Consider the following 47,021-nt stretch of genomic DNA (forward strand, 5'->3'; position numbering starts at 1 on the left):
TGTTGGGCTAGAAGTTCAGCTTGATCAGCGCGTTGACGTTGTTGATCAGCGCGAAGACGTTCTTGTTGGGCTAACTCAGAACCCCATAAAAGCAACGTTCCCGCCTCATCCCACCACCGCAACCAATAGCCTGTTCGGTTTTCACGGGTGCCTTGCCAAATTCCTAAAAATAACTCCATTTCAGCGATCCAATATCGCCCATTTTCATCAGGTTTTTGTACCTTATATCTGCCGGAATCATCAAGTCGATACAGTTCTAAAACGGCATTTTGAGGTTCAAAAATCGCATAGTTAGGAACTTCCAACACCTGTTCATAAAAAAACCATTTTCCGGGTGGATAAGTGGGTTTAATCGAATATTCACCGCCTTCTGTTTCAGAGATAAATTCCATCACAATGACAGGAATATCCCCTTCCAAACGCGGCGTATAACTGCGTTCGACTTCTGAACGTTCAACTCGAATTTCCCGAATAAACGCCCAGTCTGGTGCTTTGACAACCATTTTGTCATTAACCGTTGCACAGATGCCATAATTAGTCGGAGTTAGGGAATTTTCGGGCAATTTTCCCGCAGTGCTTAACGCCTCTGTTAATGCCATTGCCAATAATGGCTGAGTAATATTGTCCACTGGATCATCGGGTAAAATATAGTCTTCGGGTAACTTTTCCCAAGTTACTTTTAGACTTGCAGTTGTGTTAGTAGGGTGCATCAATTTCATACATTTTAACTTAGGAAATCACCAAATTGTTTGATGCACTTACTTATTTTTTTGTTGAACGGGTGCATCAATTTCATACATTTTAACTTAGGTATTCCTGAAATTGTTGTTTGATGCACCCTACTTTTGACGGTTTTCTAGATACCATTGTTTAAAGGTTTGTTTGGGAACAGTGGGTAACGCCCGATGTCTCACCCAAGGATTTAACAGTTTACTGGAAAATAAAAAAGGAAAATATTTCATTACTTTCTGGATTACCACATTTTTTGCAAAGCGATAAACCAGAGGATTTCCTAATACTATACCTGCGGCTTTCATACTGTCTTGACGCGGTAAAGAAAGTAAGTGTTTTTCTGCCATGACTCGACGCCATTTATAAATTTGTTCGGGAAGATCAATTTTCACCGGACAAACATCCCCACAGGAACCACAAAGCGTCGAAGAATAGGGTAAATTGCTGTATTTTTTAGCATCAAAAGTTGGGTCAATAATCATCCCCAAAGGCCCTGAATAAACCGCCCCATAACTTAAACCGCCACTGCGACGATACACCGGACAAGTATTCAAACAAGCCCCACAGCGAATACATTTTAAAGATGACCAAAAATCCGCCATTCCTAACCGTTCACTGCGGCCATTATCGACAATAACTAAATGCAATTCTCCGCCATTTTTAGGCTTGGTAAAATGAGAGGTATATTGAGTAATGGGAGAACCAATGGCACTGCGAGACAGCAAGCGAATAAAGACTGCTAAATGTTCAACTTTTGGGATTAATTTTTCAATCCCCATACTGGCAATATGAAGCGGCGGAATATTCGCCCCCAAATCAGCATTTCCTTCATTGGTACAAACCACAAAACTACCTGTTTCTGCGATCGCAAAATTAACCCCAGTCATCCCTGCATCAGCAGTTAAAAAGCGAGGTCGGGCATTTTGTCGCATCATTTCATTAAGATAATGAGGGTTGTCATTATTAGGATCACTCGCAATTTTTTCGGCAAAAAGTTTCGCTATATCTTGACGGTTTTTATGAATAGCAGGCATGACAATATGACTAGGCGGTTCTTCATCGAGTTGTTGAATTCTTTCGCCCAAATCAGATTCTGTAACGGTAATTCCGTTCTGTTCTAAAAAGGGAACCATGCCACATTCTTCTTGCAGCATTGATTTACTTTTAACCAACGATTTAACGTTGTGGCTGTTGAGAATAGTGTAAACAATTTGATTATGTTCTACCGCATCTTTTGCCCAATGAACCTGTATTCCGTTTTGTTTAGCTTGGGCTTCAAACTGTTCTAAATAGTCCGCTAAATGAGTCAGGGTATGTTCTTTAATTTGTGAGGCAATTTCGCGCAATTGTTCCCATTCTGGAACCGCAGCAGCCCCTTGATCTCGTTTGAGTCGCGCATTCCAGAGAATTTGATCATATTGTTGGGCGTGTGCTTGATCTTTTAAAAATTGTTCGGCTGCGCCTGCTTGGTTAATGGGTTTAGTCATAATGGATATCCGTTGAGAATTTGGGCAATATGAATGGTTTTTAGGTTAATTTTATAATAGTCAATGATGCCTTTTTGGTGGAGTAAACAACTCATGTCGCCAGAGACAATATATTCAGCACCATTACGGAAATGATCGTTGACTTTATCATAGCCCATTTGAGCAGAAACCGCTTCTTCAAACACACAAAACGTTCCCCCAAAGCCACAACATTCATCAGGACGATCTAAAGTAACAAATTCGATGCCTTTGACTGTTTCTAACAAGCTTCGACTTTTAGAGAAAGAAGCAATCATTAATTCAGAAGGTCGAGAAATTCCCAGTTTGCGAATGGCGCTACAGCTATTATGTAAGCCGACTTTATGAGGGAATTCTGCCCAAGGAAAGCTATTAATTTGTAGAATATCATGCAAGAATTCGACCAATTCATAGGTATTTTGCCGAACATTCTGCACTTCGGAAGTTTGAGGAATGGCGTCTAAATGCGCCCGAACATGATACACACAACTCGCCGACGGACTGACAATATATTGATAGTCTTTAAAACAGTTGACAAAGACTTGTTCAGTTGCGGCTGCTTCTTGTTGAGTTCCGTTGGTTCCCATCGGTTGACCACAACAGGTTTGTTCGAGGGGATATTCAACTTCTACGTCGAATTTTTCTAATAATTCTAGTGTGGCAATTCCCACTTCAGGGAAGAACGCATCGACATAACAGGGAATAAAAAGACCGACTTTCATAGTGAGTTTTAAGGTGTTTATTTTACAGTAAAAAAACGGTTAAACTGCGAACTCCTTGGGCGCCGCGAATAATAACAGCTTCTACATCTCCCGTTGCCGAGGGACCAGCCATAAATACGCCGTAGGATGTTTGAGTTAATTCAATGCGTTGATAGGCTTGGTGCATATCTCTAACAAGCTGTTTGGAGTCGAGTAAAATGATTAAATGTTGAGAAAGAAAACCCAACGCATTCACGACTAAATCTTCGTGTGTTAACCAAATTGCCCCATTTTCTGCGACTCCAAATTGCCCTCGAATAATGGCAAGATCAACATCTGCTAATTCATGGGGGTTGGTATTGGGTTGAATGGGTTTATTTCCGGTTATTTCAGGAAGGGTAGAACAGATCATTTTGGCATCGGGATAAAGTTCTGTGATTTTGGCTTTTATTTCCTCAATATTTTCAACTTCAAATGCTTGTCCTCCCATGCGTGCCAGTTGGGTTTGAAATTCAGAAATTAAGGGTTCTGAGTTGTTGTTAAAAATCGTAATTTCAGGAAGTTTAACTTCTGAATTGGGTTGATTTTTACGAATTGAACTCAATATTAAATCACGACTGTTCATTATTTTGATTCTCTATTAATGTCAACACCTAAAGTCCTAGTATGATTTTCTTGATTAAATCAATTTTCCCTTGATAGGGTGCATACCGTAATTTTATATCAATCAAAAAGTTGTTTATCAGTATACTTTTGTAATGAGAAAAGGTATCAAAGCTGGCTTTTCCATGATAGCTTCCCATTCCACTCTCACCGACTCCCCCAAAGGGAAGATAAGTGCCTGAAAACTGCAAAACTGTGTCATTTAAACACACTCCACCGGATGATGTATTTTGCAGAACTTGTTGCTGTTTGGCTTGATCTTTTGAAAAGAAATAGAGGGCTAAGGGTTTAGGACGGGAATTAATTTGAGCGATCGCTTCTCCTAAATCATTATATTCTAAAACAGGTAAAATCGGCCCAAAAATTTCTTCTTGCATCACCGGATCATCCCAAGAGACTTGATCTAGAAGCGTCGGTGCAATATAGTGATCTTCGGGGTTTGTTTGTCCGCCAACAATTACTTTAGCGTTTTGTAAAAATCCCGCTAAACGTTCAAACTGTCTAGGGCTAATAATGCGGCAATAGTCGGGGCTTTTTTCAGGATTTTCACCGTAAAATTCTTGAATATTCTGTTTTATTTTCTCTAAAAGAGGAGTTTTGATTTGTCGATGAACCAACAAGTAATCTGGGGCAATACAAGTTTGTCCAGCGTTCAGAAACTTACCCCAAGCGATGCGTTTTGCGGTATAATCAAGCTGTACATCACTCTCAACAATACAAGGGCTTTTTCCGCCTAGTTCTAAAGTGACCGGAGTCAAATGTTTAGCCGCCGCTTCCATGACAATTTTACCGATTTTTGTGCCGCCAGTAAAGAAGATATGATCAAACTTTTGTGCCAGTAAAGCTTGACTGGTTTCGACTCCGCCTTCCACCGCAGCAACATAAGCTGGATCGAAGGTTTTTTGAATCATTTTAGCGACAACTTTTGAGGTATTTGCCGCAATTTCTGAGGGTTTAAGAATCGCACAATTTCCCGCAGCGATCGCCCCAACTAACGGCGAAATCATCAGTTGAAAAGGATAATTCCAAGGCCCAATAATCAAAACAACACCCAACGGTTCAGGGAAAATTTGGGCGGATGCGGGAAATTGATCAATAGAAGTAGGAACTTTTTTCGGTTTCGTCCAAGATTTGAGGTGTTTAATGGCATAATTAACCTCGGATACCGAAGCAATTTCAAAATAAGCCTCAAATTCGGGTCGGTTCAAATCAGCTTTGACCCCTGCAATAATATCGCCTTGATGGTCTATAATTGCTTGTTTAAGGCGTTGAAGTTGTTCCCGACGGAAATTGACATTCTTCGTTTGACCAGTAGCAAAGAATTGTCGTTGCTGTTGGATCAACGTTTCGACTTGAAGTGACTCTGGCATGATATCTTGATCCTAAACGTTCATCAATAAATATTACACATTTAGCGTCAGACTCTTTCCTAAAATGCCGTTTTTCGCCTACCCTATTGATATGGATGAGTTCGTAACTGAGGTACAACTGGATCAAAAATGAGCATGAAGGAAATTCTCTATCTGGAAATCCCTACACCCAATACCCAAAGCGTTTGTACCTGGTTGCAGGAGAAGTTTCAACCCGGAACCGGAGAAAAACACATCACCCCAGATGGTTTTCGTCTCAGGTTTCCTTTTACTAACGCTAAAAATACCGAACCGAACGAACTTTCAACCTTCGTTTGGTCACTTCAACGAACGACTTATCTCAAAGTTTTTCGAGTGGGAAATCCTCCGAAAAATGATGAACGACTATTGATTCAACGCCTAGAAACTGAACTTAGACAACAATTTCCTCATCAATATCCCGAACCTCCAGACATTAACCTCTCCCAACAATCAATTTTTGAAGCCTTAGCAGAGCGCTATCCCTTAACGGTGAAATATTTTCAAAAAATGCCCAATGGGGAATATGATCTTCAACGGGTTTATTGGTGGGAAAAACGCTGGCGGGAAGGGGTTAGAAGTCCTAAAACTCCCAAGGAAGTCATCTTTTCTTCAAACAAGAAGAACACAAATTCTACACCCAAATATGATTTGATTTATATTGGTGGAGCCTTGGGTGTGATTCATGCGGCCGTCATGGCACGGCTAGGCTATCGAGTCTTATTAATCGAACGTTTGCCCTTTGGACGCATGAACCGCGAGTGGAATATTTCTCGCAGTGAATTACAAAGTTTAATTGATTTAGGATTATTCTCAAAAGCCGAAATAGAAAGTTTAATTGCTAGAGAATATAAAGACGGTTTTCATAAGTTTTTTGATGCCTATAATCCTCCCATTGCAAAAGCGCCCATTCTGCACACGCCAACGGTTTTAAATGTGGCGTTGGATGCAGAAAAATTACTGCGTTCCTGTGGGGAAAAACTCCGACAAGCGGGCGGTGAAATTTGGGATCAAACTGAATTTAGTCGGGCTGAGATTGAACCTGAAAAAGTGGTGATAAAAACGGTTCATCTACCCACAAACTCTGAACGAATTGCAACTGGACGTTTACTTGTAGATGCGATGGGAACGGCTTCTCCGATTGCTTGGCAATTAAACGGGGGACGGGCATTTGATAGTGTTTGTCCGACGGTTGGGGCGGTGATTGATGGGGGTTTTGAAGCCGATGTTTGGGACTCGAAATATGGCGATGTTCTCAACAGTCACGGTGATATTTCTCGCGGACGTCAACTGATTTGGGAATTGTTTCCGGGTGGGGGAAATGAGTTAACCTTTTATCTATTTCACTATCATCAAGTTAACCCTAAAAATCCCGGTTCGTTGTTAGAAATGTATGAAGACTTTTTTACCATTTTACCGGAATATCGTCGATGTGAACTCGATAAATTAGTCTGGAAAAAGCCAACCTTTGGTTATATTCCTGGACATTTTAGTGCCAGAAGTCGCGATCGCCAAGTCGCTTATGATCGTTTAATTTCGATTGGAGATGCGGCTTCGCTTCAGTCTCCCTTAGTATTTACCGGATTTGGTTCTTTAGTGCGAAATTTATCTCGTTTAACCGATTTACTGAATACCGCTTTAAAACATGATCTTTTACAGGTTAAATACCTCAATCAAATTCGGGCTTATCAAAGCAATATTTCCGTAACGTGGCTTTTTTCTAAGGGAATGATGGTTCCCACAGATCGACATTTACCTCCCCAACGAATTAACTCCATTTTAAATACCTTCTTTGGACTATTAGCTTCTGAACCGACAGCCGTTGCAGACACTTTTATTAAAGATCGAGCCGACTGGTGGACGTTTACTCGGTTAGCCTTAAAAGCCGCTCGAACTAATCCCAGACTCTTACTGTGGATTCTTGACTTTATTACTGTAAATGAAGTCATGCGTTGGATGGTGAATTATTTTAATTTCACCGTTTTAGCTTTAATTAGTGGGGTGTTGAGTTGGGTTCCTCGCTTTTCTCGATGGGTTCAGCCTTGGTTAGAACCTCGCTATCCAGCGATGTGGATGTGGCTGTTAGCGATTAGTTATGCGTTAACAGATGGTTTAGGACAGCCGCAAATGTCTGGATACCGACATCTTCATCAGGTTAAATCACCTGTTTAAAAGACTAACTAAAACTTGATAAAATGCTGAATTTCCTGTTGCCGTTTTAAGTTTTAATTTAAGTTTAAATTTAAAATGATCAAGAAGTTCAGCACCGAGTTTTCAGGGGGTTCTATAGGAGTTTTTCGAGTTGGCGACTCATCACTTCATAAGATAATAAACCGACCAAGTTCTGAACTTTTTCTCCATTCTTGAAATAAAAAATATTCGGGAGAAAGTTAATTTTAAATCGTTCGGCTATCTGTTGATTTTTAATAATATCCATCTTGAAAACTTTCACTTGTTCCTGATAGTCGTCAGCGAGTTGATTGAGAAGTGGACTGATTTCCTGACTCAAACCACACCAAGAAACAATAAAAACAACAATGACTAAGGGATGTTCGCGAATCACTCGATCAAAGTCCTGATCTTGAATAAATACCGCTTTTTTCATCAAAAAAAGTTTATTTAACTGCGAAGTTCTCTATCAATCAGGATATTCACTTGATTATAAAAAAGATTTTCTGTGAATAACAGGTAAAGGATAGAAATTTATAAATACTGCGAAAAAGTGACGGGCATTGAGATAAACAGAGGACTTAAGTTAAGCTCATACTATCTATAAATTGAAGTAAAAAAATATTAACTTAATCCAAAATGAGATAGACAAACATTGCTTTTTTTGTATAGTATAGATTCATTATGGTAGACTAGGTTTGACAACTGAGTTATGACTGCTGAGAAATTACATGACCTTTCTAGCTGGGAAAGGCTAGAAGAAGGACGTAAAGCAAAGGCTGCTCGTGGTGGCTACGCAGGTTACGGTTCCCCTGCATTTGGATTGTGTTCTGTTAACGGTGAACTTGTTGAAAATCCCCATGAACAGCAAGTGATTGAGTTAATTCGTCGTCATCATAAATCGGGAAAGTCATTGCAACAAATCGCGGATTGGCTGAATACTCAAGGTTACAAAACTAAGCGAAGACAGCAATGGCGGCGAATCTCAGTTAAACGAGTTTTGGATCGGCTTTATAGCAAAACCTCCAATTCAGAAAATGTGAATCCGCCTGAATTGAAAACAGTATCTTCAACGACATCTTTTGAGTCTGAAGAGTGATTAGAATGACTCAACCTAAAAACAGTTCTGTGGCAAACAAAACTAGGGTTGAGTTCATCAGGCTGTTACATTCCTCTAGAATAAACCTAAATGTAAAAAATGTAAAGCCTCTATTTGGTTTTTAGACCAGTCTAGTGTAACATCCCTCTTATAGAATATTTTTTTTAAGGGTTAGAATCGTTCAAACCCTATAAGAGTTTTGATGCTGTTGCGTCTGGAGTTCAGCATCTTATCAGTCGTCGTCAGTTTGGAGGTGTTAGACTATGCAACTTGAAGATCCCCTCATCTGGGAACCAATGCTAGAAGATGCGATTGATCCTCATCCTTTGAGGGTTTCACCGGAAGTTCGATTGATTGATGCGATCGCTCAGATGAACCATTTTCGGGGGAGCAGTTGCTCAATGATCAATGATAATACATCGAGCAACATTCCACAAATTCCTCGATTTCAGTCGAGTTGTATCCTGATTATGACAGGGGAAAAACTCCTGGGAATTATAACAGAACGGGATATTGTGCGACTAACCGCTAAAGGAATAAACTTTGAAACGACCACAGTTGAGGAAGTGATGACTCAACCTGTAATGACTTTATCGAAAACTTTATTTAAAGATATTTTTGCCCCTTTATTTTTATTTCGACGTTATAAAATTCGCCATTTACCCGTAGTGGATGAACAAGAACGATTAATTGGGGTGATTTCTCCCGAACTAATTCGTCAAGTCTTACAACCCATTCATCTGTTGAAATTGCGGCGAGTTTCGGAAATAATGACTCCCCATGTTATTCAAGCTCCTCCTACCGCTTCGATTGAAAATCTTGCTCAATTAATGTCAGGTTTTCGAGTCAGTTGTGTTGTGATTACTCAACCTGAAACAGATGATCGTTATCTTCCTGTGGGAATTGTAACAGAACGAGATATTGTCCAATTTCAACTCCTTCAAATGAATTTTTCTCGGACTGTTGTTCAAGATGTGATGAGTCAACCTCTATTTTTATTGAGTCCTGAAGATTCTCTCTGGAAAGCTCATCAAGAAATGCAAAAACGTCATATTCGACGGTTGGTTGTGTCTTGGAATTGGGGAAAAGGATTAGGTTTGATCACGCAAACTCGCATTTTGAAAATATTTGATCCGATAGAAATGAATACGATTATGCAGAATTTGCAGCAAACTTTAGAAAATCTAGAAAATCAGTCAACCGGAGTCGATTTACTGAATGTTCCTGAATTTTCATCCTTTCCCACTGAAGAAAAAACAACACCCATTCAGTTAGCTGAACTGTTAAACTCTTTTCAAAACAAACAAAGTCAAGCTTCCGATCAGGGTTTAACAACACTTCTCTCTAAAATTCAAACGGGAATTGAAGATTTACTCGCAGAAGAGAATCTTTCCTCTGAGATGCAACAAATTCGTCTAAAAGCTATTTTGAATAATGTTAAACAGATGAATTACTTGATAGAAAATCCGGTTCATTGGACTTTTCCTGAAACTGTTTAGTTTTCCAGTTAACCAGGGATTTAAATCCCTGTCTGATCATCTAATATAGCAGTTTTCAGTTCTGTGAGGTACAACATCGATTGGATAGAAACCCGGTTTCTGCTAGAAACCGGGTTTCTGGTTCATACCTCATACGAACGCACACCGCCATATCACATCCGATGTTAATTTGATTGATAATTTTATAGTCAGTTAAAACTAACTTTATTTTTTAGACCTGAAATTAATTTCAGGGTGGAATAATCAGCTAACTTTAATCTACATCTGTGGGAAAATGGGGATTTCGAGAATGTTCAAAAAAGCGTTGAATTTGATGGGGAAGAACCCGAGAAATTGACAATTCAGGAATATTATTTTCCGCAAAAAACCCAACTTCGCTCGTTTCATAACTGGATTTTGCCTCACCGCCAACAATTTCACAGAGAAAAAACATCTTATAAACATGATAAGGCATGGGAGGCTGATGACCTTGTTTTGTTCGGTCATAAACTGCCAATAATTTCACCACCTTTGTTTCAAAACCAGACTCCTCAAAAACCTCTCGCGTCACCGCTTCAGTCGGTGTTTCATTCACATCCGCCCAACCGCCCGGTAACGTCCAACGATGATTATCCAAAACCTCACGAACCAGCAATATTTTAGAGTCTTGAAACACCACACCCCGCACATCAACTTTCGGCGTTGCATAACCGGATGCTTGAGAAAATAAATCGAAAATAACCTCTTTTTCTGTGTTAGTATGATGAGCAAAGATATCAGCCGCAATCTCTTGAATTTGGTGATAACGTTCTGCGTCATACTCGCTTTTAACAAAATGCAGTCCCGTTTGTGCGATCGCCTGTAATGCCTTCGCCCACTCGATCCATTGCGGTTCCATAAACATCTCTCCCGTTGATATTCTTCTCTAGGCTACAACGGTTCGACTCAAAATTCCGATTTTTACGATAAGGGGATCAAGCATCGTAATATGGTAATAATTGACAACTTATTAAGAAACTATGAAAGCCATCACTCTTTTAGGTTCAACGGGTTCTATCGGCACTCAAACCCTCGATATTGTCACCGATCATCCCGACAAATTTAGAATAGTGGGACTCGCCGCCCGTCGCAATGTTACCCTTCTGGCCCAACAAATTCGCGCCTTTCGCCCTGAAATTGCGGCGATCTGCGATGAAACTCAATTCCCCGAATTAAAAGCAGCGATCGCCGATCTCGATCCTCAACCCATTTTACTGGCTGGAGAGTCTGGAGTCGTCGAAGTCGCCCGCTATGGAGACTCAGAAGCCGTTGTCACCGGAATTGTCGGTTGTGCGGGTTTACTTCCCACTTTAGCCGCCATTAAAGCCGGAAAAGATATCGCCCTCGCCAATAAAGAAACGTTAATTGCAGGCGGCCCCGTTGTCAATCCTTTAATTCAAGAATACGGCGTGAAATTGCTTCCGGCGGACTCCGAACATTCGGCGATTTTCCAATGTTTACAAGGGGTTCCTCAAGGGGGTTTACGACGGATTATTTTAACCGCTTCTGGGGGTGCATTTCGCGATTGGCCAGTTGAGAAATTAGCCGAAGTAAAAGTTGCTGATGCGATCAAACATCCGAACTGGTCAATGGGTCGTAAAATCACCGTTGATTCTGCCACAATGATGAACAAAGGTTTAGAGGTAATTGAAGCTCATTTTCTGTTTGGATTGGATTACGATAATATTGATATTGTCATTCATCCCCAGAGTATTATTCACTCGTTAATTGAGTTACAAGATACTTCTGTTTTAGCCCAATTGGGTTGGCCGGATATGCGTTTACCCCTGCTTTATGCCATGTCTTGGCCCGAACGAATTTATACGAATTGGGAATCTTTAGATTTAGTAAAAGCCGGAAATTTAACCTTCAAAGCACCCGATAATCAGAAATATCCTTGTATGCCTTTAGCTTATGCGGCAGGACGTGCAGGCGGAACCATGCCAGCCGTCTTAAATGCGGCAAATGAACAGGCTGTGGCGTTGTTTTTAGATGAAAAAATTGAGTTTTTAGACATTCCCAAAATGATAGAATACGTTTGCGATCGCCATCAAACCGATAACGGCCAAAATCCTTCCTTAGATGATATTATTGCGGTTGATCAATGGGCCAGACAAGAAGTAATAGCTTCCCAAACCAAGTTAACTCAAACCGTTGCTGTTTAGAAATCATTAAAGTAGGGACGCTGCGGCTTGCGTCCTGAACTCTCTTAATACCCAATTTTTGATAAAATAGGTATGATTAATCAAACCATAAAAACTTTTGGAAGCCAAACAGGAGATAACAATGACACCACCAGATGAACCAACAATTAAATTAGACCAATTTCTTAAATTCGTCGGTTGCGCCCAAACGGGAGGACAAGCTAAACTGATTATTCAGTCCGGTTGGGTGGTAGTGAATGATGAAATAGAAACTCGTCGCGGACGTAAATTAGTGCATGGCGATCGCGTTACCTTTGAAGACAAAAGCTATGTTGTTGACTTTCGGGGTCAATCTTAATTATATTAGATCAATTATTCTCAACAATCAACTTGAAGATTTGTGTTAACCTGATGTTAAAAAAGATAACTTTTTGAGAAAAGTTAAAATCACAAATGCACTTGAATCTATCCTCAGAAATCTTCCGAATGAGAGAGTTTAATAAATGATGAATAGAATAGTGTAGTAAGTAATCTACTCTATTTGCAATTAATCTGTGAGCAGTTATATCCTTATTTTACTTGTGATCAGTCTGCTTTTACTTGCAGTGACTTGGGCTTCAGGTTGGATTTCCCGTTTACCCCTTTCCTACGCAATAATATATTTAGGTGCAGGAATTTTTTTAAGTCCCTACGGGTTGAAATTAATAAACCTCAGACCGGATGCAGAGTTTTTAGAACGTTTAACCGAACTTGTCGTGATCATTTCTCTGTTTAGCTGTGGACTGAAAATGAACCGTCGGTTAAACCTAACCTCTTGGAATATAACAGTCCGGTTAATTGGCGGTTTGATGCCTATTTCTATCTTTGGAATCGCAGTCATTACTCACTTTCTCCTCAAACTAAATTGGGGTGAAGCGATTCTATTCGGCGCGATTCTTGCTCCGACTGATCCGGTTTTAGCCTCAGAAGTTCAGCTTAACCATCCCCATGATCCCGATGAACTTCGTTTTGGTTTAACGTCCGAAGGTGGATTAAATGATGCGCTTGCTTTCCCCTTCGTTTATTTTGGCATACATTGGTTAAAAGATGAGAATTGGCAAAATTGGTTTAAACAGTGGGTTGCTATTGATTTAATTTGGGCAATTTTCGCCGGAATTGTCATGGGAATTGTAGTCACTAAAATTATTGTTTTGATAGATAGACAACTGCTCAAAATCAGACCCACTGATGTAATGATGGAGGATTTTATTGCAATTAGCATTATTTTGGCAACCTATTCTTTCACTGAACTGATTAATGGATATGGTTTTTTAGCAGTATTTGTCGCCGGAATGGTAACAAGGCGCAGTTATCAACAGGAAGAAAAGCCTTTTGCACAACTTGAATTTATCGAACAACTTGAGAAACTTTTTGAAGTCGGGACAATTTTGTTATTAGGTACACTACTCCGAATTGAACCCATTATTCGATATATTCCAGCCGCAATTTTGATCGCCGGATTACTCATTTTTGTTATTCGACCCCTGGGAACTTGGATCTGTACAATTGGCAGTGACTATCATAGCCTAACACGATTACTTTTGGGTTGGTTTGGCATTCGCGGTGTAGGTTCTATTTACTATTTAACTTATGCTTTTGGTGAAGGTTTAAGAGGTTCAGTGGGAGAGTTAATGGCTTGGAGTGTTTACATCACCATTATTTTTTCTGTAATTATTCATGGGATTAGTTCAACACCCTTAATGAATTGGTACGAAAAACAGATTAATCCACAAAATTAAGCGATCGCTAATACTAGGAGCTGTTACCATAGCCTAACCCATGATAAAATGTATTATTCGTTAACAATCAGTTAACTACAAAAACTAAAAATTGCGTTAAGTATTCATTTCTAAGTATTGTTTGAGATTGATCAGTAACAATTGACAAACCACAGGATAAAAAATCATGGCGAATACAATAGCAACACCCAACGTTCCCTACAATACCAATTTACAAGCTTTGATTGAATATCCAAAGCAAGGAATTTTAAGCAAAGTTATTCTCAAAGATAAAAACTGTCAATACACACTATTTTGTTTAGCCAAAGGGACTGACATTGAAGAACATACTTCCACTCGCAATGCAACAGTCATGGTGTTTGAAGGAATGGGAAAATTAACACTGAATGGAGAAGAAATCCCGTTAAATCCAGGCGTTTTTGTGTTCATGCCTGCTGACGCTCCCCATGCGTTACAAGCCGAAGAAAATTTAGCTTTTGTTCTGACGCTTTCTGAACAGCCTCAACCTAAAAAATCAGTCACCCCCCAAACAATTGAACTGATTAAATCTACCGCTCCTTTATTAAAAAAACAGGGTCAGGAGATTACAAAACGGATGTATGAAATCATGTTTACAAATCATCCCGAAATGCAGGAACAGTTCAATATGAATGATCAAGCTAATGGTTCTCAACCCGCTCGGTTAGCCACAGCAATTTACACCTATGCGACTCACATTGATAATTTAGAAGCCTTAAAATCAATGGTTGAAAAAGTCGCTCATCGCCATGTTGAAACTCATGTTCAACCCGAACAATATTCTATTGTTGGGGAGAGTTTGTTACAGGCGATGAAAGATGTTTTGGGTGAAGTCGTAACAGATGAAGTGATGGCGGCTTGGAAAGAAGCCTATCAACTTTTAGCCGAAGTTTTCATTAAACGAGAACATCAAATCTATGAACAAGAAGCCTAATACTAGACAGGATGAGGGGATATAAAAACACCTGAATAACTGCCTAAAAGAGAAAAAAAACTACAAAGACACGGAGAAAACCTAGAGGAAATCTTCGTGTCTTTGTGTCTTGCTGGTGAGTTTACCCATCAGGCACTCTACTGAAAAAATTGCCTAAATCAATTAGAAAGGCGAGTTGAAAAACCCGCCCAAGTTGTTTAAACAGAATGTCCGCTTAATAACGCTTTATAACTCGATTCTCCGGCTTTTTTTAGTTGTCGAGTAAGCTGCAAATTCAGTAAAATTGTCACCATTGATTGACTAATCATTGTAGTCAAAATCAAGGGCAAAGTTGCATATTGAACGGTGACAAACGAAAAAGGAGAAAATAGAAAAGGTAAGGGTTCTTGGTGCGGTTCAAATCCCAGGAAGATAAACGTCATAAAAGGTAAAATGAGTACAGCCCCAACCATTCCACCCGCCCATAATCCTCGTTTAGAAGTTTTCATCAACAGCATCAATTGAGCCAAACTTGCACACATCCAAATTAAGCTGGCATTTAACAGCAGTGCAAACAATATAATTAGGCGTTCATCGGGTTCACTGATTCCTAAAGTTGTGAGTCCAAATAAGAGAAGCATCATCAACAAATTAAGCCCAATCGCAACAACAGCCGGACTCCGTTCTCCTTGGATTAAATCAGACAGAAGATGTGATTTTCCGTTGACTCGTTCACGTCGATAACGCGCCCAATCTTGTAATGTTTGTCGCTGTGGAGATAAAGCTGCTATTAATCCTAAAAAGAGCAGGATGTTCCAGAGAAAAGCCGTGGTCAAATAATATTCATCTCTGAGTTCAAATCGTTGCACATTGAACCCTAAATTGACTAAGGTAAAACAACCCGTAATCCAATAACTTTGTTGTTTGCTAAAAACAGTCGTATCAGGATTGTGAAAACAGCGCTTGAGTCCTTGCCAAATCCAAAATGTCCACACTCCAAAATGGAATAGGGAGAATAACAAAATCAAGGTTCCTGATGTTCCTAACGGAATTTCAAACCATTTCAAGGCGAGAATACTCTCGTGATTAAAGGGATAACCGAGATAATAGGAGTTGGTGCGGTCAATTAAATAGCGCAGAATAAAAGACGGACAAAATAAGTTTACCCAGTCTGTACCATCCTCGTAAATTGGCTTGTTATTGGCAATCATTAACAAGGTGAAAACGGCACCACTCCCTAACCAAGCTTGAAAACCACTTTGTCCAAGCGTTATTAATCCAAAAAGTAGGGAAGCACTGTAGAAAAAAGCACAGGTGGCGATGACAATTGCATAGAAACTAAAAATTTCTATAATCGGAATTCCGGCTGAAGTTCCAGCCCAGATATGATAGGGAATGAGTAACACTGTTGCAAGATAAAGCAAACTGGGTACACCTAATATTTTCCCGACAAAAATACTGTTGTAAGTCTGCGGAGAAAGGCGAATAAAGTTGAGGGTGCCGCGTCGTTGTTCGGTGGTTAAATCATTGATCAGCATATAGGTGCCAATCACAATTAACGCAAATAAACCAAATACACCCAACACCATAAATACTTCTGTCCAATAGTCACGCCACCACAAGGAAAAATCAATAGCATTGGCTGGACAGTCTGCATTCATTAATTGACTGAGTTCAGACAGCTTGGCTTCGAGTGCTTGTGCGTTAACAGGTCGGTTTCCTGATGCTGGATAGAGTTGATTATTAATTTGGCTGTATTGCTTTTCATACTGTAAATAAGTATCCCTGACTTGACAATACTCACTACTCAACTTGATTAAATTCCGACTGGCTTCTCGACTCAAAAATGATAAATAAACGAACAATTGAGCCAGGAGAGAAAGACCGATTGAGAAGGCTAAATTACGTCGATTAAAGCGTCCTTTTATTTCCCGAAAGAGTTGGGGGTTCCATTCTCCAACTGCGTTCAACCCACGAATTGCCATGTTTATTTTCCTTATCGGTGTAGTTTTTTCAGGATAAAAGAGGTTTTTTCAAGAGAGAAAATATTCGGAAAAGTGGGAATGATTCTCTAACTTTAAGCGAGACGGTTATACACCCCATTTCATTTTCAATCTTAGACGTCGATGGGTCTCTCGTTTGTTCCTATGAGGCTTGCTTATGTTCAAGCTTGAGGAAAATCGATTCTAGGCTTTCTTGAGTTGGGGAAAATTCAGTCAGAGGGAGATTAGCAGCCATTAACTTTCGCAACAGTCGGGCGCTATCTTCTTGATTTCCCGAAAACTGAACTCGAACTTTTTGAGTTTGAGGAATGATTTCCCATCCATCAACTTTAGGATAAGTTTTTAACTGATGAAATAACGCATCAAGCCCACCCAAAACCCCAATTACAATATGTTGATGGCTCAAGCGTTGATACAGGTCTTGTAAAGATGAACTTTCAACTAAATAACCCAGTTCCATGATGCCAATTGATGTGCAGAAATCTTCCAAATCACTCAAGACATGAGAGGAAATGATAATCGTCATTTGGGCTTCATGGAGACTTTTAATAATATCCCGAAACTGCATTCTTGCAATCGGATCTAAACCGGAAACAGGTTCATCCAATAATAACACTAACGGTTCGTGAATGATCGTTCGTGCTAAACTCAGACGCTGTTTCATTCCTCTTGATAAAGTCGCAATCTGGCTTTTGTGTTTAGGGGTGAGTTGTACCAGTTCTAACACATCATATAAACGACGCGATCGCTTGGGTTCTCGTAAGTGATAAAGTCGGGCAAAATAATCTAAATAATCCCAAACCGTCAAGTCATCATAGAGGGGAAAATCATCGGGTAAATAGCCTAAATGTTGTTGAAGACTGGAATTGGTGCGATCGCGTTTTAAAGGTTCTCCGTGAATGTAAATCTCGCCTGTTGTCGGTTCTTCAGCCGTCGCCAACATTCGCAACAAAGTCGTTTTTCCGGCTCCATTCGGCCCAATTAATCCGTAAACTTCACCCACCCCAACTTGTAAATCCAAGTCATTCACCGCTACATGACGATCAAATTGTTTCGTCAGTCCGCGAGTTTCAATTGCTAGTTCTCTCATATCATCTTAAACCCTTGAGTGAACAGTCGGTCTGCATCCAGCCTAGCCTCTCTCTACAGGATTCGTCATCAAGTTTACGGAAATTACTTGAAATTAGATAAATCGATGTTGAGTACCGTTCGCTGTTGAGTGATACCTGCCATATTGTCATGTTTTTTTGAGTATCGTTTTCTCGGTTTCTTAACGGATGAGTTATCCGAGAAAAGCGAAGAAAAAGGCTGTGAACTATAAATATTGTTAAAGTTCCATCATCTCTTGAAAATGCCGTGATACAATTTTATTTACAACAGATCTTAAACTTGAATATGCGCGGTCAATCCCAAAGTAAATTTTTATATCTTCTAATTGCTGGAATTGTTTTTCCAGTTCTAGCGGTTAGTAGCTTTAATATTATTTCATCTCGTCAATATTTGATTGATTCTGTGTCTCGTTCAATGAGTAACGAGGGAGAAAACCGAGTCAAAGTGATCAGTTTATTTTTAGAAAATTTTAGATCGGATATTTTATATTTAAGTGAAACGCCACCCATTCAAGGGATTGTTCGAGCCAGAGAAGGAAATGGAATTGATCCTCAAGATCAATCAACTTATCAAGATTGGGTGAATCGATTAAACATTATTTTTACATCCTTTCTCAACAATAGACCTTATTACGATCAAATTCGTTATCTTGATGAAAATGGCAAGGAAATGGCGAGAGTTAATATAGTAAATGGGGAAATAAAAGTAGTTCCAAGCTCGGAGTTACAAAACAAAAGTTCTACTGAATATTTTCGGGAAACGATCAATTTAAAACGGGGAGAAATCTATGTTTCTCCCATTGATTTGAATCGAGAAAATAACCAAATTGAAGTTCCCTATAAAGCCGTCATTCGTTATGCAACTCCCATTTACAATTCGGCGGGTGAAAAAAAAGGTGTTTTAGTTGCTAACATTGTAATGGATCGCTTATTTGAATTAGCCGATAATCAAACCTTAAAATCTGAATACGATCAACAGTTCTTTGTCGTCAATCCCCAAGGATATTACTTAAGTCACCCAGTAGCCGAAAAAAAATGGGGGTTTGAACTCAATAATAATGAAATTTTAAGCAAAGATTATCCATCCACAATTGTTGAAAAAATTCTCTCCAATGACGATGGAGTGATTACCGATTATCCTGACTATATCCTCAGCTATAATACAGTTTTTCCTGATAATAAAAATCAAAAAAATCCCTTTACCTTGGTTTATAAAACCCCTAAAAATATTGTTTTAAAACCGATCAATAACTTTATTCAATTTGCGGTCATTGTGACAATCATTGTGGGCGGAATTTTCGTGGTAATTGGAATTATTTTATTCCGAAAATTAGTCAACTCTATTTTAGAAGTCGTGGGAGTAGTGAGTACATTTTACAATCAAGTGGTTGCAACCATTAATGAACAGGAACGAATTGCAAATCAACAATTATCTTCGGTTCAAGAAACAACAGTTACGATGGATGAACTGAATATTTCCTCTCAACAATCCGCCCAACAAGCCTCAGTCGCAGTTTCCGGCGCCAAACAAGCTTTAAATCAAGTCGAACAGGGAACTCAAGCCGTTAAACAAGCATTAGAAGAAATGGAAATTTTAAAATCAAAAGTAGAAGCAATTGCTCAACAAATTCTCCGCCTGAATGAACAAACTCATCAAATTGGTAGCGTTTCTGACGTCGTGAGTGATTTATCCAATCAAACCAATATGTTAGCTTTAAATGCTTCCGTAGAAGCCGTTAGAGCTGGAGAATATGGCAAAGGATTTGCAGTCGTCGCCTCAGAAATTCGTAAACTTTCCGATGCGAGTCAAAAATCAAGCCAAAAAATTAATACTTTAGTTAATGATATTCAACACATGATTCAATCTACCGTATTAGTCACCAAAGAAGGAACTAAAAATGTAGAATCCGGGGTGCAAATTTCCCATCAAACCGCTCAAGTCTTTTTTGATGTCTCTAAATCAATGGAACAAATTGTAGACAGTAGCCAACAAATTGCGTTCATGTCTCAACAACAAGCGTTAGCGACTCAGCAAGTCAATCAAGCCATGAATAATCTCACCAAAGGAGCCAATCAAACCGCCCAAGGAATTAATCAAATTAAAGTGGGTAGCGAAAAACTCAATGATGCTGCTTACAATTTGAAAGATATTTTATAGGATATAATGAATGAATAGCAACAGTATGGGCAGTTTTAAGAGGAGAGTCTAAACCCCTTGATTGAACTCCCAAAACCCTCATTCTCACATTAATATTCTCACAGGCTCCGAAGTATAGTCATAAAAGCATGATTTTTAATAATGAAACAAATCAAACAACTTATACCTGTTCATCGGACGGCATTTCAATATTTGAATACTCCCATCTGGCTCTATGATACACAGAATGGGCAAGTGCAGTGGGCAAATGATGCAGCTCTACAACTTTTCAATGCTGATAATATCAAAACTTTAAATTACATTTTTAACATTTTTTTAAGGTCTAAAATAACTTATCTATTACAGGCTTTAGAGCCATTGAAACCGGGGCAAAAAATTCAAGAAAACTGGAGAATTGATTTCCCGGAAAAAACGATTAATCTTCGTTGTTACTGTTCAGTAATTCTAACAGAGAACGGACAGTTAGCTATACTTGTAGAAGCTCATATCGAACACAATCAGCCAATTGAGCCGGAGAGTTTGCGATTAGTTGAAGCTTGGCGGCATACAAACTTTATGCTCTCTCTATACACCCTAGATGGAGAATTATTACTGCAAAATCCAGCCGCTCAAAACTGTTATGGAAATCTCAGCCCCAATGGTAAAAATAATCACCGTAGCTTTTTCAATTCTTTTCTGGCTCCGGCAGTTGAACAGGAAGCCTTAGACTGTATTAATAAAGGAAAAATATTCAGCGTAGAAACTCAAGTTAAAACGGACAAAGGTTTATGCTGGCACAAAATTGAAGCCCGAAAAACTTACGATCCCGTCACGGGTAATTATTTAATTTTAGTCAGCGAAAAAGATATTAATGATCGTAAAAAATCAGAGGAAAAACTCCGCGAGAGTCAACATTTTTTACAAAAGCTCACCAATACAGTCCCGCAAATTCTCTATATTTTTGACCTTTCAGACAATAAAAGCCTCTATCTTAACCAACGGAGCATCGAAATATTAGGCTACTCTCCTGAAGAAATTTGTACTTGGGAACCTGAACGGTTAATCAATCATTTCCATCCTGAAGATCGACATTTATGCTATAGCTTGCCTCATCGCTTTCAGCATCTTAAAGATGATGAAATCCTCTCAAGCGAATATCGATTTCGCCACAAAAATGGAGAATGGCGGTGGTTGAACAGTCGAGAAATTGTCTTTCAAAGAGATGCAAAAGGAAAGCCCCTTCAGATTCTTGGTTCTGTTACCGATATTAGCTCACAGCAAGCTGCACTTCGTGAACGCAAACAAGCAGAAATTGCCCTACAATCCCTCAGCAATCGTTTACAACATTTACTCACCTCTAGTCCGGGTATTATTTATAGTTGTCAACCTCAAGGAAACTATGGAGTTAGCTACATCAGTGAAAATGTGAAAACCGTTTTGGGATTTGATGCCGAAACCTTTCTCAATAACCCTCATTATTTCTGGTATTCTCGCATTCATCCCGACGATTTAGCCACAATTACTAATGCTATCCAGAGACTTTTTCAACAAGGAGAAATAACTCTTGAGTACCGTTTTCTCCACAGCGATCAAACCTATCACTGGATTTACGATCAAGCCAAACTTTTAAAAAATGCACTGGGTCAGCCAACAGAAATTGTTGGTTATATTATCGATATTAGCGATCGCAAACGCTCAGAATTAGCCTTAAAACATCAAAAAGAAGTCCTACAAGCCATCTTTGATCATATTCCGATCATGTTAGCTTGTTTTAATTCCGACGGGAAAACTCAACTGATTAATCGTGAATTGGAGCAAGTTTTGGGTTGGTCTTTGGCTCAGTGGCAACAACAGAATCTATTATTACAATGCTATCCTAACCCCCATGATTATCAACAAGTTATAGCTCATATGCAAGCGGCAGACAGACAATGGAAAGATTTCCAAACTCGAACTGAAACAGGAGAAATTGTAGAAACATCTTGGACAAATATTCGTTTATCCGATGGGAGTAGAATTGGTATTGGACAAGATATCACCGCTCGAAAACAAAATGAAAAACGTTTGCGAGAACAGGCTCAACGCGAACAACTGATTACCCTCGTTACTCAACGCATTCGTCAATCCCTTAATTTAGATGATATTCTAGAAACAACCGTTGCTGAAATTCGACAACTTTTGCAAACAGAGCGAGTTTTAATTTATCGTTTTGAACCCGATAAAAGTGGAATTGTGATTGCAGAATCTGTTGATGAATCCTGGGTATCTCTGCGGGGAAAAATTCTCTTTGATGAAGGTTTAGCTGACAACACTTGCATCAATGCCTATACTCATGGTCGTATTCAAAACACTCCAGATATCTATAATAGCGGATTACCAGACTGTTATATTCAACTCCTGGCTCAGTTTCAAGTTAGAGCAAATCTGGTTATTCCGATTCTGCACGGCGAGGAATTATGGGGACTATTAGTAGCTCAACATTGTTCACAACCCAGGCTTTGGCAAACCACAGAAATTGAACTCCTCCATCAACTCGCCGATCAAGTTGCGATCGCCATTTCCCAAAGTGAACTCTATCAATATGCCCAATATCAAGCCCAACGAGAACAGGCACTCAACGAAGTCATTCAAGCCATTCGCAACTCTTTAGAATTGAACACAATTTTTTCAACCGCTTCTCACGAAATTGCTCGATTACTCTATGTCGATTGGGTTCATATTGTCCAGTATTTCCCCGAGGAAAAAATTTGGTTAAATGTGGGTGAATATTGTCGATATCCGAACTTTATAAAAGCATTGGGAACAGAAATTACTGATGATGAAAATCAATTTTTCGCTCAACTTAAACAACTTAAAATCGTACAAATTGCCGATATTAGTCAGGCAGAAGATAAAATTAATTGTGCTTATGCTCGTACCTATCCCGGTTCTTGGCTTCTCATTCCGATTCATTCAAAATCTTCCTTTTGGGGAAGTTTAAATCTGATTAGAAATCCTCAACATACCCAATGGCAATCCTCAGAAATTGAACTCGCTCGAACCGTCGCCAATCAACTCGCGATCGCCATCCAACAATCTCAACTTTATCAGCAATTGCAGCACGCTAACGAAGAACTTCAACATCTCGCCACCCACGATCAACTGACTCAGCTTGCTAACCGTCGTTATTTTGATGAATATTTAACTCAAGAATGGCAGCGTCTCACCCGAGAACAAGGTCTTTTATCATTAATTCTCTGTGATGTTGATTATTTTAAACGATACAATGATACCTACGGTCATTTAGCAGGTGATGAATGTCTGACGAAAGTTGCTCAAGTCATTCGGCATGGAGTTAAACGTCCGGCGGATTTAGCCGCTCGATATGGGGGTGAAGAATTTGTGATCATTTTACCCAATACTGATAGTCAGGGAGCGATTCAAGTTGTACAAACTATTCAAGCCGATATTTTCCAGCTTCATATTCCCCATGAAAGTTCATCCGCGAGTTCACAAATTACCCTCAGTTTTGGGATTGCAAGTCTTTATCCGACAACTGTTAGTTATCCTGAAATATTAATCAAAAAAGCCGATCTTGCCCTCTATCAAGCTAAAGAAAACGGCCGGAATTGCTATTATCTTAGTGACAATGATTGATAAAAAATACTGTAGGGGCGGGTTTTTACAGTTTACAGTTTACAGTTATCTGTTACCAGCTTTTACAGTTTACAGTTATACAGTTCTCAATATTATCTGGTTACTGGTTACTGTTCACTGGTTACTGTTCACTGGTCACTGTTCACTGATAACTGTTCACTGTTCACTGTTTAAAACCTTCTCAAAATCTGGAACATTCACCCAAGTTCCCGTCTCACTGGACTCCTGAGTTAAATCCATTAATAACTGTGAATAAACCCCCTCCCGCAACGAAGGAACCATAGATTTTCCTTGTTCAATTCCATTTACCCATTGATCAACAACCCGCACAAACGGCGCAATTCTCCCATCGGGATAAACACGCGGAAACTGTAACTTTTCAGGAATAGAAATCTCTGCTAATGCCTCTCCGTTTTTGCTTCCCCACAACTGAAAACCATGTACATAATCCTGTTGATTATCACTTCCTAAAATCAACGTTCCTTCACTTCCATAAACTTCTACCCAATGTCCCCGTCCTTGATAGCTTACTGAACTCAAACTCACTTGACAAGGCGTTCCGTCTGCTAATTCTAAGATTAAATTACAAGTATCATCTGCATCCACAGGCTTTAATTTTCCGCCTTCTGTGGGGTCAGGACGAAAGGGAATAGAAGTGCTTAATAAACTACAAATCCGGTTCACTTTCCCAAACAACCAATCAATATAATCAAACGCATGAGAACCAATCGCCCCTAACGCCCCACCGCCTTTTTCTTTTTGGGCGTACCAATTCCAAGTTCGTTCAGGATTCGCTCGACTTGACACTAACCAATCAATTTTAATTAACCGTTTTTCTCCCACATAATTTTGACTCAAAAGTTCAGCAAAATGTTGCCAAGCGGGAATAAATCTAAACTCAAAATCTAACGTCGTTACACAATTATTTTGTGTCGCTAATTGATAGAGTTTTTTCGCTTCATTTACATTCAATGTTGTTGGTTTTTCTAACAGTAAATGTTTCTTCCCTTGTAAAACAATCTTCGCCATATCATAATGTAAAAAAGGCGGCGTTGAAATCGCTACACCCGTCACATCGGGTAAAGCAACAATCTCTTCAATGGTATTCGCCGCATGAGGAATATGATGACTCTCAGCCATCGCTTTAGCTTTCTCCAGATCCCGATGATAAACCGCTACAACTTCTGTACGGGGATGTTCTTGAAATCCGGGAATATGAACCTTTTTTCCGAAGCCTGTCCCGATGACTGCAATTCCAATTTTATTCGTCATTATTCAACCTAATTCGTCAGTTTTTCAGTTCAATTTGCCTTTTTTTCAATCCATTCAATCACCTGTTTTCCTAAATTAACATGATCCAATAAATCGATCTCCCGAATTCCCGTTGGACTGGTTACATTCACTTCCGTGAGATAACCGCCAATCACATCAATTCCCACAAAATATAACCCATCTTCTCGCAATTTTGGCGCCACTTGAACACAAATTTCTCGTTCGCGATCTGTAATTTCCGTCTGAGCAACTCGTCCACCCACCGCCATATTTCCGCGAAATTCTTTCCCCGTTGGAATGCGATTAATCGCCCCTATCGGTTCTCCATCTAACAAAATAATCCGTTTATCGCCTTCTTTCGCCGCAGGTAAATAAGTTTGCACCATCACTGGTTCTCGACCTTGTTTCGTGCTAATTTCAATTAAAGAGTTAAAATTGCGATCGCCTGCTTCTAAAAATAAAATTCCTTCTCCCGCTTTTCCGCCCAAAGGCTTCAAAACAGCCGCTTCTTTTTTCTCAACAAACTCTCGAATTACCTGTTTATTTTGACTGACAATCGTTTCAGGTATTGCTTCTGTAAATTGTAAAGCATACATCTTCTCATTCGCCGCCCGTAACCCTTGAGGTGAATTAATCACCAACGTTTTTGATGAGTCAACATAATCCAGGATGTAAGTTGCATACAAATAAGGCACCGTCACAGGTGGATCAGTCCGCATAAACACCGCATCCATCTCTTCTAAAGCGAGTAACTGCGGTTGATCCAGGGAAAACCAAAGTTCAGCCGATATCCAGCGATCGCCTTCTTGTTTCACAGGGACAAGATGAACCGGAGTCAAAGTCGCCCAAGCTTTCCCTTGGCTGACAGTCAGTTGGTGTATCTCTGTGATCCAGACTTCGTGACCCAAGGCTTGGGCGGCTTCCATAATCGCCACACTACTGTCATGGCTTGGGTTTAGCTTTTCGATGGGGTCAATGATGAATGCAAATTTCATCGGATATTAGGGGGTAGGGTGAAGGAGCAACGATCAAGCCGTATTCTTTATCCTACCGCGATCGCTGACCCTTCTGACAATTCCTACCCCAAAAATTAGGCTAATAGCGGATCAAGCTTTCCTGCGGCTTCTAACGCATAGAGATCGTCACAACCGCCAATATGTTGATCATTGATAAAAACTTGCGGGACGGAACGGCGACCATTGGCACGTTGGGCCATCTTGTCTCGGGCGTCTTCATCCCCATCAATCGAGTAGTCGGTGTAGTCTACACCTTTCTTCTGAAGGAGTGATTTCGCCCGAATACAGAAAGGACAGGTACTCCAAGTATAAATTTCGACTTGAGCGGCCATAATATTGTCAGTCTGTGAGTAACATCTCCTAATTTTAAAGGCAATAGCACTTAGATTCAACTCATCTCAGGTGTTGGTTGTCAGGTGTCAGGTAGGGGCGGGTTAAAATAGATTTATTCATCTTACAAACAACCTGAGTGAACCCGCCCCTACAAAACTCTTGCCAGCTTGCCTTCCTGTTCCCAGATCCGCTTTCCCTAATTACTGTTAGATAACCTGACGTTCATTGAGAGGTTGAATCGGTCTAGCATTTCCATTGTAGAAAGATCGAAAATACTCAATTTGTTTGCTAGAAACTTCAATCGGTGTTTCAAATACTATCCAGTTTACCCCTTCACTACAGGGCGGCGTGGTTAGTGAACCTGTGTAATTGTAGTAAACTTTGTTTTCAGGTGGTAACGCACTGGCGTTAATGGCGACTCCACGAACAGGATTTTCTATGATTTCTTTGGGTACATGAGGCCATAAACTAGCAATAAAACGATTTTCTGTTCCTTCCTCTATCAAAATTCCAATCACCGCAAATTTCCCATCCGAACTTTTATGAACCAGATGAACTTCCATCGGATAAGATTTTCCATCTAACTGATGTTCACTGGGAGAATGAAAGTGAAATTGCAGTAATTCATATTGTTTGTTATCAATTTTAATTGTACTTCCCGGTTCATACTCGATCTCAATAGTATGACCTTTGTTAATAACGTTTAGCGGCGTATAATCATAACTAAATTCAATTTTGGCTTTAGGTGTTGCTGATGTCTCAATATTAATCGGAGACTGTTGCTGTCCCGTTTCACAGACAACAAATTCCTCTTTTAACTCTCCCCAATTTTCCGGCCCCATTTCACCCCGATAACCCCATTCACCTGTGTGTAGCTGATTTTTTGAACAAGCAACCGGAATAATAAACATAGTAAAAATAAAGATGATGAAGAACATCATCCAAACCTTAATTTTTTTCATTGGACTTGAGGATTTTTAGTAGAGTTCGTATTTGAGCAAAGTACAAGCTATCGTCCCATTATAAACCGGAATACGTTGTGCTGTTCTCAGTCCGACTTGCTTGGCGAGCGCCTTATTTCCAGTTATAATAAATGCAGTCCAACCCTTGAAACGTTGCTTAAAAACATCTCCAAGCTGTTGATAGAGACTTCCCAACTTTTCAACATCACCTAACCGTTCCCCATAAGGAGGATTGCAAATGATTATACCGTGATCAGCCGGAGGTTCAAGGTGAAATAATGTTGCTTGAGTCAGACGAATTTGATCTTCAACTCCACACTGTTGAGCATTATAACGGGCTTGAGCTAACATTTCCCCATCGCGATCGCATCCTACAATAATACTCTCGAGTTGTGATAATTGACTCTTTTCAGCTTCTTGATACAACGAGTCCCACAACTGTCCATCAAAATCTTGCCATTTCATAAACCCAAACGTCTCTCGAAATAGCCCTGGTGCAACGTTTAACCCCTTCAAAGCCGCTTCTAGAGGTAATGTTCCAGAACCACACATCGGGTCTAAAAAAGGCATATTCGGCTGCCATTCCGCCATTTCTAGCAACGCTGCGGCTAGAGTTTCCTTCAGGGGTGCTTTCCCCACTGCTGGCCGATATCCCCGTCGATGTAAACTATTTCCTGAACTATCTAAACTGAGAATTCCCCGATCTTGATCAATGTGAAGATTAATCACAATATCGGGATCTTCTGTGTCAATACTCGAACGTTCACCCCACTGTTGACGTTGCTGATCAACAATAGCATTCTTGACCTGTAATGCACTAAAATGAGTATGATTAAGAACACGATTTCCGCCTGTGCAGTGAACGGCGAAAGTATCATTCGGTCGAATATATTTTTCCCAAGAAATCCGTTGAACGGCTTGATACAGTTTTTTGGCATCTGAACAAGAAAAGTTCTGAATCGGAACCAATACTCTAAAAATTATTCTTGACCACAAATTCACCCGATAAAGCAATGAGCGATCGCCTTCAAAGTATACCCCGGTAAAGTCAGGACGAACCGATTTTGCACCTAATTGTTCTAACTCTTGGGCGGCAATTTCTTCTAGACTTCGAGCTACTTTAGCAAAATACTGGGTCATTCAATATGGACTTAAAAAACTAAAGCGGTCAGATGCTCCGACCGCATCGAAAATCCTCACACCACACACACAGGAATGACATACAAATTCAGCAGAGACGTCATTTACTTTTTTTTCAGGAAGGACACCGACGACTGGCCGTGTTTCGTCTCGGTGTCCTCACTGGTTCGCTCCTCACACGCTTGTAACTGTATCCAACCCATTATCCTTTTGTCAATACTCTAATCAGGATTTTTTTGTTAAATCTCCCAAAAGCCTGACGAAATAGCGGTTTAACTCGTTGAAAAAGTTTTGGGAAAGATTGACTGGACATCAGAAATCCAGTGCTTCGGCGCTGCGGAATACCCCTCAAGCACTGCTTATTCACCCCCACGCCAGCAAGTCCCGAAAAATTTTCCTCTTGGTGTCTGGTGTGTCTATTAGTCAGAAAAACCACCAAGTCACCAACTCACCAAGGGTTTTCTTCTTTGTGTCTCTGTGTCGAGCGTGGTTGATTGTAGTTGGTGAGAAAAACCACCAAGTCACCAACTCACCAAGAATTTTCCTCTTGGTGTCTGGTGTGTCTATTAGTCAGAAAAACCACCAAGTCACCAACTCACCAAGGGTTTTCTTCTTTGTGTCTCTGTGTCGAGCGTGGTTGATTGTAGTTGGTGAGAAAAACCACCAAGTCACCAACTCACCAAGAATTTTCCTCTTGGTGTCTGGTGTGTCTATTAGTCAGAAAAACCACCAAGTCACCAAGTCACCAAGGGTTTTCTTCTTTGTGTCTCTGTGTCGAGCGTGGTTGATTGTAGTTTTTTATATTTTTTCAGTAATGAAGGCTGATGAACTTGGATTAAAACTTAAAATGGGGTGTAAGTAACTGAAAAATAAACCCCGGCTTCTTGTAACGTATTTTCGTCTTTATCATCAACCTCGTTTAAAGCAATACCATAATCTATTCGACCTGTAAATCGTTCTCCTAAACGTAATTGTAATCCGAATCCAATGCCGATAATCGTCTCATTTTCTTGATTATCTTCTTCCTCCACATTCCAGCCGCGACCTAGATCAACAAACGGAACAATTTGTAATAGATTCTCTTCCCCGAAACGCACAATCGGAAACAAAGCTTCGGCGGATAAAAAGACACCATTATCTGTTAACAAAACATCCTGACGATAGCCTCTAACACTCTGAAAACCGCCCAAGGGAAATTGTTCTAACGGGACTAAAGCTCTGGTTGATAATTGTACATCTGAACGTACCACTAACAACGTATCTGGGGCTAATAATCGCACATATTGACCTTGACCTCGCCAAGAAAAAAATCGACTATCGGGGGGTTCTTTATTAATTGTCGCATCAAACGCACCTACTCCTAAACTAAATTGCGATCGCACTGCAAAAACTGATCGTGATGTTCTTTGAGTATATTCTTGAAATAAACGAATCGCTGAAATTTTGGTACTTCCATCTTCTTCCGCACCCACAGAAAGGGGTTCTTCTTCTCCTAAAATCGTCGTTTGGCTATTTTCTCGGGATAACGTTAAACCTACTGCAATATCTTGGGTGGGGGTTTGATAAATCGGTTGGCGTATGGTTAAACCAAAACGATCCGAATCTCCGGTAATATCTAGGCGATCAAATGGCTCCTCAATTACTTCTGAATTGGTGCCATAATAATCAAAACGAATTGTACCATTATAAGCGTTAAACGGAAATGTATAGTTAATATCATAGCGATCGCTTCCATCGGTATTGGTGTAAGCCGTATTAATGCGATCGCCAAAGCCTAATAAATTCGCTTCTGTCACACTTAAACCCCGACGAAAACTTCCTACACTGGGAATCCGACCATTATCAGCAATGAGTTGTAAACTAAAGGTATCTGCTGGATCGACTGTTACCGTCAAAACACTCAATTCAGGACGAGAACCCGCAGCTAATTCTGCTGAAATATTTTCAATTAATGGATCAAGTTGTAATAGTTGTAAAGCGGTCAATAAACGGTTAACATTTAAAGGGGTTTTGGTGGCGACTGCGATCCGACTGCTCACATAACTCGGTCTTAAACGTCCGGTTCCGGTAACAATAATTTCTTCTAAACCGCCTTCGATCACTTGAATTTCTAACACCCCATCAGACAGACTTTGATCGGCTGGAATGATCGCCCCAGAATTAACAAAACCCGACTCAACATAGAATTGAGTTACAGTCGTTTCGACTTGTAAAAGTTCAGCAAACGTAATCGGACGACCGACAAATTCGGCGGTGATCTCCGCTAATTCAGCATCGCTATAGGCGGTATTTCCAGTAAACTCGAACCGTTCTATCGTGATCGTATCAGGAAGACCTGGAGGTTCTAAAACAGGCGGAATAACAGTAGGTGGTTCTACGTTTAACGGAGGTTCTGGGGAAGGTTGAGGAATAGGAATCGGTGTAGGAAACGGTTCGGGGGGGTTAATCGGCTGAGGAAGTTGAGCTAAAGTTAACAATGGACTTCCTATCAGGATTAACAGCGATAATCTTAATCCCTGAGCTAATAGGCCAAACTGCATGAACTAAAATCATTTATTATTTCAGATCAAGAATAAGTCAGTTTGACAACCGATGCCAATAGTTTTGTTTAAATAATTTTCACTTTAACTTTAGTCAAGCATCCTTGTTTGACCCCAGATTGTTCGGGATATTTTTCCAGTTCAACTCTCTTGAATCTGTTCTCTCGGTATCGGCTTCGGAGGTCTGGGTATGAGTCGAGTTTGAGTGGTTTGTAATTGCTTAATGGCGATAATCAAACGCTTCAGGTGAGGCTTGATCACTTCTTGATGTTCTTGGGAGAGTTGGTTGAGTTGACTTTGCAGTTGTCCGAGATCAACATCCGGTTTATAGGGAGGAATGGGTTGTCCTTTTTGTAGTGTCAAGATCGCCTGTTGAATTTCACTCACTTGTCCGTTAACGCCCTGCAAATTTTGTTGCGTGTTGGCGATTTCTTGATGCAGTTGTTGTCGCATTTCTTCTAAGGCAGTGGAAATGTTATCCTGCATTGAAGACAGGTTTTGATTCATTATTGCTACCTGCTGTGAACGATAACTGGTTTCCAGGGAGTCTTGCAGGGGGAGTTCATCTTGTTTGTGTTGCAACGAAGCGATCTCGCTGCTGAGTTGCTGTCGAATTAGCCAAATTGCTCTGACTGAATTTCGTTCAAGCTGGTTGATTGACTGTTGAATTTCAGCCATCTCTTGTTGAGACAGTTGAACTTGCTGTTCAAGTCGGTAGCGATTGGCAACATTGAGCGACAGTGCTACAGTTAAGGGAGCCACACCGTAGAAAGCTTGACCCGACAGAGCAACCACCAAAGAACCAACCGCAGAACTGAGGAGAGAAATATATTCTGCAACTTCTAACCAGTGTCGTTGTTTCAGTTTCTTCACAACTGCACCTGAAGATAGAGAATTAGATAAGGGCATAGCCTGATTTGAAATTCGATCTGATCGGGGTTGCTCGGTGTGGGAGAGTTCAGGAAACATTGTCTTGATCTCAATAAGGGGACGACTGAAGGCGCTCGGGTAGATTTTGAGAAAGAGTTGTGTCTATCCCTAGTTTAATGGGTCTGGGATATCTCTGTCTAAATCTATACGGAACGTTAAAGCCTGGGGTTCGATAAGCTGATCCGGGTCAGCCATTCAGGGTAAACTGAAACAGCCAGTCAAACTAGAGGTTTAGATCAGTTGAGAAACGCTAAAATCTATAGGGTAGACTCAGACATCCATTCGATTTAATTGTTGTTTAGTAAAATTCCAGCTTGAAAATGAAACCTGAAAATTCGAGTTTTTTTGATAAAATCCGACCCCTTTTGAGTATGACTCTGTTTGTCATTTTAGTGATTGGAGTCGGTTTTTTAAGCATCAATTTTATTTTGGCTTTGATTGCTAAATTCAGTTAAAATCAACGTTAATGTAAAAATTTTCGGACTTGGTATTCGTAGCTGTTGACAATAGGCATTCTTAAGTCTCCCATGCGACGATCTAACGCATCGATTTCATCTTGAGGAATAGATTTCCACTGCTGGCGAGTTTCCCAACGAATTACCAAGACGATTTCTTCTTTTTGCGGATCAATCCACGTTTCTTTTCCAAGAAAACCCGGATATTGTTTGAGTCCTTGTGTCCAAACTTCTTCATCTCGCTCTAGAAAGGCTTCCCATTTTTCTTGAGGAACCTTAAACTGTAACCATTCAATTACCATTTCCATAAAAATTTGAGTTTGATCAAACCCAGGGGAATTCAAAGAATCTCCCCCATCTTGCATTCTAACGATTCTGCAAAAATTGTCCCGCTAACCGCATCGCATCAGCTACATCCACGTCACCATCTTGATCCGCATCTAAAAAGCTACTGAGTACCGAATTAGAGCTTTGTTGAGGATTTTGAGTTGGATTACCTGTTTTCAACAGATTTAACACCAAAGGAACTAAAGCAGGTAATAAACTTTGAATGGTACCAGCATCTATCCCCGTTCGGCTAGAAATCGTTTGAGCCACTTGAGCCTGTTGTTCCGGGGAAAACAGCGAACTCACCGCTTGGGAATTTTGACCCGTACCGCTATATTGATTAACAAAAGCTTGTACAGACTCATTTCCCTGGTTGGTTCGCTTCTGTTGCAATGCAGAACGGACATAACCCCCCAAAACCGATAACGCAGTTTGAGTGGTATCTGAGGAAATGCCCTGATTATTGGTGAGCTGCTGTACGGTACTCAAAATATTATCAAGCTGAGTATTACTCGCTTCTTGGTTTGGGTCGTTCAAAGCACCCACGATTTGATCGAAAAGTCCCATAAGACTAAAAAGGAATGGATGAAATTATCCCTAGTTTACCTTATTATTTTGGGCAATCCAATCTAGATGGGGTGAATCCTCCGGGCTTGTAGGTGTGCGGTTAGCATCCCGTTGAGTGTTGGATGTGTCGGGTGTCGCTGCTTAAGGAAACCGCCTCTAGGTGATCAAGGAAGCCTCAACATTGCTCTTGTAGATCTACAATTCTGAGTACAAGTCTATTGATCTCAGGTTGATCTGTCTCAACTGACTTAAAATTGATCTAAATCTTCCCAGCTCATTGCAACCTCACGGATGTCTTTAAGCTCCAAAACCCCCAACTCTTCTCTTAGTAGCCCGACTCCAGTAGGGCTAAAACTGTCGTTATTCCATCGTCTGGGGATTCGTCAGAAAATTGGCTTGGGCTATGCTCTAGTGATTGGAATTGCCATGTTAGGTGCGATCACAAGCTTTATTGTAGAAGGATACTACAAAGGAAAACTCAAAGAGCAGTTTCCCATCGATCAAGAGAAATCACAGGTTTTAACAGGGATTAATCATAATGTTTTTGAGTTGAAATCAAGCCAGGAAGAATTAGCCGGTTTAATTAATCAATCTTCATCGCTTGCCGATTCTATTTCAGAAATCCGTTCGGGAATTTTTGAAATAAACCGTCAACTTCAACAGCTTAAGTTTGTCCCAGATATTGATAATACAGAAGTTCAAAATGACTATTTAAAAATTCAAGAATTGTCTCAAAAATATACAGAAAATCTCAATCGCTACGCTCCAAAATTAGAGCAAATTTTGCAAACGCTAGAGTCCGGAAAAAAGGATCAGAAAACTCAACAAACCCTGAAAAATGCTTTAATTCAGTTTAGTCGCAGTCCAGAAGCTCAAAATTTATACAATTTATCTCAAGAATCCATCGCACTCTCCGTTAAGCTCGAAAATCGAGTCAGTCAAGGACTGAAAGCCAGTGAAAAAGCCGAAATATTAGGCAATCAAATTATCTTTTTTAGTCTACTGATTTCCTCTTTTGTCGGATTAGTGTTAGCGGTTTATATTAGTTGGGTGATCGCTTATCCGATAGAATTGATGATCAAAGTGGCGAATCAAGTGGGTGAAGAATCCGACTTTGCCATACAAATTCCCGTCACAACCGAAGATGAAATCGGAGAACTCACAGATGCTTTAAATCATCTCATTCAGAGAGTCGCTGAGTACACTGAAGAGTTAGAGAAAGCTAAATTATTAGCCGAAGCTGCCAACCGTTCAAAAAGTGTATTTCTCGCCAATATGAGTCACGAACTGCGAACTCCTTTGAATGCGATTATTGGTTATAGTGAAATGCTGCATGATGAAGCCGATGATTTGGGTTATACCGATTTTATCCCTGACTTGCAAAAAATCCAAACGGCTGGAAAACATCTGCGAGATATGATTAGCGATATTCTGGATATTTCTAAAATTGAAGCGGGTCATGTCACTCTTTATTTAGAAGATTTTGCCGTTGAAGAACAGTTACTTCAAGATGTTATGACAACGGCTAAACCTCTGGCTGAAAAGAATCGCAATGTGATTAAAGTCGAAGCTAAAAATGAAATTGGTCGAATGTACGCGGATTTGCCAAAAGTCAGACAAATCCTTTTAAACTTATTAAGTAATGCTTGTAAATTTACTCAAGATGGTACGATCACAATCTATGTTAAACGAGTCAAAACAAAGCCCTCTACGACTCGAAAAACCTCCCAATCCGGAAGTCGTTTCGGCGGAAATAAAATGCAGCAATATCTAATTTTTAAGGTAAAAGATACTGGAATTGGGATGAGTGAGGAACAACAAAAACTGATTTTCAAAGCCTTTACTCAAGCTGATGCTTCCACTACTAAACGATTTGGTGGAACTGGACTCGGACTCGCCATTAGTCAACGGCTATGTGAAATTCTCGGGGGAGGAATTACGGTTGAAAGTGAAGTCGGAAAGGGTTCAACCTTTACCGTTTGGCTTCCGGTTCATGTGAAAATGTAAACTCATACATTTTACCCTCCATAGACGACTGCGGCGATCCGTACCTGAAAGGGGAGGAATATTGTACTCAATCTCTATTCGAGGTAAGCTACAGTTTAAGAGTTGTCACGGGGATCAACATCTGGGCGATTTCTCTCGGAGATCTTCACGCTCAAATCAAAGTCAGACATTTTCAAATTGAATTGAGGATCTGATCGCTGAAGTTTACCTTTGAAAATCATCTATCCTGTCAATCAATTTTATCGTTATAGGCGAACATTCTTAACAATTTACTCTATAAATTCAAGACAAGGAGAAGAAAATCAATGCAACCCTCTGATCCGAGTAAATTCACCGAAAAATCTTGGGAAGCTTTAGCCCGAACTCCAGAAATCGTTAAACAAGCTCAACAACAACAGCTTGAAAGCGAACATTTAATGAAAGCCTTACTCGAACAAGAAGGACTCGCCAGCAGCTTATTCAGTAAAGCAGGTGTCGCTGTTCCTCAACTGCGAGAAAAAGTTGATGCTTTTATTGATCGTCAACCTAAAGTCAAAGGAAGCAGCACAAGCGTCTATTTAGGTCGTAGTCTAGATACTTTACTCGATAACGCCGAAGCCTATCGTCAAGAGTACGCTGACGAATACATCTCGATTGAACATTTGCTCTTAGCCTACACCAAAGATGATCACTTTGGCAAATCCCTCTATCAAGAATTTAAACTAGATGAAGCCAAACTTAAACAAACCATTACTCAAGTCCGAGGAACTCAAAAAGTGACCGACCAAAACCCGGAAGGGAAATATCAATCTCTCGAAAAATATGGGCGAGATCTCACCGAAGCCGCCCGTAAAGGAAAACTTGATCCGGTAATTGGACGGGATGATGAAATTCGTCGCACGATTCAAATTTTAAGTCGTCGAACTAAAAATAATCCTGTATTAATTGGAGAACCGGGAGTTGGAAAAACCGCTATCGCGGAAGGACTCGCCCAACGAATTCTCGCCGGAGATGTTCCCCAATCTCTCAAAGATCGCCAATTAATTGCTTTAGATATGGGAGCCTTAATTGCGGGGGCAAAATTCCGAGGAGAATTTGAAGAACGTCTGAAAGCAGTTCTCAAAGAAGTTACTGATTCTGAGGGTAAAATAATCCTGTTTATTGATGAAATTCATACCGTTGTTGGGGCGGGTGCAACCCAAGGCGCGATGGATGCGGGAAACTTACTCAAACCGATGTTAGCCCGAGGTGAATTGCGGTGTATTGGGGCGACTACTTTAGATGAATATCGCAAATATATCGAAAAAGATGCAGCCTTAGAACGACGGTTTCAACAAGTTTATGTCGATCAGCCGAATGTTGTTGATACCATCTCCATTTTACGCGGTTTAAAAGAACGCTATGAAGTTCATCATGGGGTGAAAATTTCTGATAGCGCTTTAGTCGCTGCGGCTACTCTTTCGACTCGTTATATTAGCGATCGCTTCTTACCTGATAAAGCGATTGATTTAGTCGATGAAGCGGCGGCTAAACTCAAGATGGAAATCACTTCTAAGCCCGAAGAACTGGATGAAATAGACCGCAAAATTCTACAACTGGAAATGGAACGGTTATCGCTGCAAAAAGAAAGCGATCTTGCTTCTATTGAACGCTTAGACAAACTCGAAAAAGATCTCGCCAACCTGAAAGAAGATCAACACGCCCTCAATGCCCAATGGGAAGCTGAAAAAAATGTGATTAGCAATATTCAGTCGATTAAAGAAGAAATTGATCGGGTGAATATTGAAGTTCAACAAGCCGAACGCAATTATGATCTTAACCGAGCGGCTGAGTTGAAATACGGCACATTATCCGAGTTGCAAAAGCAGTTACAAGCCGCAGAAGCTCAACTCCAAGCGACTCAAACCAGTGGAAAAACGCTACTGCGAGAAGAAGTTACTGAAGCCGATATCGCTGAAATTATTTCTAAATGGACGGGAATTCCGATTAGTAAATTAGTCGAGTCGGAAAAAGAAAAACTCCTCAACCTCGACAATGAACTGCATCAGCGAGTGGTTGGACAGGAAGAGGCGGTGACAGCCGTTGCAGAGGCGATTCAGCGATCGCGGGCGGGGTTAGCCGATCCCAAACGTCCGGTTGCCAGTTTCATCTTCCTCGGGCCGACAGGGGTCGGGAAAACCGAACTCGCTAAGGCGTTAGCGGCTTATTTGTTTGATACCGAAGAAGCGATGGTTCGGATTGATATGTCCGAATACATGGAGAAACACGCCGTTTCCCGGTTAATTGGCGCGCCTCCAGGATATGTTGGGTATGATGAGGGCGGTCAACTCACCGAAGCCATCCGTCGTCGTCCCTACGCGGTGATTTTGTTTGATGAAATTGAGAAAGCCCATCCCGATGTGTTTAATGTGATGTTGCAAATTCTCGATGATGGTCGCGTTACTGATGCTCAAGGTCACACCGTTGATTTTAAAAATAGTGTGATTATTATGACCAGTAATATCGGTTCTCAGTATATTCTTGATATTGCCGGAGATGATTCTCGCTATGAAGAAATGCAAGGTCGGGTGATGGATACCATGCGAACAAGTTTCCGACCGGAATTTCTCAACCGGATTGATGAAATTATTATTTTTCATCCTCTACAACGTCAACAACTGCGCCAAATTGTTCTACTACAGGTTCAACATTTAGTCGAACGGTTAGCCGAACGGAAAATGTCGTTAAAATTGACTGAAGCGGCTGTTGACTTTTTGGCCGAAGTCGGGTTTGATCCGGTGTATGGTGCGCGTCCGTTGAAACGAGCCATTCAACGAGAGTTAGAAACTCAACTTGCTAAGGGAATTTTGCGCGGGGAATTCAATGATGGAGATACAATTTTTGTAGACATTGAAAATGAGCGGTTAACGTTCAAACGGCTACCCGTTGAGTTGTTAAAAGTGAAGTAGTTCACAATACCATGTCGTGTTAGTTAGGGCGGGTTTAGTTCACTCTCTGACGGGTATCATAGATCTTATAGAACCCGCCCCTACACAATTAGGATTGATTAATCGGACATGATATTACGGGTTTATCAAGCTTTACCGAGAACTAGAAGGTAAAGACAGAGGCGGTAAAGGGGCTTGAGGTTCAGAAGAAGAATGATGTCCGTTTTTCTGAGTTTCGGGATAATCTTCTGAAATCAAAAGTTCACGAATTAACCGCGCCGCCGTTTTTTGGGCTAACTCACCCGCGACTTGTTGACCGAGTTGACGAACTTCGGGTTTCGCTAATAATTCTGGAACTTTTTGAACCAAAATCATCGGATCAAATCCCTTAGTTTCTTGCAAAATCGCGACAATGCGCTGAATCTGTTCTAAATTGCTTTGATTTTGAGTGGAGGTGACGACAGGTTTTGTACCATTGGACGATGGGGGTTTAATACCCATCCATTCTGCCACTTTCAATTGGGCTTTTGTCAGGGCGTTGCGAGAGGCTAAATCGATATTTTTAACAATTTCATTGGCTAGCCGTTCTCGGATAAATGCTCCCCGTTCTGAGAATAAAAAGTCTAACGTCTGGTCGAGAACTTGGTTAATATCATAATCATCACTATCGCGAGCATTTTTGAGCAGATTTTCTAGACGGTTCCAACGCAGAGAACCATCTTTAAACAGCAAATCTTTTAGAGAAGTTCTTAGTTGGGGAGAAGGGTCGGTTAATAACCGTTTAGCCACGTAGGGATAGGCTTTACTCAGGACTTTAAAGTTCGGATCTACGTTTATTGCAATTCCTTCTAACGTTACTAAGGAGCGAATAATCAGCGCGTAGTAAGCCGGAACTCGGAAGGGATATTCATACATCAACGCCGAGAGTTTATCGGTAATACTTTTGAAGTTGAGTTCTGCAACACTCGCACCGAGCGCATCATTAAAAACAGAAGCCAGAGCGGGAATAATCGGCGTTAAATCCGTATCAGGAGTTAAAAATTCCAGTTTGACATAATCGTTTGCTAATCCCTCAAAATCTCGGTTGACCAAATGCACCACCGCTTCAAGTAAACCATAGCGTTGATAGGGCTTGACTTCACTCATCATCCCAAAATCTAGATAAACCAACTTGCCATCGGGACTGGCGAGTAAGTTACCGGGGTGAGGGTCAGCATGAAAAAATCCATGTTCGAGTAACTGACGCAGGGAACATTGTACTCCCACTTCAATCAGGTAACGAGCATCAATTCCTTTGGCTTGAATTTCATCTAAATTGGTTAATTTTGTTCCATTCACCCACTCCATTGTTAACACTCGTCGTCCGGTGTATTCCCAGTAAATTTTAGGAACATAAATATCCGGCAAATGACCATAGAGTTTTTGGAAGCGTTCGGCGTTGCGACCTTCGTGAGTATAGTCCATTTCCTCAAAAATTCGGTAGCCAAACTCATCCATGATGGCGACTAAATCGCTGCGAATGCGGGTAATCTTTTTTTGCGCCCAAATTGCCAGAGTTCGCAACAGGTGAATATCGAGTGCAATAGATTCTGATAAGCCGGGACGTTGAACTTTAACGGCAACGGTTTCGCCTGTTTTGAGTTTTCCTTTATAAACTTGTCCTAAAGAAGCTGCTGCTAGGGGATTGGCAGAAAGTTCGGCATAGATTTCGTGAGGCTTGCCGCCGAGTTCTTCTTCGATAAAACCATAGGCAATTTCATTAGAGAAAGGAGGAAGTTGGTCTTGGAGTTTGGTTAATTCTTCTAAAAAAATCGGTGAAACTAAATCAGGTCTTGTGGATAAGGCTTGTCCAACTTTGATAAATGCAGGGCCGAGTTGGGTGAGTGTTTGACGCAGTTGTGTCGCTCGTTTGATCTCATTTTTCTCAGCACGTCCTCTTTTTTTGTCGAGCCAGATCCCCAATGCCAATGCAGAAAATTTCCAGATGATCGTGAGCAGTCGTCCCCAAACTTGTAAAAAGCGAGAGCGGTAATGGGCTGCAATCGCAACTGGATCGTAACGTAGAGAATCGTCAGGGGCATCTGAGGATGGATATTGCGATTCGTCTAGGATGGGAATGTCCTCAACAGTCACAAGCTGGGATTCCACATCTACAGTATTGGGGGTGAGCGGATCAATGGGATAAGGCGCTGTAGCTCTCATAGGAGTTGGGGGTTGATTCACAACCCTGGGTAAAGTCGGCGATACCGTCTTGATATCCATAAAGTATAGGATTTAGTCTGAGCAGTATTGTTAACTATTGTAACAACATCGGCTCATGCACTTTCAATATCTTCAGGTTCGGACTTCATCAGTCGATTACAGATCTCGTGTAGATGTTGTTGGGTATTGGCTGGAAGTCGCGGTTGAGGCATATCTAAGTTCGGCCAACTGGGTAAATCAAAGCAGGGACAACAGCTTGCTGGCATTCCCCGAGTCCGGGACGGTACGGGCATCGCACAACGAGCGCATTCTTCTATTTCCCAAGCGTTTGTCAGCAGTTCACTAATGGGTACGTCTGTCCCTTCTAGGTAGCAATCCCCTGACTCTGGAGAGAGGATTTCTTGCCAGCAGTTTTCAAATTCTGGGCTGTAGTGATCGCCCTCAAACAGGGGTTGAGGTAACAAAGATTGTTCTCCATTGCGAAGAAGAACTTTTTTGCCCAATTGAAACCAGTATGCCAGATATTGTTTAACTTGACGGTACGAAGACATTGGTCGTTCTGATTAGAGTTAGCGTTCTGTTTTATTTTATCGAGAGTTGACGGCTCTGAGGAGCTTCTATTCTGGATTAAATCTAAAGTTTATCCCCATATATTGAACCCCAGACCGAAATCAATCTGCAAAAACAGCTTCGATCTGGTGATGAAATTTATACTGAATAGATGGCTTTTAGTGTAGTCAAAAACCAACGGCAAAGTGATCTAACTTCAGGCGAAAAAAATAATCAATCTCTAGAAAGAGTTGTGAACGTTTATCAAGCAGAGACCAAAATTCTCTAAGTTTTATTTGAAAATTCTGCTCAAATGGGTTTAATCCAGAAAAAAAGTCCATCAATGATCACTCACCAGTCGCGTAGGGGCAATTCATGAATTACCCCTACCCGTCACCAGCTTTGCCTCTTGCAAGATTGCCGATGAGTAAATTGTGAGTAAAAAGTAAAGTTCTAAACTAAACCTTAAAGGCTTAAAGCTTTACGGGGTCAGGAGAGAAAATGGTTGTACACTATGTAGTTGAGAACGATTAAGTCCCTAGATATTATGGAACTGCTCTATCAATACGCCTGGTTGATTCCAGTATTGCCCTTACTCGGGGCGATGTTTGTTGGGATAGGCTTAATTTCATTTAGTCGAGCCACCAACAGTCTCAGAAAAGCAAGTGCAGTATTTATCGTCTCCCTACTGGGAGGGTCGATGGTGCTGTCGTTTGCCATACTCTGGAGTCAAATCAACGGCCACGAACCCTATACCTACATGATTGAATGGGCAGCCGCAGGGGATTTTACCTTGCGTATGGGCTACACCATTGACCATCTGGCTTCAGTCATGTTGGCGATTGTTAGCACTGTAGCCTTTTTGGTGATGGTATACACCGATGGTTACATGGCTCACGATCCGGGATATGTGCGTTTTTATGCGTACTTGAGCCTATTTAGCTCCTCAATGTTAGGCTTGGTGATCTGTCCGAACTTGGTACAGGTTTACATCTTCTGGGAACTGGTGGGGATGTGTTCCTACCTGTTGATCGGATTTTGGTACGATCGCAAACCGGCCGCCGATGCTTGCCAAAAAGCCTTTGTAACCAACCGTGTGGGTGACTTTGGCTTGTTACTCGGAATGTTAGGTTTATTTTGGGCAACCAACACCTTTGATTTTGAGTTGATGGGTGAACGCTTAGAAACCCTCGTCGAAACAGGCGGTTTAAGCGTTGCCTTAGCCAGTCTATTTGCAATTTTGGTGTTTTTAGGCCCGGTTGCCAAATCTGCCCAATTCCCCCTTCACGTCTGGCTACCCGACGCGATGGAAGGCCCGACGCCGATTTCAGCTTTAATTCACGCGGCGACAATGGTTGCAGCCGGAGTATTCCTGATCGCCCGGATGTATCCGGTGTTTGAAGGTTTGCCCATCGTGATGAACGTCATCGCCTGGACGGGCTGTTTTACGGCGTTTCTGGGGGCTACGATCGCCCTAACCCAAAACGACATCAAAAAAGGTCTCGCTTATTCCACCATCTCCCAACTCGGTTATATGGTGATGGCAATGGGTGTCGGTGCTTACAGCGCTGGACTGTTTCACCTGATGACTCATGCTTATTTTAAAGCGATGTTGTTCCTGTGTTCGGGTTCTGTCATTCACGGTATGGAAGCCGTTGTCGGACATGACCCGGTTTTAGCCCAGGATATGCGCTTAATGGGCGGACTGCGGAAATATATGCCGATTACGTCCGCTTGTTTCTTGATCGGTACCCTGGCAATTTCTGGAATTCCTCCCTTTGCAGGATTTTGGTCAAAAGACGAAATCTTGGGTAATGCCTTTGAAGCCAATCCCGCCTTATGGGTTGTGGGTTGGTTAACGGCGGGGATGACGGCGTTTTATATGTTCCGGATGTACTTCAGCACCTTTGAAGGCGGTTTCCGGGGCAATGACGCCACGATTAAACAACAACTGTTAGCCGCAGCCAATGGCCCTAATTATGCGTTTGGCCCCGGTGCGATGAATCCTCAAGAGTTGGTCGCGGAAGTTGAGGAACACGGCCACGATGATCACGGTCACGATCATGGTCATGGTCACAGTCATTCTCCTCACGAGTCCCCCTGGGCGATGACAATTCCCTTGATGACGTTGGCGATACCGTCGATGTTGATTGGGTTGTTGGGAACGCCTTTTGCCAACTATTTTGAGGAGTTTATTCACGCCCCCAGTGAAACGGAAGCGCAAATTCTCGAAAAAGCGGCAGAGTTTGATTTAACTGAATTTCTGATTATGGCGGGAAATTCGGTGGGTATTGCTTTACTGGGAATTACACTCGCTTCTTTGATGTATCTCAGTCGTAAAATTGATCCTTCAGCGATCGCTGAGAAAATCAAGCCATTATATCTGTTTTCTCTCAATAAATGGTATCTTGACGACTTGAATGATTTCTTGTTTGTTCAAGGTCTACGTCGTCTCGCCCGTCAGGTGATGGAGGTTGATTTCCGTGTGGTTGATGGTGCCGTTAACCTCACGGGTTTAGTCACGCTATTATCCGGTGAAGGGTTGAAATATTTGGAGAATGGTCGCGCCCAATTTTACGCCTTAATTGTATTTGGGGCGGTATTGGGTTTTGTGGTGTTCTCCGGCGTCAGTTAGGTTTGTAAGCCAAAAGGGAATAGGGGATAATTTAGACTGTTCTAAACAATACCTATTTCCCTTTTCAACAAAAGCTTTCATGCTTATATCCTGTCCGGTTGATTAATTGCGTTATGGGGTCAGGGCGGGTTTATCTAAATTTTTCCTTCCAGACCGAAATCTCAGCAGAACCCGCCCCTACAAAATGATCATTAATTAATCGGATGTGATATTACAAGTTCACAATGTATCCTGAAATTCATCTATCTTCTCTCCCTTCTGTCTCTCTTTTAAGCAAAGATATACTTCCACATTGTTCGGCTATTTACTTCCTATTAGACTCAGAAAATCGAGTTTGGTATATTGGACAAGCAACGAACTTGTGTGCGAGATGGAAAGATCATCATCGGTTTGAACAACTCCAAAAACAGAACCGAAAAAGTAATATTAGAATAGCTTGGTTAGTTTGCGAAAACGATAAAGAGTTACTGGATAAAACGGAACGTTATTTCATAGATTTGTACCAACCTCTACTCAATAAAACACCAGTACCCGCTAAAAAAATTATCCCATCAGAAATCGCTTTACAGAAAACACTCATCAAACTGTCTAAACTCAATGTAATCATCTTAGGAATAGCTTCACCTCACAATTCTTCTAAGCCAACAGTTTATCTGAAGTATCCAGTTTTAGGTCGTCGAGGGTTGTCAGGAACAGTTAGCAGTATTTTCAAGTCGGATAATAGAGCAACTTGCTTAAGGTGGAAGAAATATGACACTCGCTACAAATTTAATTTTTGGGAAACACGTTGCAATGGTATTACCATAGATGTTGCACCTTTCGATGGATTAGTATTTGTATTAGAAAGAACTAAAATCCAGAAGTTATTGGAAGTTGAAATGTTGTGTCTAAAAGATCCAGAATTTAAAGAAATTGTGGAGTTATGGCCGTTTATGGAACAACAGCCTCCTGGGTTATCTATCTTAGAACAAGATCCGATTCCTCGACTTTGGACAAATCTCGTTTAAAGTCTGAAGAAAAGGTGAAGTATAGGCGGTATTACCCAAATTTTGCGGATCTATAATAACTTAGCACTGATTGTATCATCAGACATGAATCTCGAACATTTTCCCTGGTTAACGACTACTATTCTATTTCCCATTGTCGCCGCGTTGCTGGTGCCGTTTATTCCCGACAAAGACGGGCGCACGGTACGCTGGTATGCTTTGATCATTGGGCTGATAGACTTTGCTATTATTGTTTACGCTTTTTGTACCGAGTACGACTTCAACAAACCCGGCTTACAACTGTTTGAAAGCTACGCCTGGATACCTCAACTCGATTTAAACTGGTCTGTTGGGGCGGATGGTTTGGCAATGCCTCTGATTTTGCTAACGGGATTTATTACCACCCTGGCAATTTTAGCAGCTTGGCCTGTCACATTCAAACCGAAGCTGTTCTACTTCCTGATGTTAGCGATGTACGGCGGACAAATCGCTGTCTTTGCGGTTCAGGATATGTTACTGTTCTTCCTAGCCTGGGAACTGGAACTCGTTCCGGTTTACATGATTTTAGCGATTTGGGGCGGTAAAAAGCGTCAATACGCCGCGACAAAGTTTATTTTGTACACCGCAGGGGGTTCGCTGTTTATCCTGGTTGGCGCCCTAACGATGGCTTTCTACGGCGATACCGTGACGTTTGATATGTCTGCGATCGCCGCGAAGGATTTCCCGATTAAACTAGAACTATTGCTGTATGGTGGCTTCCTGATTGCCTACGGCGTGAAATTGCCGATTTTCCCCCTCCACACCTGGCTACCCGACGCACACGGAGAAGCCACAGCCCCGGCGCATATGTTACTGGCGGGAATTTTGCTGAAAATGGGGGGTTATGCGTTACTACGGATGAACGTAGGAATGTTACCCGATGCCCATGCGACGTTTGCCCCGATTTTAATCATATTAGGGGTTGTGAATATTATCTACGCTGCCCTGACGTCTTTTGCTCAACGAAATCTCAAGCGGAAAATTGCCTATTCTTCTATTTCTCACATGGGTTTTGTTTTAATTGGCATGGCATCTTTTACCGAAATTGGGTTAAGTGGTGCGATGCTGCAAATGATTTCTCATGGGTTAATTGGGGCGAGTTTGTTTTTCCTTGTCGGTTGTACCTATGACCGTACCCATACATTGATGTTAGATGAAATGGGCGGTGTTGGGACGAAGATGAAGAAAGTTTTTGCGATGTGGACGGCTTGTTCAATGGCGTCATTGGCGTTACCCGGAATGAGTGGATTTGTTGCAGAAGTGATGATCTTTATTGGTATTTCTACCAGTGATGCTTACAGTCCGACGTTCAAAGTTTTAGTGGTGTTTCTAGCGGCAGTTGGGGTGATTTTAACGCCAATTTATCTGCTTTCAATGTTACGAGAACTCCTCTATGGCCCGGAAAACAAAGAGTTAACTTCTCACGAAAAACTGGTGGATGCCGAACCTCGGGAAGTGTTTGTCATTGCCTGTTTATTAGTACCCATTATTGGGATTGGGTTGTATCCGAAGATTGTTACTCAAATCTATGATTCAACCACAACGCAGTTAACGGCTTTGATTCGTCAATCGGTGCCAACGTTAGGAGATAATCCTCCTATTGCCCAACAAAAGCAAGAGTTGTTGTCATTTACAGCACCGAATATTCCTCAGAAATAACCTGAATTGTCTGTAGAGTCCCCCCAATTTTAGGGGGTTTTTTTATGGGAAAAATTAACCACGAAGACACAAAGACACTAAGATTTTCTCCGGAATTCAATGATGGTACATTTACAGGTATCTTTACCCTAACCGACGCTTCGTGTTCAATATCAAAACAGTTATCCGGTTCAATGCCTTGCATCATTTCTGGATTTTTGAACGTTGTTGAACCCAAAGGACAAAACTCAAGATCAAGTTCTTCTAAAAGGATTTCAATATTAATGGGGTGGTGAAACCGGAGGGGAGAACTTGTCGATTTGGAGTACAAAATTCTATAATAAAAAACATCAATCAACCTTTTTCTACAACAACCAATGGAACCGGTAGAACTGACCGTTGCCGCTTTAGCTGCGCTGATCATCACCAAAGCAACAGAAAAAACAGGCGAGAAACTGGGGGAAAAGTTATTTGACCAAGGGGGAACTTTGCTGCAACAGCTTCGGCGTAAATCTCCCCAAACTGCATTAGCTATTGAAAAGGTCAATGAAACGCCTTTAGATTGGGGTCAAGCGGTGATTGATGTCAAGAAAACGGCAGAAAGCGATCCGGAATTTGCTAAAGTAGTTGAGGATGTGGAAGCAACCATAATCGAAGATGCAGACCTCAGAAAGAGGTTAGAAGAAATTGCGACAACCATTAAATCTCAACCTGCAACCGTTAACAATTCCGCCAAGTTAGCCGAGAAAATTAACGCTTTGTTTCAGGGAACAACCATCACAGGTGGTAACGTTGGAAATACAGGTATTGTAGGTAGTACCATTGAAGGCGGTACATTTAATATATGACTGCATCCAAGCCCCCAAACCCCCAATACTGGCAGGGCTGTTTCATTCTAGCAAAATCCAAAGCCTAGACCACCTGTTATTAAGCCATCTTTGACCTTCAGTAATAGAGACAAATCCTAACAGTCGAAACAGATTCATTGCTATAGTTTGGAGGATG

At 41.0% G+C, this 47,021-nt stretch carries 36 protein-coding genes and 1 pseudogene (1 of these 37 only partly in view); 17 read left to right on the top strand and 20 right to left on the bottom strand.

Translation table 11 applies throughout. The annotated features are described in order from the left end of the window. From VB836_RS20890 to VB836_RS20910, 5 genes are all read right to left on the bottom strand, one after another. Positions 1–710, bottom strand: the 5' portion of a protein-coding gene (locus VB836_RS20890) for a Uma2 family endonuclease (RefSeq protein ID WP_323222195.1). Its footprint begins 88 nt before the window's first position; the window shows 710 of its 798 coding nt (coding positions 1–710); the start codon lies at positions 708–710; its stop codon lies off the left edge, out of view. A 129-nt stretch (positions 711–839) separates the two neighbouring features. After that, positions 840–2,219, bottom strand: coding sequence for a lactate utilization protein B (locus VB836_RS20895; RefSeq protein ID WP_046281503.1), 1,380 nt, complete (start codon positions 2,217–2,219; stop codon positions 840–842). Continuing rightward, positions 2,216–2,959, bottom strand: coding sequence for a (Fe-S)-binding protein (locus VB836_RS20900; protein ID WP_323222198.1), 744 nt, complete (start codon positions 2,957–2,959; stop codon positions 2,216–2,218). The genes VB836_RS20895 and VB836_RS20900 overlap by 4 nt, the downstream gene beginning before the upstream one ends. Before the next feature lie 22 nt (positions 2,960–2,981). Further along, the gene (locus tag VB836_RS20905) at positions 2,982–3,563 is read right to left on the bottom strand and encodes a LutC/YkgG family protein (RefSeq protein WP_323222200.1); all 582 of its coding nucleotides are present in this window, start codon (positions 3,561–3,563) and stop codon (positions 2,982–2,984) included. A gap of 28 nt (positions 3,564–3,591) precedes the next feature. After that, the gene (locus VB836_RS20910; RefSeq protein WP_323222202.1) at positions 3,592–4,971 is read right to left on the bottom strand and encodes an aldehyde dehydrogenase; all 1,380 of its coding nucleotides are present in this window, start codon (positions 4,969–4,971) and stop codon (positions 3,592–3,594) included. 135 nt (positions 4,972–5,106) lie between these two features. On the opposite strand from VB836_RS20910, the gene VB836_RS20915 reads away from it, so the two are divergent. Further along, positions 5,107–7,161: a flavin-dependent dehydrogenase gene (locus VB836_RS20915; RefSeq protein WP_323222260.1), complete on the top strand. Its 2,055-nt coding sequence runs from the start codon at positions 5,107–5,109 to the stop codon at positions 7,159–7,161. A gap of 112 nt (positions 7,162–7,273) precedes the next feature. Here VB836_RS20915 and VB836_RS20920 read toward each other — a convergent pair whose 3' ends face one another. Beyond that, entirely contained in the window at positions 7,274–7,594 is a 321-nt protein-coding gene (locus VB836_RS20920) for a thioredoxin family protein (RefSeq protein WP_323222205.1), read from the bottom strand. A gap of 276 nt (positions 7,595–7,870) precedes the next feature. Between VB836_RS20920 and VB836_RS20925 the strand changes: the two genes are divergently transcribed. Then, the gene (locus tag VB836_RS20925) at positions 7,871–8,257 is read left to right on the top strand and encodes a recombinase family protein (protein WP_323222207.1); all 387 of its coding nucleotides are present in this window, start codon (positions 7,871–7,873) and stop codon (positions 8,255–8,257) included. Between the two features lie 263 nt (positions 8,258–8,520). Next, on the top strand, positions 8,521–9,756 hold the full coding sequence (locus VB836_RS20930) for a CBS domain-containing protein (RefSeq protein ID WP_323222208.1): 1,236 nt from the start codon (positions 8,521–8,523) through the stop codon (positions 9,754–9,756). Between the two features lie 253 nt (positions 9,757–10,009). Here the strand turns inward: VB836_RS20930 and VB836_RS20935 are convergent, their stop codons facing one another. Then, positions 10,010–10,633 carry an NUDIX hydrolase gene (locus VB836_RS20935; protein ID WP_046280629.1) on the bottom strand — a complete coding sequence of 208 codons (624 nt, stop codon included), beginning with the start codon at positions 10,631–10,633 and terminating at the stop codon, positions 10,010–10,012. 121 nt (positions 10,634–10,754) lie between these two features. Here VB836_RS20935 and dxr point away from each other — a divergent pair, with 121 nt between their 5' ends. The 5 genes and pseudogenes from dxr to VB836_RS30525 all read left to right on the top strand — a co-directional run bounded on the left by dxr (position 10,755) and on the right by VB836_RS30525 (position 14,648). Then, a complete protein-coding gene (gene dxr / locus VB836_RS20940; protein WP_046276691.1) occupies positions 10,755–11,939 on the top strand; it encodes a 1-deoxy-D-xylulose-5-phosphate reductoisomerase in 1,185 nt (394 codons plus the stop codon). A gap of 121 nt (positions 11,940–12,060) precedes the next feature. Next, positions 12,061–12,276 (top strand): RNA-binding S4 domain-containing protein, encoded by a 216-nt coding sequence (locus VB836_RS20945; RefSeq protein ID WP_046276690.1) that lies wholly within the window; start codon positions 12,061–12,063, stop codon positions 12,274–12,276. 196 nt (positions 12,277–12,472) lie between these two features. Continuing rightward, positions 12,473–13,696: a cation:proton antiporter gene (locus VB836_RS20950; RefSeq protein WP_323222212.1), complete on the top strand. Its 1,224-nt coding sequence runs from the start codon at positions 12,473–12,475 to the stop codon at positions 13,694–13,696. Positions 13,697–13,862: 166 nt separating this feature from the next. After that, positions 13,863–14,189 (top strand): annotated as a pseudogene (locus VB836_RS30520) (cupin domain-containing protein); the annotation flags it as partial. Further along, positions 14,178–14,648: a globin domain-containing protein gene (locus VB836_RS30525; protein WP_456085766.1), complete on the top strand. Its 471-nt coding sequence runs from the start codon at positions 14,178–14,180 to the stop codon at positions 14,646–14,648. The pseudogene VB836_RS30520 and the gene VB836_RS30525, both read left to right, overlap by 12 nt. Before the next feature lie 197 nt (positions 14,649–14,845). Here the strand turns inward: VB836_RS30525 and VB836_RS20960 are convergent, their stop codons facing one another. Next, a complete protein-coding gene (locus VB836_RS20960; RefSeq protein ID WP_323222216.1) occupies positions 14,846–16,612 on the bottom strand; it encodes a hypothetical protein in 1,767 nt (588 codons plus the stop codon). Positions 16,613–16,772: 160 nt separating this feature from the next. Further along, complete coding sequence (locus VB836_RS20965; RefSeq protein ID WP_323222219.1) at positions 16,773–17,720, bottom strand: ABC transporter ATP-binding protein; 948 nt, start codon at positions 17,718–17,720, stop codon at positions 16,773–16,775. Between the two features lie 305 nt (positions 17,721–18,025). Here VB836_RS20965 and VB836_RS20970 point away from each other — a divergent pair, with 305 nt between their 5' ends. Next, entirely contained in the window at positions 18,026–19,897 is a 1,872-nt protein-coding gene (locus VB836_RS20970) for a methyl-accepting chemotaxis protein (RefSeq protein WP_323222222.1), read from the top strand. A 141-nt stretch (positions 19,898–20,038) separates the two neighbouring features. Then, positions 20,039–23,512, top strand: a complete 3,474-nt coding sequence (locus VB836_RS20975; protein WP_323222224.1) for a diguanylate cyclase domain-containing protein — start codon at positions 20,039–20,041, stop codon at positions 23,510–23,512. Positions 23,513–23,668: 156 nt separating this feature from the next. Here VB836_RS20975 and VB836_RS20980 read toward each other — a convergent pair whose 3' ends face one another. The 5 genes from VB836_RS20980 to VB836_RS21000 all read right to left on the bottom strand — a co-directional run bounded on the left by VB836_RS20980 (position 23,669) and on the right by VB836_RS21000 (position 28,235). After that, entirely contained in the window at positions 23,669–24,784 is a 1,116-nt protein-coding gene (locus VB836_RS20980; RefSeq protein WP_323222226.1) for a Gfo/Idh/MocA family protein, read from the bottom strand. A 29-nt stretch (positions 24,785–24,813) separates the two neighbouring features. Further along, a complete protein-coding gene (gene gshB / locus VB836_RS20985; RefSeq protein WP_323222228.1) occupies positions 24,814–25,779 on the bottom strand; it encodes a glutathione synthase in 966 nt (321 codons plus the stop codon). A gap of 95 nt (positions 25,780–25,874) precedes the next feature. After that, positions 25,875–26,132, bottom strand: a complete 258-nt coding sequence (gene grxC / locus VB836_RS20990; RefSeq protein WP_323222231.1) for a glutaredoxin 3 — start codon at positions 26,130–26,132, stop codon at positions 25,875–25,877. 207 nt (positions 26,133–26,339) lie between these two features. Continuing rightward, a complete protein-coding gene (locus VB836_RS20995; protein WP_323222233.1) occupies positions 26,340–27,095 on the bottom strand; it encodes a carbonic anhydrase in 756 nt (251 codons plus the stop codon). Positions 27,096–27,110: 15 nt separating this feature from the next. After that, positions 27,111–28,235 carry a THUMP domain-containing class I SAM-dependent RNA methyltransferase gene (locus tag VB836_RS21000; protein WP_323222235.1) on the bottom strand — a complete coding sequence of 375 codons (1,125 nt, stop codon included), beginning with the start codon at positions 28,233–28,235 and terminating at the stop codon, positions 27,111–27,113. A gap of 280 nt (positions 28,236–28,515) precedes the next feature. Here VB836_RS21000 and VB836_RS21005 point away from each other — a divergent pair, with 280 nt between their 5' ends. Continuing rightward, the gene (locus VB836_RS21005; protein ID WP_323222237.1) at positions 28,516–29,097 is read left to right on the top strand and encodes a hypothetical protein; all 582 of its coding nucleotides are present in this window, start codon (positions 28,516–28,518) and stop codon (positions 29,095–29,097) included. Here the strand turns inward: VB836_RS21005 and VB836_RS21010 are convergent. The 4 genes from VB836_RS21010 to VB836_RS21025 form a co-directional block, all read right to left on the bottom strand. Continuing rightward, positions 29,078–30,775 (bottom strand): ShlB/FhaC/HecB family hemolysin secretion/activation protein, encoded by a 1,698-nt coding sequence (locus VB836_RS21010; RefSeq protein WP_046278308.1) that lies wholly within the window; start codon positions 30,773–30,775, stop codon positions 29,078–29,080. The genes VB836_RS21005 and VB836_RS21010 overlap by 20 nt on opposite strands. Before the next feature lie 141 nt (positions 30,776–30,916). After that, entirely contained in the window at positions 30,917–31,684 is a 768-nt protein-coding gene (locus VB836_RS21015; RefSeq protein ID WP_152964934.1) for an AAA family ATPase, read from the bottom strand. A gap of 484 nt (positions 31,685–32,168) precedes the next feature. Further along, complete coding sequence (locus tag VB836_RS21020; RefSeq protein WP_323222240.1) at positions 32,169–32,468, bottom strand: TIGR03792 family protein; 300 nt, start codon at positions 32,466–32,468, stop codon at positions 32,169–32,171. Between the two features lie 58 nt (positions 32,469–32,526). After that, positions 32,527–33,054 (bottom strand): DUF937 domain-containing protein, encoded by a 528-nt coding sequence (locus VB836_RS21025; RefSeq protein WP_323222242.1) that lies wholly within the window; start codon positions 33,052–33,054, stop codon positions 32,527–32,529. A gap of 291 nt (positions 33,055–33,345) precedes the next feature. Between VB836_RS21025 and VB836_RS21030 the strand changes: the two genes are divergently transcribed. Together VB836_RS21030 and clpB are read left to right on the top strand one after the other, a co-directional pair. Further along, on the top strand, positions 33,346–35,061 hold the full coding sequence (locus tag VB836_RS21030) for a sensor histidine kinase (RefSeq protein ID WP_323222243.1): 1,716 nt from the start codon (positions 33,346–33,348) through the stop codon (positions 35,059–35,061). A 305-nt stretch (positions 35,062–35,366) separates the two neighbouring features. After that, entirely contained in the window at positions 35,367–37,988 is a 2,622-nt protein-coding gene (gene clpB, locus VB836_RS21035) for an ATP-dependent chaperone ClpB (RefSeq protein WP_323222244.1), read from the top strand. 132 nt (positions 37,989–38,120) lie between these two features. Here the strand turns inward: clpB and VB836_RS21040 are convergent, their stop codons facing one another. Both VB836_RS21040 and VB836_RS21045 read right to left on the bottom strand, forming a co-directional pair. Continuing rightward, entirely contained in the window at positions 38,121–40,169 is a 2,049-nt protein-coding gene (locus tag VB836_RS21040; protein WP_407659717.1) for an ABC1 kinase family protein, read from the bottom strand. Positions 40,170–40,282: 113 nt separating this feature from the next. After that, positions 40,283–40,720, bottom strand: coding sequence for a hypothetical protein (locus VB836_RS21045; RefSeq protein WP_323222248.1), 438 nt, complete (start codon positions 40,718–40,720; stop codon positions 40,283–40,285). 545 nt (positions 40,721–41,265) lie between these two features. Here VB836_RS21045 and VB836_RS21050 point away from each other — a divergent pair. The 4 genes from VB836_RS21050 to VB836_RS21065 all read left to right on the top strand — a co-directional run bounded on the left by VB836_RS21050 (position 41,266) and on the right by VB836_RS21065 (position 46,864). Further along, the gene (locus VB836_RS21050; protein ID WP_323222249.1) at positions 41,266–43,353 is read left to right on the top strand and encodes an NAD(P)H-quinone oxidoreductase subunit 5; all 2,088 of its coding nucleotides are present in this window, start codon (positions 41,266–41,268) and stop codon (positions 43,351–43,353) included. Positions 43,354–43,577: 224 nt separating this feature from the next. Then, positions 43,578–44,360 (top strand): GIY-YIG nuclease family protein, encoded by a 783-nt coding sequence (locus VB836_RS21055; RefSeq protein WP_323222251.1) that lies wholly within the window; start codon positions 43,578–43,580, stop codon positions 44,358–44,360. 84 nt (positions 44,361–44,444) lie between these two features. Further along, entirely contained in the window at positions 44,445–46,037 is a 1,593-nt protein-coding gene (locus VB836_RS21060; RefSeq protein ID WP_323222253.1) for an NAD(P)H-quinone oxidoreductase subunit 4, read from the top strand. A gap of 356 nt (positions 46,038–46,393) precedes the next feature. Next, positions 46,394–46,864 (top strand): hypothetical protein, encoded by a 471-nt coding sequence (locus tag VB836_RS21065; RefSeq protein ID WP_323222255.1) that lies wholly within the window; start codon positions 46,394–46,396, stop codon positions 46,862–46,864. Positions 46,865–47,021 lie beyond the last annotated feature (157 nt).

It is taken from the genome of Limnoraphis robusta BA-68 BA1 (assembly GCF_034932365.1).
GTDB classification, from domain to species: Bacteria; Cyanobacteriota; Cyanobacteriia; order Cyanobacteriales; family Microcoleaceae; genus Capilliphycus; species Capilliphycus robustus.

Excerpts from the sequence above, each read along its gene's own strand:
- VB836_RS20925 (WP_323222207.1), top strand. The coding sequence starts at position 7,871 with ATGACTGCTGAGAAATTACATGACCTTTCTAGCTGGGAAAGGCTAGAA.
- VB836_RS20995 (WP_323222233.1), bottom strand. The coding sequence starts at position 27,095 with ATGAAAAAAATTAAGGTTTGGATGATGTTCTTCATCATCTTTATTTTT.
- VB836_RS20900 (WP_323222198.1), bottom strand. The coding sequence starts at position 2,959 with ATGAAAGTCGGTCTTTTTATTCCCTGTTATGTCGATGCGTTCTTCCCT.
- VB836_RS20915 (WP_323222260.1), top strand. The coding sequence starts at position 5,107 with ATGAAGGAAATTCTCTATCTGGAAATCCCTACACCCAATACCCAAAGC.
- VB836_RS21040 (WP_407659717.1), bottom strand. The coding sequence starts at position 40,169 with ATGAGAGCTACAGCGCCTTATCCCATTGATCCGCTCACCCCCAATACT.
- VB836_RS20945 (WP_046276690.1), top strand. The coding sequence starts at position 12,061 with ATGACACCACCAGATGAACCAACAATTAAATTAGACCAATTTCTTAAA.
- VB836_RS20970 (WP_323222222.1), top strand. The coding sequence starts at position 18,026 with ATGCGCGGTCAATCCCAAAGTAAATTTTTATATCTTCTAATTGCTGGA.
- VB836_RS21010 (WP_046278308.1), bottom strand. The coding sequence starts at position 30,775 with ATGCAGTTTGGCCTATTAGCTCAGGGATTAAGATTATCGCTGTTAATC.
- VB836_RS20920 (WP_323222205.1), bottom strand. The coding sequence starts at position 7,594 with ATGAAAAAAGCGGTATTTATTCAAGATCAGGACTTTGATCGAGTGATT.
- VB836_RS21020 (WP_323222240.1), bottom strand. The coding sequence starts at position 32,468 with ATGGAAATGGTAATTGAATGGTTACAGTTTAAGGTTCCTCAAGAAAAA.
- VB836_RS21025 (WP_323222242.1), bottom strand. The coding sequence starts at position 33,054 with ATGGGACTTTTCGATCAAATCGTGGGTGCTTTGAACGACCCAAACCAA.
- gshB (WP_323222228.1), bottom strand. The coding sequence starts at position 25,779 with ATGAAATTTGCATTCATCATTGACCCCATCGAAAAGCTAAACCCAAGC.
- VB836_RS20980 (WP_323222226.1), bottom strand. The coding sequence starts at position 24,784 with ATGACGAATAAAATTGGAATTGCAGTCATCGGGACAGGCTTCGGAAAA.
- VB836_RS21015 (WP_152964934.1), bottom strand. The coding sequence starts at position 31,684 with ATGCCCTTATCTAATTCTCTATCTTCAGGTGCAGTTGTGAAGAAACTG.
- grxC (WP_323222231.1), bottom strand. The coding sequence starts at position 26,132 with ATGGCCGCTCAAGTCGAAATTTATACTTGGAGTACCTGTCCTTTCTGT.
- VB836_RS21030 (WP_323222243.1), top strand. The coding sequence starts at position 33,346 with ATGTCTTTAAGCTCCAAAACCCCCAACTCTTCTCTTAGTAGCCCGACT.
- VB836_RS20960 (WP_323222216.1), bottom strand. The coding sequence starts at position 16,612 with ATGGCAATTCGTGGGTTGAACGCAGTTGGAGAATGGAACCCCCAACTC.
- dxr (WP_046276691.1), top strand. The coding sequence starts at position 10,755 with ATGAAAGCCATCACTCTTTTAGGTTCAACGGGTTCTATCGGCACTCAA.
- VB836_RS21065 (WP_323222255.1), top strand. The coding sequence starts at position 46,394 with ATGGAACCGGTAGAACTGACCGTTGCCGCTTTAGCTGCGCTGATCATC.
- VB836_RS20930 (WP_323222208.1), top strand. The coding sequence starts at position 8,521 with ATGCAACTTGAAGATCCCCTCATCTGGGAACCAATGCTAGAAGATGCG.
- VB836_RS21000 (WP_323222235.1), bottom strand. The coding sequence starts at position 28,235 with ATGACCCAGTATTTTGCTAAAGTAGCTCGAAGTCTAGAAGAAATTGCC.
- VB836_RS20965 (WP_323222219.1), bottom strand. The coding sequence starts at position 17,720 with ATGAGAGAACTAGCAATTGAAACTCGCGGACTGACGAAACAATTTGAT.
- VB836_RS21055 (WP_323222251.1), top strand. The coding sequence starts at position 43,578 with ATGTATCCTGAAATTCATCTATCTTCTCTCCCTTCTGTCTCTCTTTTA.
- VB836_RS21050 (WP_323222249.1), top strand. The coding sequence starts at position 41,266 with ATGGAACTGCTCTATCAATACGCCTGGTTGATTCCAGTATTGCCCTTA.
- VB836_RS20935 (WP_046280629.1), bottom strand. The coding sequence starts at position 10,633 with ATGGAACCGCAATGGATCGAGTGGGCGAAGGCATTACAGGCGATCGCA.
- VB836_RS21045 (WP_323222248.1), bottom strand. The coding sequence starts at position 40,720 with ATGTCTTCGTACCGTCAAGTTAAACAATATCTGGCATACTGGTTTCAA.
- VB836_RS21060 (WP_323222253.1), top strand. The coding sequence starts at position 44,445 with ATGAATCTCGAACATTTTCCCTGGTTAACGACTACTATTCTATTTCCC.
- VB836_RS20910 (WP_323222202.1), bottom strand. The coding sequence starts at position 4,971 with ATGCCAGAGTCACTTCAAGTCGAAACGTTGATCCAACAGCAACGACAA.
- VB836_RS20975 (WP_323222224.1), top strand. The coding sequence starts at position 20,039 with ATGAAACAAATCAAACAACTTATACCTGTTCATCGGACGGCATTTCAA.
- clpB (WP_323222244.1), top strand. The coding sequence starts at position 35,367 with ATGCAACCCTCTGATCCGAGTAAATTCACCGAAAAATCTTGGGAAGCT.
- VB836_RS20895 (WP_046281503.1), bottom strand. The coding sequence starts at position 2,219 with ATGACTAAACCCATTAACCAAGCAGGCGCAGCCGAACAATTTTTAAAA.
- VB836_RS20905 (WP_323222200.1), bottom strand. The coding sequence starts at position 3,563 with ATGAACAGTCGTGATTTAATATTGAGTTCAATTCGTAAAAATCAACCC.